Below are 57,671 nucleotides of genomic sequence, written 5' to 3' on the forward strand. Positions count from 1 at the left end.
ATTTTGATGAGTTTATCCAAATAATTAGCGAAAAGCGAGAAGAAGTTTACCAACAATTTCAAACAAAAGGCGTTCAGTTAACAGAAGCTCGAAATAAAAGAACAACCAATTTATTTCAATCAGCAGAACGCATTTTAAAAGGTTTAGCCAACAAAGTAGCATCTTTTACAACGGAAATTGAAATCAACGGTTATTACGCTTCTGATTTAATGATTGAAAAAGTTCGAGATATTGCTGAACAATTAAAAGAATTAAATGACGCCAACAAATCGGAAGAGCTCTTAACCCAGTTAAAAACAAGTCAACAAGAAGCCATAAGAAAGCTTAAAGATCGTAACGAAATTTATGAAGATGGCGAAAATATTATAGCATTAGGAAACTACAAATTTGCGGTTAACAAGCAAAAACTCGACTTGACTTTGGTTTTAAAAAACAATAATTATTACTACCATTTAACAGGTACCAATTTTTACGAACCAATTGAATATACTGAAATAGAAAAATTCAAAGACGTTTGGAATCAGGAGTTTATCACAGAAAATCACAAGGTTAAAAAAATTGAATACATTGCTTGGGACGTGTTTTTAAAAAATCCATTGTTGAACACAGAAAAAACAAATAAAACTGCTATTGAGGAGTTTTTTGCCGATCATTTTGGTGAAGGATTAGTCAAAGGGGTTCACGATGAGGATTCTTTAAAACTACTTACCAAATTACAGCAACTAAACAATCAGCTTGGTTTGCTACGCTTCTCACCTTCCGAAAGAGCTTTAGCGCAATTGTTTTGGTTCTTTTTAGAAGAAAATGAAAAATCGTATTACGAAAAACAATTTCAAGCCATCGAATTGTTGCGTGAAACATTTAAAAACACAGAGCAGTTTCGTTTTATAAATAAACACTTAGCTGAAAAAATTGAGGAATTTAAGTCGCATTTTGACCATTTTCATACTATTTCTTCACTAAAAGCTGCTTCTTATTTAAAACATGAAAATCGAGAAGCATTTAAAATTAATGAACAAAGTGCACAATTGCTTTCAAACTTTACCAAAAATTTAAAAGAAAAAGGAAAAGATTTAGTCTTTATACAAAAAATTGAGGCGTTATATCCGTTTCCTTCTGCTTGTTTTGACATTGTTTTCAATGCTGTAAAAACATTTTCAATTGAGAATAATGTTGATGTAACAAATGGTATTTTAGATGAAACGGCTGTTTTCTTATTGGTAAATAATTTAAAGTCAACCCAAATTGTAAAAACCAGTACAACTGAAACCATTGAAGGCTTAAAAACCTTACCAAAAGAAGAAATTTACACCTTAAATTATCATGATTTTACTGAAAAATTAGAGTTTTATTTTGAAAACAATAAACCTAAATTTTCTGAATTTCAAGGATTAAAGAAAGATTGGATTACTTCAAAAAGAAAACAATTCAAACTGGATACCTTCAATACCCAAGTTTTAACTTCATTTATAAGAAATAAACTGATAAATGAAGTTTATTTCCCTTTAATTGGTGCTAATTTAGCGAAACAAATTGGAGCAACTGGAGAAACAAAAAGAACAGACCGAATGGGAATGTTGCTATTGGTTTCACCTCCTGGATATGGTAAAACGACCTTAATGGAATACTTGGCCGATAGAATGGGATTGGTTTTTATGAAAATCAACGGACCTTCTTTAGGTCATGAAATTACCTCAACAGATCCAAGTGAAGCAAAAAATGCGGGTGCTAAACAAGAATTGCAAAAGTTAAACCTTGCCTTTGAAATGGGCGACAATGTCATGCTATATTTAGACGATATTCAACATTGTAATCCAGAATTTTTACAAAAATTCATTTCTTTAGCTGATGGTCAACGAAAAATTGAAGGTATTTACAATGGCGAAGCTAAAACCTATGATTTACGTTCAAAACGTTTTTGCTTGGTTATGGCAGGAAACCCTTATACCGAAAGTGGAGAAAAATTTCAAATACCAGATATGTTAGCCAACCGAGCTGACACTTACAATTTAGGAGAAATTTCTGGCGTAAATTCAGAGTTGTTTGATTTGAGTTTAATTGAGAACTCAATACTTTCAAATCCTTTCATGACAAGACTTACACAACCGAGTCTTAACAACTTATATGAACTGTATGAAGGCATTAAAAACAACAATTTAAATATTTCCTTGGAAGGCAACTTTACCAGTCAAGAAATTGATGATTTTAGAAATGTTTTAACCAAAATTATTCAAGTTCGAAATACGGTTATTAAAGTTAACGAAACCTATATTCAATCGGCAGCAATGGCAGATGAATACCGTAATGAACCCATTTTTAAATTACAAGGTTCCTATCGTGACATGAATAAATTAGTAGCTAAGATTGAACCAATTCATTCCGAAAAAGAAGTTGAAGCTATTGTACTTTCACATTACAAAAACGAATCGCAAACCCTGACAACTGGAGCTGAAGCTAATCTTTTGAAATTAAAAGAGATTATGTCTATTTTATCGGAAAAAGAAATGGAAAGATGGAATGAAATCAAAATCATTTTTAAGAAAAACAACCGATTAAAAGGTTTTGGAAGTAATGACAAAATGAATCAAGTTGTAGCACTTTTAGAAGATTTCTCAGAAGGATTACAAGGCATTAAGAATGCTTTAAACAAATAAAAAAAGACCTCAAATTGAGGTCTTTTTTGTTATAAATTATCTGGTAAAATTTTACCCGGATTTAAAATTCCTTTTGGATCGAAGAGCTTTTTGATTCCTTTCATTAAATGTAACTCAACATCAGAAAAAACTATAGGTAAATAGTTCTTTTGCACATATCCAATTCCGTGTTCACCCGATATAGTTCCTTTTAAAGATTTAGTTAATTCGAAAATTTCAACAATTCCTTTAGGAACTTCAGTTTGCCAAGCTTCATCTGTCATTTCTTGTTTTACAATGTTTACATGTAAATTTCCATCGCCAGCATGACCATAACAAACCGAATGAAAACCATATTTTTTACCAATTTCTTTTATTCCTTTCAATAAAGTAGGTAATTCATATCGTGGTACAACAGTATCTTCTTCTTTATAAACCGAATTTGATTTAACCGCCTCTCCTACTGCTCTACGCAATTTCCAAAGTGCATTTTTTTGATCAGTTGAATCAGCAAATAAAACCTCATCAATTTCATAATTTTCTACAACTTCTAAAATTTTCTCAGCTTCTTGCATTAAAACTTCAGGATAATTACCATCTACTTCAATTAGCAAATGGGCTTCAATTCCATCATTTATTGCTACACTTACACCATCCACATATTGCATGGTCCAATCGATAGCATCGCGTTCCATAAACTCTAAAGCACTTGGCACAATTCCTGCTCTAAAAATAGCCGATACAGCCTCACAAGCTTGTTCCGCTTTATAAAAAGGTACCAACATTAAAACGTTATGCTGATTAACAGGCAATAATTTCAATACTATTTTGGTTACAATTCCTAGTGTGCCTTCACTTCCCACCATTAATTGGGTTAAATTATATCCAGTCGAATTTTTAAGCGTATTAGCACCAGTCCAAATGATTTCTCCATTGGGTAAAACCACTTCTAAATTCAGTACATAATCTTTTGTTACACCATATTTTACAGCACGAGCTCCACCTGAATTTTCGGCAATATTTCCACCAATAAAACAGCTTCCCATACTACTTGGATCAACTGGATAAAACAAACCTTGCTCGGCTAAAGAATCTTTTAGAACTTGCGTTATTACACCCGGTTCGGTTGTAACTTGACAATTTTTTTCGTCAATTTCTAAAATCTTATTGAAACGTTCCATAGAAAGTCCAATTCCACCATGAATACTCAACGCTCCTCCACTTAAACCTGTTCGACCACCAATTGGCACAACAGGAATTTCATTTTGAAAAGCAATTTTCATGATTTCAGAAACTTCTATTGTATTAGCTGGTTTTACCACAACATTAGGTGGAAAATTATAATCTTCGGTTTCGTCATGACCATAGTTCTGACGTGTTTCTATATCAGTGAAAATAAAATTTTCGCCTACAATTTGAGTGAATTCATTTATTTGTTGACTTGTAATCATCTTATTAAAATTGAAATAATATAAAATACCATAAAGCTAAAGTAAGGAAAGATAACGGAATACCTACTCCAACCATCATATTACTTAGCTTCGGTTTTAATCCGTAATTTGTTGCAATAATTGCTCCCGTAATCATTGGTGCCATAGCCGCTTCAATTATTGAAACATCTATTGGCAAGCCTTCGGCTTTCAGAATTATTTTATAAAATAAAAGGAAGAATAATGGTGTTATTACCAACTTAAATAATAAGCCTAATCCTAAAAAAGGCCAATGCATACTTCTTCTTTCAAACTTTAATTGTAAACCAACTGCAACCAAAGCTATTGGTGAAACTGTTGCTCCTACTCTTTCAAAAGCACTTTGTAATGGAAGTGGAAAATCAATTGCAAATATGTTTAAAGCTAATGCTAAAAAGAAAGCTATAAAAGGCGGAAATTTCACTATTTTTTTTAGTAATGTTCGAGCACTTGGAGTTTCTTTCGAATACATTGTAGCTACTAAAATTCCAAGTGTTGCCATAACCACAAATGAACCTGGTTGATCGACAATAATTGCTGTTTCTATTCCTTTTTTACCAAATAAAGCTTCAATTACAGGAAAGCCCACGAAAGAAGTATTTCCTAATCCTGCTACTACAATTAAACATCCTGTTAGTTTTTTTGACCAAGCAAAGATTTTTCCTAAACTATAGAAAAAGAGAAATGAAAGTCCGAAACCTATCCAAGGCACTCCTAAAGGAAATAATAAGGTGCTATTTATTTCAATTTTTGGAATATAAAACAATGCCATTGCTGGAATGGAAACGTATATAACAAACTGATTTAAAACCTGATGCGAATTTTTAGGAAAATTTGGAATTCTTTGGAACAAAACGCCCAACAGCAAACATCCAAAAAGTAATATGATATTATCCATAATTTGTATTGAATTACAAATGTAGCTAATGATTTCTTTTAATCTGATTTCTTGCTAAATTTTGTATTTTTACCAAAACGTTTTCCTTTTGAAAGAACCAAATAAAAAATCGGCACTTGCTGAAATTCATGGCGTAAATCAACCTGATGCTGTTAATCAATCGGTTGCAAACGCTGTGCAGAAATTTCGCAGAAAACAACCTTCAGCGCAAGAATTATTAGATGCTATTTTAAAAGGAGATAAAATTGCGTTAAGTCGTGCGATTACTTTAATCGAAAGTACAAATCCTGAACATTTAGAAAAAGCGAACGAAGTAATTCAAGGTTGCTTGCCACATGCTAATAAATCGGTTCGTATAGGAATTACTGGTGTTCCTGGTGTGGGAAAAAGTACGTTTATCGAAACTTTTGGAAAATATTTGACTTCCATTGGAAAAAAAGTAGCGGTTTTAGCGGTTGACCCAAGTTCGTCTATTAGTCACGGAAGTATTTTAGGTGATAAAACGAGAATGGAAGAATTGGTAAAAGATGAAAACGCTTACATTCGTCCGAGTGCTTCTGGAGATAGTTTAGGTGGCGTAGCTCGAAAAACGCGTGAAACTATTATGCTTTGCGAAGCTTGTGGTTTTGATACGATTATAATTGAAACCGTTGGTGTTGGACAAAGTGAAACGGCAGTTCATAGTATGGTCGATTTCTTTTTGTTATTAAAAATTGCTGGCGCTGGTGATGAATTACAGGGAATAAAACGCGGTATTATGGAAATGGCCGACACGATTGTAATTAATAAAGCCGATGGCGATAATATTGCGAAAGCCAAACTAGCCAAGACCGAATTTAACCGCGCGTTACATTTATTTCCAGCAAAAAATAGCGGTTGGATTCCGAAAGTGACGACTTGTAGTGCTTTTGAAAAAACTGGAATTGATAAAGTTTGGGAAATAATTGCCGAATATTTTGAACTAACAAAAGAAAACAATTACTTCGAACAAAAACGCAAAGAACAAAACCAATATTGGATGTTAGAAACGATTAACGAACAATTGAAAAATCGTTTTTACAATCATCCTGAAATTATTGAACTAATGGAACAAAATAAAAAAGCGGTACAAAATAACGAGTTATCGCCTTTTGCTGCTGCTCAAATATTGTTGGAAAGGTATTTTAAAGTTTAGTCTCAGTCGAAGTTTTCAGTCGCAGAAATAAAACTGAACACTGAGACTGCGACTGTAATCTGAACACTATTCCTCGTAACGTTCCATTTCTCTGTCGTAGAATTCTCCTGCTAATGTAATTAAATGTTCCATTTCACTTTCTAATTCTTTTTCGTCTTCTCCTTCTACGTCTTCTAAAATTTCCACTTCATCGTCTTTTAAATTAATAATGAATTGAGGAAAATCTAAATGAATAATAAAAATATCATCTGGATAATCTGAATTATCTGCTAATACAAATTTTGGTAAGTTCATTTTCTTTAATTATGAATTAAAATATAAATATAATTGTTTTATCTCATTATTGGTAATTGATTTCTCTCTTATTCATTTTCTTTGCTTGTCCAAAGAAAACGAATCAAAAGAAAGGACACTTTTACGAGGAATTTTTAATCTATGATTAAAACCGTTTGAAAAACTCTGCGTCACTTTGTTCCTGATTTCAGAGCTTTTTCAAACTATTCTTACGTAAAAGACTTGCAAAGCTAACGCTTTGCTTAAAAACTTATTTCAAAACGTAATTTTCCTTTTACCTTTTACCCTTCGCCATTAACCTTGTTCAAAATCAACTTCTTCGTTTCGTTGTTAAATCGGATAAATAAAAATAACGCAGCGGCTGTTAAACCTGCTAATAATCCAATCCAAATTCCTGTTGCGCCTAAATTAGTGTAAACTCCTAAGTAAATTGAAATTGGAAAACCAATTACCCAATAAGCTACAAAAGTAATATACATAGGCACTTTTACATCTTGTAAGCCGCGTAAAGCGCCTAAAACTACAACTTGTAAACCATCGGAAATTTGAAAAATTGCAGCCACTAATAATAATTGTGCCGCAATAGTTACTACTTCTAAGTTTTCGGTATAATTGGCTAAATCTTTTAAATCGACAAAGATGGTTGGTAGTTGTTCGTGAAATAAAAAGAAAATTAAAGCAAAAGCAATTTCTAATATAGTCGCCAATAAAAATATTGAAAACGCTACTAAACGTAGTTTATGAAAATCTCCTAATCCTTTTTGGTTTCCCACACGAATCATCGCCGCAACGCTTAATCCCATTGCAAACATAAACGTAAACGAAGCCAAACTTAATGCTACTTGATTTGCTGCTTGACTGGTAGTTCCTAATCGCCCTGAAAGCCAAATAGCTCCTGTAAACAAAGCCACTTCAAAAAACATTTGCATTGCAGAAGGCGTTCCTAATTTGATGATTTTTAAATTGACTTCACGCTTAATTTCTTGTAACGAAAATCCTTTAAAAAACGGATGAAACTTTTCGCGTTTGTTCATCATGTAATGCATATAACCTAACATTACAAAACGTGAAGCTATAGTTCCAATGGCAGCACCAACAATTCCTAATTCAGGAAAAATCCAAATTCCGTAAATGAATAAATAGTTGAGAATAACATTGGTAATATTTCCTAAGATGGTTGCCCACATAGAATATTTCGTTTCACTCATTCCATCTGCAAATTGCTTATAAGCCTGAAACATTATCAACGGAATCAGTGAAAAAGCAACAATATCTAAATACGGCTTAGCCAAAGTTACTACATGTTCGGGTTGCCCCATGAACGAAATTAAAGGTTTTGAAAAATAGATAATTCCGAATAAAATTACTCCTAAAATGGTACACAAATACAAACCATGATGAAAAGCACTTCTTCCTTCCTCAATATTTTTCTTTCCATCCGCTTCGGCAACTAAGGGTGTAATTGCAGTTGAAAAACCAATTCCTAAAGACATTGCAATAAATACAAAACTATTTCCTAGAGAAACTGCAGCTAATTCTGCTGGTCCTAATTTCCCAACCATAACATTATCTACAATACTAACAATAGTATGTCCTAACATTCCGGTAATAATGGGCAATGCTAAACGAATATTATATGAGAACTCCTTAGTATATTGTGATAAATTCATGCTTTTCTAAAATCGGTTGCAAAGGTAGTTTTTTAGGGATTAGTAATTAGTAATAAGGGATTAGTTTTTTTTATAAAATTTATCTTATCCCTTTTTTCTTATCCCTTTTCACTCTTATAGGACACTTTAATTTTCAGAAGACAATTTATCGTGATAAAACTTGATGTTTTCTTTAATTTCTTCGTCTAATTCAGGTTCTTTAATATCAGTATATTTTTGAAGTTCTTCTAAAATGGTTTTGGCTACCAAATAACGACAAGTTTCTTTGTTATCGGCCGGAATTACATACCAAGGTGCATGTTCTTTAGATGTTCTATTTATGGCGTCTTCATAACAAGTTTGGTAATCATCCCAAAGTTCACGTTCTTTTAAATCGGATGGAGAAAATTTCCAATTATGCTTTTCTTCTTCTAATCGTCTTAATAAACGTTGGCGTTGTTCTTCTTTGCTCAAATGCAAATAGAATTTTAAAACAATAATTCCGTTTGAAGCAATATGTTTTTCAAAATTATTAATGCTCTCAAAACGATTGTTCCAAAAATCATCATTAACATCTTCTACCGAATGAATACCCGGAATTCTTTCGTTCAAAATATATTCGGGATGCACACGAGTAATTAAAACATTTTCATAATGCGTTCTATTAAAAACCGAAAACTTTCCTTTTTCAGGCAAAGCCAAATAATGGCGCCATAAATAATCGTGTTCCAATTCTGTAGAATTTGGTGTTTTAAAACTATGTACCACTACGCCGCGCGCATTAAATTCTTTAAAAACTTCACGAATTAAACTGTCTTTTCCAGCCGTGTCCATTCCTTGTAAACAAATTAATACGCCATATTTGTTATGAGCATACATTTTATCTTGAAGTTTACTTAATTTTTCACGAATCTTTTGAAGCTCTTTTTCTTTCTTTTTTCTGATGTATTAACATTTATATGAGTGGGTCTATTTTTTAATTTTAGGGGCGAACTTACTTTTAAAGAATTAATTTCGATGTTTTTCATGGCTTTAATTTAATTTGAAAGAAATAAGTATATTTTTGCTATGAATTAAAATTAATCAATTTCTATGAATTCTATTCTTAACAAGAATCTATTTTTAGTTAAAGAACATATTGGAATGTTCAAAGCTGCTAATAATTTTGATGTTTTAAATCCAGAAAATGGAACTTTAATGATGACTTGTAGAGAGCCAAATCTTGGTTTTTTTACAAAACTTTTTCGTTTTTCAGATTATAAAAGAATGACACCTTTTCATATTGTTATTTCTGATAATCAAAACAAAAAAATAATTTCAATTAAAAGAGGTACAACTTTTTTTCGTTCAGATGTTGAAGTATATGACGAAAACGAAAAACTTATTGGTCTTTTTAAACAAAAGTTTTTTTTCCTTGGTGGAAGGTTTGAAATCTTTGATCCTCAAGGAAAATCGTTAGCAACACTACAAGGAAAGTGGACTGGTTGGGAATTTAAATTTTTAAAAGACAATAACGAAATTGCATTGGTTTCAAAAAAATGGGCAGGGCTTGGAAAAGAATTTTTTACTAGTGCCGACAATTATGTGTTAAAAATTAATGAGGTTGTTCCAGAAGATGATCCTGTAAGAGCTTTAATTTTGGCAGCAGTGATGTGCATCGACATGGTTTTTAAAGAATAATCCAACAAAACTTAACTAAAATCCTCAATTTAAAATTGGGGATTTTTTTATTTATCTTTAAAATATTTTAAGATTGTCCCAACCTTTTTAGTTTTATTTCCCTCTTTATAAGAAAGCAAGTATTTCAAATGGATAAAAAGTTAATACAAGCCTGCAAAAAACAACAACGGGATGCACAAAGAAAAGTGTATGAACTTTTAGCACCCAAACTTTACTTTTTATGTAAGCGCTACTTAAAAAAGAAGAAGAAATAGAAGAAGTATTGGCCGACTCATTTTATATCATCTTTACAAAAATTGATCAATTAAAAGAAGAAGCTGCCTTTGAAGGTTGGGCAAAAAGAATTACAACTAACGAATGTTTACACCAAATAAAGAAAAATATCAACTTTAACTTGTATTTAGATGATGTAAAATTTTCGAACCAACCTATTGCAGATGAACTCACAGAATTAGAAGAAGAAGATTTATTAAAACTTGTACAATATTTACCCGAAGGTTGTAAAACTATTTTTAATCTATTTGTAATAGAAGGCTATAGCCATAAAGAAATATCAAATCAGTTAAATATTTCTGAAGGAACTTCAAAGTCCCAACTCAACGTGGCAAAAAGTAAATTAAAAGAATTGGTGAATACCTACTATTTTCAAAAAGCGAAATAAAATGAATACCGAAGATAAATTATATACTAAAATAAAAAACGCTTCCAAAAAAGGTGAAACTCCCGATTTTCCTGGAATGGAAAACGTTTGGAACAGAGTCGAAAATAAACTCGATGCTCATGTTCTTAAAAAAGAAAATACAAAATGGAAGCAATATACAGTTGCGGCATCGATTGTTGTTGTAGGAACAATTTTGTACACTTTTTGGTTTTCAAACGATAAAAATACTCTTGAAACTATTAAAAATGAAGAAATTATTACCGAAATCAAAGAAGTAATACCTACAAATCAAAATGAAGGAATTGTCGCTACAGATTCGTTTGAAAGTTCTCCATTACTGAAACCAAATGCAGATGAAATATTAGAATCGGCAATTGTAAACTCTAATACTGTAGTTATGGAAGAAAAAATTGAAAAACTAAACATAAAGCCTCAACTTTCCGAAACAACTTTATCTCCGGCAGAAATTAAAGCTGATAAAATTAAAGCAAACGCTGATAAATTTGCTAGTATGAAGAAAGAATCGGTTGTAATGAGTAGTAAAGGAGTTCGAAACGTTCAATACGATGATGCTGAAACAACTGAAGAAGTACAACATAAAAAACTTCCGCCGCTAGTTGTTGTAAACGGAGAAGCTTCAGATATGGAAACCCTAAAAGAACTAAATGCTAAAGAATTAGATTCGGTTGTTACACTTGTTAATCCAATTTATATCATAAACGGAAAACAATTTACCGAACAAGAACTTTTTGGTCCAAATCCAACAAGTGAATATGCTCCGTTAACTGAACAAAACATAACATCAACAACCATTCTTGAAGAAGAAGACGCTGTTAAAAAATTTGGAGCAAAAGGAAAACAAGGAGTTATTATTATTACTACTAAAAACGGAAAACCCAAGAAATAGTTTCAAGTCGCAGTCGCAGTCAAGTCGTCAGTTCGAGTGTTTTGATTCGATTCTCGATACTTTCGCTTTGCGAAAACTCGAATTGACGAATCAAAATTTATCGAGAACAAAAATCAACGTTTCATTTAAAAATTTTATATCATGAAAAATGTAAAAATCTTTTCATTAGGGATTGCTATGCTTTTTGCGTTCCTAAGTTTTAAAACTGTAAATAGTTCATTTAGAACATATAGTGAGTTCAAAACAATTACAGGAATTGTTTCAGATGATTTGGGTCCAATTGCTGGAGCCAATGTAATTGTAAAAGGAACCAATCGTGGCACTACAACCGATTTTGATGGAAAATATACTTTACAAGCAAAAGAAGGTGAAATTTTACTTTTTACTTATGTAGGCTATTCAAATACATTTTTAACCGTTGGAAAATCGAACGTTTATAATGCAACACTAAATGCAAATCAACTTGAAGAAGTTGTGGTTGTAACTGCTCATGGAACAAAAAAATCGGAAAAAAAAGTTACTTATGCAGCTCAAAATATTAAGGGTAACATCTCAGGAGTTCAAATAAATAATGGTTCAGTTGGTGCATCAAATAAAATTCTAATTAGAGGAAACTCATCAATAAACTCAGATATTAGTAAAGTAAATCATCAAAAATATGACGATAAAAATGCTACTTCATCAAACGATAATGAAGATTATGGTGTTTTAGTGGAAAACGAATTTGAAAGTCCTAAACAATCGCCTCTTTCTACTTTTTCAATTGATGTCGATAATGCTTCTTATACTAACATTCGTCGTTTTTTAAATTATGGCCAACAAGTTCCTAAAGATGCTGTTCGTGTAGAAGAAATGGTTAACTTTTTTAAATACAATTATTCGCAACCAAAAAACAATCATCCTTTTGCAATTTATACCGAATACAGTGAATGTCCTTGGAATGAAAATCATAAACTATTGAAAATTGGTTTACAAGGAAAAGATATTCCCACGGAAGAATTACCTAACTCAAATTTTGTCTTCTTAATTGATGTTTCAGGTTCAATGAGTTCACAAAACAAATTACCTCTTTTGAAAGAATCAATGAAAGTTTTGGTAAATCAAATGAGAAAAGAAGATAAAGTTGCAATTGTGGTTTATGCTGGTGCTGCAGGATTAGTACTTCCTCCTACATCTGGAAACAAAAAGGAAACAATTATTAATGCTTTAGACCAACTAAATGCTGGTGGAAGTACTGCAGGCGGCGCTGGAATTCAATTGGCTTGTAAAATTGCAGAAGAAAACTTTATAAAAGGTGGAAACAACCGAGTAATATTAGCAACTGATGGCGATTTTAACGTAGGCGCGTCATCGGATAATGATATGGAGCGTTTAATTGAAGAGAAAAGAAAGAGTGGTGTTTTCTTAACTTGTTTAGGCTATGGAATGGGAAATTACAAAGACAGTAAGATGGAAACTTTAGCCGATAAAGGAAATGGTAATTATGCTTATATTGATAATATTCAGGAAGCTAATCGATTCTTAGGAAAAGAATTTAAAGGAAGTATGTTTGCTATTGCTAAAGATGTAAAAATTCAAATTGAATTCAATCCTAAACATGTTCAAAGCTATCGCTTAATTGGTTACGAAAATAGAAAATTACGTCCAGAAGATTTTAAAAATGATGCAATTGATGCGGGTGAATTAGGAAGCGGACATACCGTAACAGCTTTATATGAAATAATTCCTGTTGGTGTTAAAAGTAATTATTTAAAAGAAGTAGACGGATTGAAATATTCTAATGTTAGTACCAATCAAAACTTTTCGGAAGAATTAGCTACTATTAAATTTCGATATAAAAAACCAGATGGCGAAAAAAGTATAGAAATGGTAGAAACTATTAAAGATAACAGTGTTTTAATGGCTAAAACATCAGATGATTTTAAGTTTAGTTCTGCCGTAGCTTGGTTCGGATTAAAACTACGCGATTCTAAATTGATTACTAATAAATCAAAAGATGCTATTAAAGCATTAGCAAAACAAGGAAAATCGAATGATGCTGAAGGATATCGTTCTGAGTTTATTCGTTTAATTGACGCTGTAAATTAACGTAACTTTCTTAATAATAGATTAAAATCCTGCAAACCTAAATTGTGTTTGTAGGATTTTTCAGTTTGCATTGTTATATTTACATAAAACATCTACGTTATGAAAAAAATATTTTATATCCTGTTGCTTGCATTTGTAGTTATCCAATTTTTTCAAATTGATAAAACAAATCCACCAGTCGATGAAAGTCAAGATTTTTTAAAAATTAACAATACTCCAGAAGCTATTGCTACTCAAATTAAAGCTTCTTGTTATGATTGTCATTCAAACGAAAGTAAATATCCTTGGTATTCAAATATTCAGCCAGTTGCTTGGTTTTTAAAACATCATATTGATGAAGGTCGAGAAGAATTAAATTTCTCAGAATTTGGAACTTACACGGCTGAACGTCAAGCTCACAAATTAGATGAATGTGCAGAACTAATTGAAAAAGATGAAATGCCTCTTTCTAGTTATACTATAATTCACAAAGATGCTGTTTTAGATGCTAATCAGAAAGAATTGCTTTTAAATTACTTTAAAGAATTACATTCTAAGACAAAAGAATAAAAATTAAAAAGGCTGCCAATTTTGGCAGCCTTTTCTTTAATTAAGCATACTTAATTAAAAATTAGTAGATATGATTTTTTTAACAGTTACACCTGTATCAGTTATTACTTTTAAGATGTAAACTTCTCCTTTACCTTGAATATAATTAGGAATTCTTAATGTGTATTCTCGGTTATAACCTGCATTGTAATCTTTTTCATTTACTAATAAAGTTCCTTTAGTATCAAATAATTGAATTTCTGCACTAGAATTGTATTCATATAAATATTTAATAGTAACATTATCAATAAACGGAACAGGATATGCAATGAAGTTCGCGCTTAATAAAGTATCTTTTCCATAATCTTCAGGAACAGAAACTTCAATACGACATTGATCGAAACCTCTATTAATTGCATCAACTGCTGCATTAATATTTGAATGAGATAAGTTTCCTATATACTCTCCTCCAAGTGCTTTATTTGCTAGTATAAATAGATTATCTACATTAGCGCCACCATTATTATTCAAATAATCAATTACACTTTGTGGTATATTAAATACTTGAGTAGTATCAGGAATTGGAATATCACTTCCACAATCCACATCAGATGTAGCAAAAGTAGCCTGTAATTCATATGAACCAAGATCACTACTACTCGATTGCATATTGAAGAACAATGTCATCGTTTGACTCAATAAATTATTAATTATTTTTCCACGATTTGGATTTGTAGCTTTTAAAGGATTGTTATCGGACCAAGTTGAATATTGATCATAAGTAGCAAATCCACTTAAACTAGTTGGTGTTCCTCCTCCAGGTAACATTTTGAAAATATTATTAGAGCCTGGACTTGGATTTCCATTAATATCAGATAGTTTTAATGTAAAGTAATTATTAGTAGCAGTACTACCAAAATTATATATACCTCCAACATTAGTCATGGCATTAATCATTATTGATTGCGCATTAGATGTTTCTCCATTGTCTAAACATGCTTTACCATTTACATTTCCATAATAACCTTGCGTATATGTACAATGAGGTTCATCACAAGTGTTAACCAATACTGTGAATTCACATTCATTTGCTTCATTTCCACAAGAATCTTCTGCAGTTAATGTAATGGTTACTACAACACCTACTGGGAATGGAGCATTTAAGGCTTGTCCATCTGAACGTACCGCCATTACTTCAACTGTTCCATCACAATTGTCTTCAGCTATTGGTAGCTGAATCACTGGCATTTCTTCACATTCTCTTGTTACAATATTAGAAGGGCAATCAAATGTTGGTGCTGTTTCATCATAATGTCTTGTGATACGTAGGGTTTGACTTGAACTGTTGTTACAATCATCAATAACGGTAAAGCTGTAATCTCTATATTGAGTACATGCATCTAAACTGCCTTCCCCTGTCATTACACCATCTACATTTCCTGAGGTTAGTCCACCTACACCACAGTTGTCGTTCCATGTAGTACTTACTTCTGTTGGCCATGGCGTGTTACAACCACCTAAATCGTAGTCTGCAATATCATCCACAACTGGTGCTGTTTCATCATAGTGTCTTGTGATACGTAGGGTTTGACTTGAACTGTTGTTACAATCATCAATAACGGTAAAGCTGTAATCTCTATATTGAGTACATGCATCTAAACTGCCTTCCCCTGTCATTACACCATCTACATTTCCTGAGGTTAGTCCACCTACACCACAGTTGTCGTTCCATGTGGTGCTAACTGCTGTTGGCCATGGCGTGTTACAACCACCTAAATCGTAGTCTGCAATATCATCCACAACTGGTGCGGTTTCATCATAGTGTCTTGTGATACGTAGGGTTTGACTTGAACTGTTGTTACAATCATCAATAACGGTAAAGCTGTAATCTCTATATTGAGTACATGCATCTAAACTGCCTTCCCCTGTCATTACACCATCTACATTTCCTGAGGTTAGTCCGCCTACACCACAGTTGTCGTTCCATGTAGTACTTACTGCTGTTGGCCATGGCGTGTTACAACCTCCTAAATCGTAGTCTGCAATATCATCCACAACTGGTGCTGTTTCATCATAGTGTCTTGTGATACGTAAGGTTTGACTTGAACTGTTGTTACAATCATCAATAACGGTAAAGCTGTAATCTCTATATTGAGTACATGCATCTAAACTGCCTTCCCCTGTCATTACACCATCTACATTTCCTGATAGTTGTCCACCTACACCACAGTTGTCGTTCCATGTGGTGCTAACTGCTGTTGGCCATGGCGTGTTACAACCACCTAAATCGTAGTCTGCAATATCATCCACAACTGGTGCTGTTTCATCATAGTGTCTTGTGATACGTAGGGTTTGACTTGAACTGTTGTTACAATCATCAATAACGGTAAAGCTGTAATCTCTATATTGAGTACATGCATCTAAACTGCCTTCCCCTGTCATTACACCATCTACATTTCCTGATAGTTGTCCGCCTACACCACAGTTGTCGTTCCATGTGGTACTTACTTCTGTTGGCCATGGCGTGTTACAACCACCTAAATCGTAGTCTGCAATATCATCCACAACTGGTGCTGTTTCATCATAGTGTCTTGTGATACGTAAGGTTTGACTTGAACTGTTGTTACAATCATCAATAACGGTAAAGCTGTAATCTCTATATTGAGTACATGCATCTAAACTGCCTTCCCCTGTCATTACACCATCTACATTTCCTGATAGTTGTCCGCCTACACCACAGTTGTCGTTCCATGTAGTACTTACTTCTGTTGGCCATGGCGTGTTACAACCACCTAAATCGTAGTCTGCAATATCATCCACAACTGGTGCGGTTTCATCATAGTGTCTTGTGATACGTAGGGTTTGACTTGAACTGTTGTTACAATCATCAATAACGGTAAAGCTGTAATCTCTATATTGAGTACATGCATCTAAACTGCCTTCCCCTGTCATTACACCATCTACATTTCCTGATAGTTGTCCGTCTACACCACAGTTGTCGCTCCATGTAGTGCTAACTTCTGTTGGCCATGGCGTGTTACAACCGCCTAAATCGTAGTCTGCAATGTCGTCTACAACTGGTGCTGTTTCGTCATAATGCCTAGTGATTCGTAAAGTTTGACTTGAGCTGTTATTACAATCATCTACCACAGTGAAACTGTAATCTCTATATTGAGTACATCCATCTAAACTGCCTTCCCCTGTCATTACACCATCTACATTTCCTGAGGTTAGTCCACCTACACCACAGTTGTCGCTCCATGTAGTACTAACTTCTGTTGGCCATGGCGTGTTACAACCTCCTAAATCGTAGTCTGCAATATCATCCACAACTGGTGCTGTTTCATCATAGTGTCTTGTGATACGTAAGGTTTGACTTGAACTGTTGTTACAATCATCAATAACGGTAAAGCTGTAATCTCTATATTGAGTACATGCATCTAAACTGCCTTCCCCTGTCATTACACCATCTACATTTCCTGATAGTTGTCCACCTACACCACAGTTGTCGTTCCATGTGGTGCTAACTGCTGTTGGCCATGGCGTGTTACAACCACCTAAATCGTAGTCTGCAATATCATCCACAACTGGTGCTGTTTCATCATAGTGTCTTGTGATACGTAGGGTTTGACTTGAACTGTTGTTACAATCATCAATAACGGTAAAGCTGTAATCTCTATATTGAGTACATGCATCTAAACTGCCTTCCCCTGTCATTACACCATCTACATTTCCTGATAGTTGTCCGCCTACACCACAGTTGTCGTTCCATGTGGTACTTACTTCTGTTGGCCATGGCGTGTTACAACCACCTAAATCGTAGTCTGCAATATCATCCACAACTGGTGCGGTTTCATCATAGTGTCTTGTGATACGTAAGGTTTGACTTGAACTGTTGTTACAATCATCAATAACGGTAAAGCTGTAATCTCTATATTGAGTACATGCATCTAAACTGCCTTCCCCTGTCATTACACCATCTACATTTCCTGATAGTTGTCCGCCTACACCACAGTTGTCGTTCCATGTAGTACTTACTGCTGTTGGCCATGGCGTGTTACAACCACCTAAATCGTAGTCTGCAATATCATCCACAACTGGTGCGGTTTCATCATAGTGTCTTGTGATACGTAAGGTTTGACTTGAACTGTTGTTACAATCATCAATAACGGTAAAGCTGTAATCTCTATATTGAGTACATGCATCTAAACTGCCTTCCCCTGTCATTACACCATCTACATTTCCTGATAGTTGTCCGCCTACACCACAGTTGTCGTTCCATGTAGTACTTACTGCTGTTGGCCATGGCGTGTTACAACCACCTAAATCGTAGTCTGCAATATCATCCACAACTGGTGCTGTTTCATCATAGTGTCTTGTGATACGTAGGGTTTGACTAGAACTGTTATTACAATCATCAATAACGGTAAAGCTGTAATCTCTATATTGAGTACATGCATCTAAACTGCCTTCTGCTGTCATTACTCCTGCTATACTTCCAGAGGTTTGACCATTAACACCACAGTTGTCGCTCCATGTAGTACTTACTTCTGTTGGCCATGGCGTGTTACAACCACCTAAATCGTAGTCTGCAATATCATCCACAACTGGTGCGGTTTCATCATAGTGTCTTGTGATACGTAAGGTTTGACTTGAACTGTTGTTACAATCATCAATAACGGTAAAGCTGTAATCTCTATATTGAGTACATGCATCTAAACTGCCTTCCCCTGTCATTACACCATCTACATTTCCTGAGGTTAGTCCGCCTACACCACAGTTGTCGTTCCATGTAGTACTTACTGCTGTTGGCCATGGCGTGTTACAACCTCCTAAATCGTAGTCTGCAATATCATCCACAACTGGTGCTGTTTCATCATAGTGTCTTGTGATACGTAGGGTTTGACTTGAACTGTTGTTACAATCATCAATAACGGTAAAGCTGTAATCTCTATATTGAGTACATGCATCTAAACTGCCTTCCCCTGTCATTACACCATCTACATTTCCTGATAGTTGTCCGCCTACACCACAGTTGTCGTTCCATGTGGTACTTACTTCTGTTGGCCATGGCGTGTTACAACCACCTAAATCGTAGTCTGCAATATCATCCACAACTGGTGCGGTTTCATCATAGTGTCTTGTGATACGTAAGGTTTGACTTGAACTGTTGTTACAATCATCAATAACGGTAAAGCTGTAATCTCTATATTGAGTACATGCATCTAAACTGCCTTCCCCTGTCATTACACCATCTACATTTCCTGATAGTTGTCCGCCTACACCACAGTTGTCGTTCCATGTAGTACTTACTGCTGTTGGCCATGGCGTGTTACAACCACCTAAATCGTAGTCTGCAATATCATCCACAACTGGTGCTGTTTCATCATAGTGTCTTGTGATACGTAGGGTTTGACTAGAACTGTTATTACAATCATCAATAACGGTAAAGCTGTAATCTCTATATTGAGTACATGCATCTAAACTGCCTTCTGCTGTCATTACTCCTGCTATACTTCCAGAGGTTTGACCATTAACACCACAATTGTCGCTCCATGTGGTGCTAACTGCTGTTGGCCATGGCGTATTACATCCGCCTAAATCGTAGTCTGCAATATCATCTACAACTGGTGCTGTTTCATCATAGTGTTTTGTGATACGTAAGGTTTGACTAGAACTGTTGTTACAATCATCAATAACGGTAAAGCTGTAATCTCTATATTGAGTACATGCATCTAAACTGCCTTCTGCTGTCATTACTCCTGCTATACTTCCAGAGGTTTGACCATTAACACCACAATTGTCGCTCCATGTGGTGCTAACTGCTGTTGGCCATGGCGTATTACATCCGCCTAAATCGTAGTCTGCAATATCATCTACAACTGGTGCTGTTTCATCATAGTGTCGAGTAACTCTTATAGTAACTGCTTGAGCTGGATTACCACAATCATCTGAGACATTGAAAACATAATCTCTATATTGAGTACATTCGTCAATATTTCCTTCGTCAGATAAAATACCTACAAGTGTTCCACCTTGAGAACAATTATCGCTCCAAGTTGTAGTTACTTCATTAGGCCATTCAGGATTACATCCTTGTAAATTAATATCTGGTCCATCTACAATAGTTGGTACCACATCATCTGGAGTAACTGTAAATGTTTTTGAACAAGTCATCATTTGCTCACAATCATCTGTAGCGGTTAAAGTGACAGTATAAATCCCACCACAATGATCTGGTCCAACAATAGGATTACCTATAACTACCAAATTATTATCTTGGTCTCTAACTTCTATAACTACATTTAGATTTGTTCCTCCAGAAGCTGAGAAACTATTGTACCATGTTTCAAAAGCTGAATTAATGCTTGCTTGAGTTGTACAAATAGGAATAGTTTGATTATCAGGACAATTTATATTAATTGGTACTGGAGGTGTCACTGTAACATCTACATCGTCTGAAGCTGTACAACCTTGTATACTTCCTAAAACAATAGTTGCTTCAACTGAATAATTTCCTGATTCAGAAACTTCTAAAGTAGGATTTGTAGCTCCAAGTATTGGATTTCCATTAAAATACCATTGGAAATTAAAATTATTTGTCGCAGGACTTGCTGTTGCGGTTAAAATTGAAGATGTTTCTGTACAGCCAATATCAGTATTTCCTGTTATAGCAACTTCTACTTCTAAATCATCACCTAATTCTATTGGTCCAGCAACATCTTTTAGTTCAGCTGTAAATGAATCGGAAGATCTAGATTTTACAATTACACTTCCAAAAGGACTAATACATCCTACTTGTGTAGCAGAACTATCAAAACCAAGAGCAGTTAAGTTAAAAGCGAACTCATAAAACGTAATTGGACCATACTGATTGGTAATACTACCTCCGCTACTTATAGTTCCCCAACTAGGTGCATCAACAGCCCCTTCAACATTAATAGAAGCAAAAATAGCTGTAGGATAACTTGGATCTCTAAGTTCAATTCTAGCATATCCAAATCCGCCTGCACCATCTCCGCCTGAATGAGTTTCATAATTATTACCAACTTTAACAAAACGGAATGGTCTAAATGGTAAATTATTAAATGCATCAAAATAAGCAGTGTTTTTATCATCTAAACGCATCCAAACGTAGATTTTACCATCGACAGCTACACCACCATTTGAGAAGTTTAATGAAATAATTAAATCCCCGAGTTGTGTTGGCATACCACTCGGAGCAAAAGTCCATGCGGTTCGACCACCATCTAGACCAGGAGAAATTAAACCATTACCACCTACGGTAATCTTTTTTCTAAAGTATTCGATATCCACATAACTATCCCCATTATCATTTCTGGTAGATAGCCCAAAGAAACCCCACTCCGGATCTGTTAAAATGTTAGTTCCTTCACGTCTTAAATGTCCGTAAACATCAATGATATCGTTTTTTTGAGGAACATCTCCTAAACCAATATTCCAAGTATTTGGGTTGTCAAAGTTTTTGTTACTTTGACCTGAAAAAACATTACTGTCTTTAAAATTTCCTGAAGTTTGTTGGTCACGAAGATAAACTGCATCAATCCAATATCTTCCATCAACGACTGAAAAATATGGATAAGCCATTCTTAATTCGGCTGAAGCATTTGGATTTACTTGTAGATTTGCTATTTGAGATAGCGCTCCAGCAGAAGTTACATCAATAACACCTTTACCCAAGCCTCCATTTGATTTCAACCAATCATCTGTTCCTGATGGTGTTGGCCAAACTGGAGTAGTAAATGTTGTTACATCGGATTTGACATCAGCGTCAACTCCAAAATTTGCTTTCACTGTTCCTTGCTCAATGATAATTTGAGCAGAAACATTTTGAATGCTGAAAATTAAAAAAAGTAAAGGAATAATAATTTTTGAAGCCAATTGCCATCGACAACAATCTCCTTTTACTTCTTCGAGAGTCCTTTTTTCCATAATAATAAGGTTTTTATGAGTTAACCAAATTATATTAGGATAAGTTTTAGTAATTACTTAAAAGAGGGGAAAGACAATTAAAAAACATTTTTTTAAGGTTAGCAGTTAAACAATAGTGTAATAAAATCCATTGATATTAAAATTAATATCATATAGCTCAAAAAGGCATGAGTTTTTTTAAGTAGCTACTAAATTAAATAGAATGATTAAGAAAAGAACTAGAGTAGTTTTTTTGGATACTAAAAATTAACATAATTAACAATCCATTAATAATTACGTGTATAAAAAAAGGCATTTTAAAAAATGCCTACTTCTCAATCTCTTTTAAATTTTCCATTTTCTTGTGTTCCAAGAAACCTTTAATATCTTCAAAATGTTCTCTTACTCTTTTATTTCCAAATTCAAAAACTTTAGTAACCAAACCATCTAAGAAATCACGATCGTGAGAAACTAAAATCAATGTCCCGTCAAAATCCTTTAAAGCATCTTTTATAATATCTTTAGTTTTCATATCTAAATGGTTAGTGGGCTCATCGAGAATTAAAACGTTTACTGGTTCTAATAACAATTTAATCATTGCCAAACGTGTTCTTTCTCCTCCAGAAAGTACTTTTACTTTCTTTTGAATATCATCGCCACTAAACATAAATGCTCCTAACATGTCTTTAATTTTAGTACGAATATCACCAACCGCAATTCTATCGATAGTATCAAAAACAGTTGACTCTCCATCTAACAACGCAGCTTGATTTTGAGCAAAATATCCAATTTTGGCATTATGGCCAATTTCCATTTTTCCACTGTCATGCTCAATTTCACCCATAATAGCTTTAATCATAGTCGATTTACCTTCACCGTTTTTACCTACAAAAGCTACTTTTTGCCCACGTTCAATTACCATATTGGCATTATTGAAAACGACATGATCTCCATAAGTTTTCGATAAATCTTCAACTACAACAGGATATTGTCCACTTCTTGGTGATGGTGGAAACTTTAATTTTAATGCCGAAGTATCTACTTCGTCTACCTCTACTAAAACTAATTTTTCCAACATACGAACACGAGATTGTACTTGTTCAGTTTTTGAAAATGTTCCTCTAAAACGTTCTATAAATGCCTGATTTTCCGCTATGAACTTTTGTTGTTCATCGTAAGCTTTTTGTTGATGAATTCTCCTATCTTGACGTAAAACTAAATAATCAGAATATTTTGCTTTGTAATCATAAATTCTACCCATTGTAACTTCGATAGTACGGTTTGTAATATTATCAACAAATGCTCTATCGTGAGAAATTACCATTACAGCTTTAGCTTGGTTTACTAAGAAATCTTCTAACCATTGAATACTATCCATATCTAAGTGATTAGTAGGCTCATCCAATAGAATTAAATCGGGTTTCTTTAATAAGATTTTTGCTAACTCTATTCTCATTCTCCATCCACCTGAAAACTCAGAAGTTTTTCGTATAAAATCTTCACGTTCAAAACCTAAACCTTTTAAAACTTTTTCTACCTCAGCTTCATAATTAACTTCTTCAATAGCATAAAATTTTTCTGAAAGTTCTGATACACGTTCAATTAACTTCATATATTCATCACTTTCATAATCGGTACGAATAGTTAATTGGTCGTTTATTTCATCAATTTCTTTCTTCATATTTAAAACATCAGCAAATGCTTTTGATGTTTCTTCCATAACAGTACAATCATCAGAAGTTAATAAATGCTGTGGCAAATAAGCAATAACAGCATCACTAGGAGCTGAAATTCCTCCTCTTGTTGGTTTATTTACACCTGCAACAATTTTTAAAAGAGTCGATTTTCCTGCTCCATTTTTACCCATTAGGGCAATTTTATCATTTTCATTAATTGCGAAAGTTACTTCACTAAATAGAGTAGTTCCACCAAATTCAACTGCAATGTCGTTAACTGTAATCATTCTTTAAGTCTAAAGTTAAAAGTTAGAAAGTAAAAAGTCTTTCTCCTATAAATTGAAGGTGCAAATATAGTTAATTTGTTAATTCATAATTGATGATTGATAATTGGCATTTCGTAATTCTTAATTAATCTTTAACTATTGATTTTTGTTATAAGTAAATTTACTTCTTACCTTTGATAGGAATTTTAATATTAAAAACATGAAAAAGATAGCTTTAATTGCTTTAGCATTTTCAATATTTGCTGTTAGCTGTAAAAAAGAAGAAAAAGTTGAAACTCCAGTTGAAGAAACTCCAGTTGAAACAGGATTGAAAATTGTAAACGATTCGACAAAAGTGAGTTGGACTGCATACAAGACTACAGAAAAAGTTGCTGTAGGTGGAAGTTTTACTGAAATTACTTTAAAAGATACACAAAACGGAAAAACTCCAGAAGAAGTTTTAGAAGGTGCAAGATTTTCAATTCCTGTAAGTAGCGTTTTTACAAACAATCCAGAACGTGATGGAAAACTAAAAGAATTTTTCTTTATGGTTATGAAAGATCCTGAATTTTTAGGAGGTGAAATTCACTTTAAAGAAGGCAATACCGTTTTAGCTTTAACTATAAATGGAATTACTAAAGATGTTCCTGTAACAACAGCTTTTGAAAATAATAAATTTACAGTAAACGGAACTCTTAATTTAGAAGATTTTGGTGCTCAAGATGCTGTGGCTTCTTTAAATAAAGCTTGTTTTGATTTACATAAAGGTGCTGATGGAGTTAGTAAAACTTGGAGTGAAGTTGCTATTTCAGGTTCAGTTTTATTTGAATAAAGAAATTCATTTTATATAAAAAAAGCCAAGTTTTAAACTTGGCTTTTTTTAATCTGTTATTGTAAGTCTAGTCTTAAATAAAGACCATATCATATATACAATAAAGCTAGTAAATAATAAAGCAATTATTGTTAAAATAAGACATGAGAAATTTGAACTCTTTTTTTTCACTCTACTAAATCTTTAATTTTTTCGTAATCTTCATTCGTTACATATAACTCGACTGAAGCATCAGAATTTCCAAAACCCGCTAATCGAGCCGATTCAAAACCATTTCTAATAATTGGTTCAACACCTCTTTCTTCTAATTTTTGTCTTACTGCTAAAGCTTCAATTTCGCTTCCTGAAAATACTTTAATTTCTTCCATAATATTTTGATTTATTCCATTTCTAAAAACATTGGTTCGCGTTCTTCATCAGATAATGCGACAGCTTCAACACGTTCTGTTATTTGTGAGCAGAAAAATATACGTTGCCCTTTTTCTATACTCATTAATAATCTTAAAATAGTTGACTCATATCTATTTTTCAAGAGAATATCAAAATCGTCAAAAGCGACCACCTGTAATCTATTTACATTAAAACCTGCTCCTGAAAACATTTCATTAAGCCTATTTGGAGTTCCAATTAGAACATCAATACCAATAGATATTTGATTTTTATCTTCGTCTAAATCTGTTTTATCATGAGTTGCGTAAACTCTTAGCTTATTATATTTATTTAAACGTTCAAAAAGTTCGACTAAAGCCAAAACTTGCTCTTTATTTTCTACCATTATTAAAGCCCTGGGAGATTCTTCTAATGGTTCTTTAAGTTTATGAATAATATTAAGAACGAGTGCAGTTGTTTTTCCTGAATCTTTATCGCCTTGAATTACCAAATCGACACCACTTTTAATGGGTGAAAATGTTTCTTCTTGTAATTCATTTGCTTCGGTTAAACCATTTTCGATTAAAGCTTTTTGAAGATTTGTATTTATTTTTTTTAATTGCATTTTTTTGTATGGTAATCGGTAATGGGTAAATGGTAATAGGTAACCTTGTACCCATAACCTTTCATCTTTTACCTAATTTATTTACTTGCGAACATTTTTACATCTGACTCAGAAATTTCTGTTCCACCTAGGATTATTAAACGCTCTACTACATTTCTTAATTCTCTAATATTTCCTGTCCAATCGTATTCTTGTAATAATTTTACAGCTTTATCTGAAAATGTTTTTACTGCACTACCTTGTTCTTCAGCAATTTTATTTGCAAAATGATTCAACAATTGTGGAATATCACTTCTTCTATCATTTAATGCAGGAACTTTAATAAGAATTACTGCTAATCTGTGGTATAAATCCTCTCTAAAACGACCTTCCTCAATCTCCTTCTTTAAATCTTTATTTGTAGCTGCAATAACACGGACATCAACTTTAATATCTTTATCGGCTCCTACACGTTGAATTAAATTTTCTTGTAATGCTCTTAAAACTTTTGCTTGTGCAGGCAAACTCATATCGCCAATTTCATCCAAGAAAATAGTTCCGCCATTTGCTGCTTCAAACTTTCCAGCTCTATCTTTAACTGCCGAGGTGAAAGCGCCTTTAACATGACCAAATAATTCACTTTCAATTAATTCAGATGGAATTGCAGCACAATTTACTTCAACAATAGCATTACTAGAACGATTACTTTTTTCGTGTAATTGATGGGCAACTAATTCTTTTCCTGTTCCATTTGGACCCGTAATTAAAACACGAGCATCAGTAGGCGCAACCTTATCAATCATTTCTTTTATATGATTAATCGCATCACTGTCGCCAATCATTTCGTAATTTTTAGAAACCTTTTTCTTAAGAATTTTATTCTCAACTACTAATTGTTTTCTGTCTAAAGCATTACGAACCGTATTTAATAATCTATTTAAATCGGGTGGTTTAGAGATATAATCAAAAGCTCCTAAGCGCATCGTATTAACAGCCGTTTCCAAATCTCCATGACCAGAAATCATCACCATTGGTACTTCGGGCTTAATTTTTTTTACGGCTTCCAATACCTCAATACCATCCATTTTAGGCATTTTAATATCGCAAAGTACTAAATCATAATCTTCAGCTTTTATTTTTTCAACACCTTGAAATCCGTCTTCGGCTTCATCAACTTCGTAGGTATCATTTTCTTCCGATAAAATTTTGCTTAGAACCCGACGAATTGCAGCTTCGTCTTCAATAACAAGTATTTTAGGCATTTAATTTTTTATTTTTAAAGTGTAAAGTTAGCAAAAAAATACACATTTTGTTTTGAAAAAATTCAGACTTACTTTGTAATGAAATGTTCATTTTATTGAATTGAAGAGAATAAACTCTTTTTTTTTACTTCGAAATAATATGAATATCTCGTTGTGGAAATGGTATTGAAATATTATTTTGCTTGAAAGCAGCGTCGATTTTGAAACGAATATCACTTTTAATTTTAGGGCTTTTCATTCCGTTTTCGACAAAGAAATTTACAGTAAAGTTTAAAGAAGAGTCGGCAAAATCTTCAAATAAAACAGTTATATTTTCATACTGAACAACTCCTTCTACTTGTTTAACACAGTCTTCTAACAGTTTTTTTACCAATTGAACATCAGTTCCATAAGCTACTCCAATGGCTACTTGTTCTCTATTAGTTCTCGAATTTTGTGTCCAATTAAAAAGTGGATCAGTCATGAATATATGATTAGGAATAATCATAACTCTATCGTTTCGGGTAACCATTCGGGTTGTGCGCAATTTTATTTCTTTAACTTGACCTACTTTATCGTTTACTTCAATTATATCGCCAACATGAAGAGATTGGTCTAAAATAATTAATATCCCCGAAATAATATCTTGGAAGAAAGTTTGTAATGCAAAACCAACACCCACAAATATTGCAGCTGAAGCTGTTAAGAACACATTTACATTAACACCAGAAGAATCTAAAGTAAAAATGATTACAAAAACGTAAACAATATACTTTGCAAATTGAAAAACACTAACAAACTTATTTTGATCCTCTAATGGTAATTTTCTTGTAACGATTTTTCTAACAAACTTTAGTACAAATCCGGTTAAGGATAAAGCTAAGATTAGCAAAATGAGATTATAAACAGTAAACTTTATAGAATCTGTATCTATAATTCTAAAGGTTAGAAAATCTATAATCTCTTTTTTCATATTTAATATTTAAGCCATTTGAACAATTCTGCCCACGTTGGTTTTTTACCATACATTAAAATTCCTACTCGGTATATTTTTGATGCAAACCAAACTACTAAAGTAAAGGTAGCAAATAATAAAACTATAGAAAGTATTAATTGCCAATAATGTTCTGGTTCAAGAAATGGAATTCTCATTAACATTACAATAGGAGATGTAAAAGGAATTATTGAAAATACAGTTGCAACGGTTCCATGAGGGTCGTTAATTACTGTAAAAAATCCGATATAAACACCTAGCATTAAAGGCATTATAATAGGTAATAAAAACTGTTGAGAATCGGTTTCTGAATCTACTGCCGCACCAATAGCTGCGTATAATGAACTATATAAGAAATAACCACCAATAAAGTAAATGATGAAACAAGAAATCATTAAACCTAAAGGTAAATTCATTATTTCTGTTATATACAATTGTAATTTTGAAAAATCGGCTGATTGTTGAGCTATTTGAACTGATTCTGGATTAACAGCACCTGATCCCATTTGAAGTCCAAAGAAATTTTGAGCAACAAACATTAAAACTAATCCAACGACAACCCAAATTAAAAATTGTAAAATTCCAGCTAGTGAATTCCCAATAATTTTACCCATCATCAATTGGAAAGGTTTTACCGATGAAATAATAATTTCTATAATACGATTTGTTTTTTCTTCAATAACACTGCGCATTACAAAATTTCCATAAATGATAATAAACATCATAATAAGGTAACCCATTATTCCACCAATAGCTACTTTTATTTCATTTAATCCTTTTAAACTTTCTCCACCAGAAAATTTAGATAATTTTAATGATGAGTTTACTTTTGCCGATTCTATTTTTCCGGCATCAAAACCTAGTTTTTTTAAATTATCTGTAGTTAAAGCTGAATCGATAACTGTTTCCACATCAGAAATAAACTCAATACTTGGGCTATCTTCTGAAATGTATTCTACTTTTTCCTTTAATTGTTGAATAGAATCTACTTTTGGAATAAATAATAAACCTGCATAACTTTTACTTGCGGTATCTTTTGCAACTTCGAATGGCATTAGAGACAAATCGGTATATTGCGTGAATTTATCACTTTTAAAATCGTTCTTTAGATAACCTACTTCATCATAGATAGCAATTTTAGTTACAGAATCTTTATTCATTGAGGCCAAATATCCAATAAGAACTCCCATTCCAACAAATAAAAGCGGACTTAAAAAAGTCATTACAATAAAAGATTTATTACGAACTTTTGCAATAAACTCTCTTTTAATTATTAAAGCTAACTTACTCATTATTTTTGGCTTACAGTTTGAATAAAAATATCGTTTACACTTGGAATTTTCTCAACAAAATGAGTTACTTGTCCGTTTGAAGTTAAAACAGATAATAAATCATTTGAACTATGATCTCCTAATTGAACTTCTAATTTTAATTCGTCGTTTAATGATTTAAAATTAGTTTGACCAACAGTAAATTTTTGAGTAAGTTGGTACATTAACCCTTCAACATTATTAGAAAGAATTCCTACTTGAAAAGTATTACTTCTGTACTCACGTTTTACATCTTCTAATTTACCTTCGATTAACTTATTAGATTTGTGAATTAAAGCGATATAATCACACATTTCTTCAACACTTTCCATTCGGTGTGTTGAAAAAATAACTGAAGTTCCATTTTTATTTAACTCAATGATTTCGTCCTTAATTAAATTAGCATTTACAGGATCGAAACCCGAAAATGGTTCGTCTAATATTAATAATTTTGGTTGATGCAGAACCGTTACAATGAACTGTACTTTTTGAGCCATACCTTTTGAAAGTTCTTGAATTTTTTTATTCCACCAACTGCCAATATCAAATTTATCGAACCAATATTTTAATTGTTTTTGAGCCTCTTGTTTCGACATCCCTTTTAACTGAGCCAAATACAAACATTGCTCGCCAACTTTCATGGTTTTATACAAGCCGCGTTCTTCTGGCAAGTAACCAATAAATTGAACATGATTAGGATTTAACAATTCTCCATCTAGTAAAACTTTACCAGAATCGGGCATTGTAATTTGGTTGATAATTCTAATTAAAGAAGTCTTTCCGGCACCATTTGGCCCTAGTAAACCATATATACTTCCTTTAGGAACATGAAGTGAAACATCATTTAAAGCGCGGTAATCGCCATACTGTTTTACAACATTTTGAACTTCAAGAATATTGCTCATTATAAATATTGTTGTTTCTTTATTAGTAGTAAATGTAAGAAAATGTTACAAAAAAACCCATCCTATTTTGACGTAGGATGGGAAAAATTGCTATGAAAAAGAAAAATTCACTTTTTAAAAAAGTGAAATCAAAAGTATTGATTTTTATTTAATTATGAAAACATATCTTTTACTTTTTCAAAAAAAGATTTATCGTCTTTTTCTGGAGAAGGTTTAAAATTTTCATCGTTTAGCATTTTTTCAAAAAATTCTTTCTGCTCTTTTGATAGTTTTTTAGGCGTCCACACATTAACGTGTACTAACAAATCTCCATTTCCGTAACCGTTTAAACTTGGCACTCCTTTTCCTCTTAAGCGTAAAATTTTACCAGATTGAATACCTTCATCAAGTTTAATTCTAACTTTACCACCAACAGCTTCAATTTCTTTTGAAACGCCTAAAGCAGCTTCTGCTATACTTATATATAAATCGTAGTGAAGATTTTCTCCTTCACGTTTTAAAAACTCGTGTTCTTGTTCTTCGATAGCAACAATTAAATCTCCTGGAATACTATTACTTCCTGGTGCCTCGTTACCTTTACCTGATACTTTTAACTGCATACCATCAACAACGCCTGCAGGAATTTTGATAGAAACTGTATCATCTTCCATTATCATTCCGTAAGCATCAGCACCACTTGGTTTATGATCTAAAATTTGACCAGAACCACTACATGTTGTACACGTAGTCGCTGTTTGCATACGTCCTAAAATAGTATTAGCAACCTTCATTATTTGTCCAGAACCATTACAAGTAGGACATGTTTTATAGGTTACTCCTTTCGCTTGAACTTTACGTTTTACTTTTACTTTTTTCTCAACTCCATTTACAATTTCCTCAAGTGTAAGTTTTACTTTAATTCGTAAGTTACTTCCTTTAACTCTGCGTTGTCCACCACCTGAAAATCCGCCGCCGAAACCTGAAAATCCGCCACCAAAAGCACTACCAAAAATATCTCCGAATTGACTAAAAATATCATCCATATTCATGTGATGACCGCCGCCAAATCCGCCTGCTCCATCAAATGCTGCATGACCATATTGATCGTAACGCGCTTTTTTATCAGCATCGCTCAATACCTCATAAGCTTCTGCCGCCATTTTAAAGTTTTCTTCTGCTTCTTTATCACCAGGGTTTTTATCAGGATGATATTGAATAGCTTTTTTACGATATGCTTTCTTTATTTCTTCGGCAGATGCACCTTTTGAGATTCCTAATATTTCGTAATAGTCTTTCTTACTCATAATATTTTTTAATTTCCAATTACCACTTTAGGAAAACGAATAATTTTGTCTCCTAATTTGTAACCTTTTTCAATTACATCTACAATTTTTCCTTTTAAATCTTCTGAAGGAGCTGGTATTTGCGTTATTGCTTCAGCAAAATCTGCATCAAAACTATCTCCAACTTTAATTTCTACTAATTCTAATCCTTTTGAAGTCAAAGTAGATTTCAATTTCTCATGAATTAATTCTACACCTTTAACAAGTGCTTCATCTTCTGATTTAGAAATTTGTGACCAAGCTCTATCAAAATCATCCAAAACAGGTAACATTGCTTGTAAAACTTCTTGATTTGCAGTTTTAAATAAATCAATTCTTTCTTTAGTAGTTCTCTTCTTAAAATTTTCAAACTCTGCAAATAAACGTAAAAATTTATCTTTTTCGTTTGCTAATTCTTCTTGAAGCTTCTCTTCTACTGTCAGTTCTGGCTGTGGAATTTCTTGATTCTCTTGTTGAATGTTATCTTTTTCTATGTTTTCTGTATTTTCTTGACTCATTTTCCAAAAATTTTTAATAAAAATTCAGAGTGCAAATGTATTGCCAAAGCATCTAAAATGCCAAATTGTCAGCGATTATTTTATAATTTGATAAAATTTTAATTTTTATTTAACGATTTTTAAAGATCAATTTTAGAAATTTGAGAAAACTTAAAAAATATTAGAGACAAGTTTGTTTGGAAATAAAAGTAAAAGCATCTAAATAAATCAAATTATAAAAGCGTTATTTTAAAAAAAGGTAGTCAATTGACTACCTTTTTAATGGCAATAAGTTTTGTAATGCTTTTTCTATAGTTGCATATTTAAATTGGAATCCTTTTTTTAATATTTTTTTTGCACTAACGTTCTGACTTGCAATTAATAAGTAATGCATTTCTCCTAAAATTATTTTAAGTACAATTTTAGGAACATTAGGTAAAAATAGCGGCTTAGAAATTTGTTTAGCAATCGCTTGAGTTAAACCTTCATTTGAAATGGGATAAGGCGAAACAGCATTATAAATTCCTTCTAGTTTATTTTGCAACACAAAATGATACATATGAACTAAATCATAAATATGTATCCAAGATTGATATTGATTTCCAGTTCCTAATGCGGCTCCTAAACCTAACTTAATGGGTTTTATTAATTCTAACAAAGCGCCCCCTTTACTAGAAAGCACTAAACCTGTTCTAATCTTTGCAACTTTAATGTCTAATTTAGAAATTGTATCGACCTCATCTTCCCACTTAGCAACTACATATCCTAAAAAAGAATTATCGACCTCTAGATCTTCCTCAGTATGAACTTTTTCTAAACTATTAGGATAAATCCCAATGGCTGAAGCTGCAATAAAATGATTAACGTTATGACTATTTTTAGATAAAAATTGATATAATAATCGTGTAGAAAGTACTCTACTCTCTATAATTTTTTGTTTGTTGGTGGACGTCCATCTATTTGAAATAGATTCACCTGCCAAATGAATAATTGTTTCAACTTCTTCGAAAGCATTAGCATCTATTTCTCCACTTGCTGGATTCCAATAAAAGCCTTTAAAATTTTCTTCTTTCTCTAACTTGGATTTAGATGTGGTTAAGTAATGAACATGCACTCCGTTTTGAAGCAATAATTTTACTAATTCGCTTCCAATTAAACCTGTTGCACCTGTTACTAAAACTTTCATTTTTAATTTTCTTTATTTTCAAATTTACGAAGTATGAAATGGAAATGTAAGTAAATTAACTTTTGTTAACAGATGTTTGATTTGTTGTTGATTTCAAGATGTTGAAAATTTGTCAATACAAAAATTAAGCCTTCTAAATAAGAAACTTTTAACTTTTAACTTCTAACCCTTACTGTCCATTCAAATTTCATTTCGGAAACTTGTTCCCCTTTTTCGTTTACACCAATTGATGTTAACCAAATCGTTTGCCCTTCACCTGTCGCAACAGCTTTATCGATAGTTTCTTTAATTAAATTTCCTTCGACACATTTAAAAGTAATTAAACCTGTCGCCTTTTTTGTAAAAACCGCCTTATTTTGAGCAACAAGCATCGAAATACTTTTACCACTTTCTTTTATTTGATACATTACTAAAGCTCCAGTTGTAAATTCGGCAGCCATAGCTTGAACGGCAAAATACATTGAGTTAAATGGGTTTTGGTTCATCCATTTGTGTTTTACTTGCACCTGACAAGTTTCTGGTGAAATGCTTTTTACTCTTACGCCACTCCAATAAGCAGAAGGTAATTTAAAAAACATAAATGTGTTCAATTTTGACGGTGTAAACTGCATATTCCTTGTATTTTTGGTAAATATACAAAAAATACTATGCATTCATAATAAATTTACATTTGTTAAAAAAATGTTAATTTTAGGTACTATGCGTAACACAATACCTTTTTTTAGACTTATCTTTGTAAAAGAAATTAGTTGCTTATGTAATGAACTAGGTTTTCTTTTTAGTATCATTAATAAACATAAAAAACAAAAAAGATGAAAACATCAAACGAAAGAAGCTTAGCTTCAATAACACATTTAAGTGCTTTATCTCAATTTATTATTCCATTTGGAAATTATATTTTTCCATTAATAATATGGACTTCTAACAAAGATAAATCTGAATTTATAAATCATCATGGTAAACAAGCTTTAAATTTTCAATTAAGTATGTTATTGTATTCGCTTGTTTTCGCAGTAATTGCTATACCAACATTTGTAATTTGGTTATTTAACTTAATTAATATAGCAGAATTAAATCACAATGTATTAGAATTTAATGATATCATTTCGAGCCAAAATATAACAGGAATGATTTTAGTAGGTTTTGTTGCTTTGTTATTATTTGTATTACTAAAATTATCAGAGTTCTTTTTAGTAATCTATGCAGCTTACAAAAGTGCAGATGGATACTTATATAAATATCCTTTGACTATAAATTTTATTAAATAAAAATCATCATCAATCAATCACCCGAGGCGTAGCCGAATTGTTTGGAGCGTAGCGGAAAAAATCATCATCAAAAAATGAACAGTCTAATTTTATCTGAAAATCAATCAGATAGCAAAAAAGAAAAGAATTATGAATATTGAAAACACAAAAGCACAAATGCGTAAAGGTGTTTTGGAGTTCTGTATTTTGTCGGTTTTAAAAGACAAAGAAGCGTACACATCAGAAATTCTAGAAACTTTAAAAAATGCGCGCCTTCTAGTGGTAGAAGGAACAGTTTACCCTTTGTTGACACGACTAAAAAACGATGGGTTATTAAACTATAGATGGGAAGAATCTACATCGGGACCACCAAGAAAATATTATGGTTTAACCGAAGATGGACAAGAATTTTTAAAAGAATTAAATGGCACTTGGACCGAATTATCTGATGCCGTAAATATCATAACTCAATCCAATCAAAACTAAAAGTCATGAACAAAACAATAAGCATAAATTTAGGTGGTTTTTTCTTTCATATAGATGAAGATGCTTACCAAAAACTTACTCGTTATTTCGACGCTGTAAGACGCTCTCTAGATCCAGAAGGTCGTGAAGAAATAATTAAAGATATCGAAAGTCGTATTGCGGAACTTTTTCAAGAAAAACTTAAAAACGAAAATCAAGTAATTAGTCTTGTAGAAGTTGACGAAGTTATTGCGATAATGGGGCAACCAGAAGATTATAGAATTGACGAAGAACCTACATATCATTCAAAATCTAATTATTCTAGTTCAAACTATTCTTCAAAAACAAGAAGATTATATAGAGATAGAGACAATTCAATATTAGGTGGTGTTGCTGCTGGTTTAGGTCATTATTTTAATATCGATCCGCTTTGGGTGAGAGTCTTATTCATAATCTCTCCTTTTATAAGCTTTGGAACATCGTTGTTAATTTATTTAGTCTTATGGATTTTAATTCCAGAAGCGGTTACGACTTCGCAAAAATTAGAGATGCGTGGCGAACCGATTAACATTTCAAATATCGAGAAAAAAGTAAAGGAAGGAATTGGTGAAATTTCAGATAAAATAAACAATTTAGATCATGAAAAAATCACCAACACAGCAAAATCTGGTGCTAATCAAATAGCAACAACAATTGGCGACATTTTTTTGGCTATTTTCAAAGCAATAGGTAAAATAATTGGAGTATTTATTATTCTTTTTGCTGCGGGTTCACTTTTAGGGATACTTATTTTTAGTGTAATTATGATTTTTTCTTCTTCGTTACCTGAACATTTTATCTTTAACCATTATGATGTTCCTTTTGAATTTACTGTTCCATTATGGATTCAAGGATTTTTAATGCTATTAAGCATTGGCATTCCTATGTTATTTTTACTAATCTTAGGTTTAAAACTTTTGGTTACTAATATGCGCCCAATAGGAAACTATTTTAAATATTCATTATTAGCCATTTGGATTGTTTCAATAATTGCTATTACCTATTTAGGAATACAACAAGTAACTGAAAAAAGTATTGAAGGACGCGTAGAACAAAAACAAGAAATTGTAATACAACCTACAGATACGTTATACATTAAAATGAAGTATAATGATTTCTTTACAAAACATATTGACGATAGAACTTCAAAAAAATATACGCACGACGAAAATAATAATGAAGTAATATTTTCTAACGATGTTCGTTTACATTTAATGAGAACTGAAGAAGCAACTCCATACATTCAAGTTGCAAAAACAGCTAACGGAAAATCGCACACTGATGCTAAAAAATTTGCAGAAAAAATTAACTATCATTTTGAAATACAAGGAAATAACATTAATTTAGACAACTTTTTTACAACAGATTTTGAAAATAAGTTTAGAGATCAAGAAGTTCATATCTATTTATATTTACCTAAAGGAATTATTATTTATCCAGATGAAACCGTAAGTCATTACTTATCGTCTTGGAATTCTGAAATCAACATTTATTATGGAGACGAAAACAATTATTACCAATTAGTAGACAAAGAATTAGAGTGTTTAACTTGTCCAAATGAAGAAGAGGAAAACGACACTATAAATGAAAACTTAACTATTAAATTAAATAATAAAGAATTAAAAATAAATGTAGATGAAAATCATTTAGATATTCAAACAAAATAAACAACTTTAAAAAACAACCATGATCAAACTAATTATTCAATTAACTAAAATTATTGTAGCAACGCTAATTGCATTGTTCATGACCAGTTGCGTTAATTTTAATTCGATTTCAGGCGATGGTAACGTAACTACTTCAAAAAGAAAAGTAACCAATTTTACTGCTGTAGATGCAAATACTGGTTTAGAAGTGGTAATTAAACAAGGTAATAACTTTTTTGTAGAAGTAGAAGCCGATTCTAACTTGCAAGATCACATTAAAACTGAAGTAGAAAACAATACTTTAAAAGTGTATTGCGATCAAAACATTTACAAATCAAGTGCACGAAAAGTATATATCGAAATGCCTGTTGTACAAACAATTTCAACTTCAAGTGGCGCAAGCTTAGAAAGTCAAAATACTATTGTTAGCGATATTTTAAAATTAGATTCTAGCGGTGGAAGCGAAATGAAATTAACTATTAAATCGCAAAAATTAACTTGTGATAGTAGTAGCGGAAGCGAAATAAATGTTAGTGGAGAAGCAATAGATGTTACAACAAGCTCATCAAGTGGCAGCTCTATTAATTTATCTAAGTTAGTAGCCGAAAATGTGAGTTCAGATTCATCGAGCGGAAGTTCTACTACTGTTAATGCTAAAAACAAATTAAAAGCAAACGCTTCAAGTGGGAGTTCTATTGATTATCTATCAAGTCCAAAAGAAGTTACTCTAGACGAAAATTCGGGTGGAAGTATTTCGAAACAATAAATTAAATAACTAATAATAGTATCAATCTGAACTATGTTCAACTTCTAAAAATCCCAAGAAATTGGGATTTTTTCTTTTTTATTGTTCAAAATATTTTTTTTGTGTAGGTTTGTTTATAGCTTTGGAATAATTCTTGTAAAAGCTTAGAAAAACAAAACTAAAATGAAGAAAATTATCGTATTATTTGCTCTTGTTTTCGCAACATCAGTAACATTTGGACAAAAGAAAGAAAAAATAAAAGGATCAAAAATTGTAACCCATACAGTGACTGATCTTGAAAGTTTTGTCAATGTTGAAGTTGAAGATAACTTAGAAGTTTTTTTGGTTAAAGCTGATAAACCTTCTTTAGAAATTGAAGCCGATGATAATTTACACGATGCTATTAATTTTTCTGTCGCAGGAAATACGCTGAGAATTTTCTCCTTAAAAGATGTAATTGGTGCAAAAAAGTTTTCTATTCGTGTTAATTACACTGAAAATTTAAAATTAGTTGTTGCCAAAGGCGAAACAAGAGTTAATGCATTAAACGAACTTCAAGCCGAAAATGTTACTATTAAAAACTATGATAAATCTAAATCATTTTTAAATGTAAAATCGGAATATTTTACTCTAATTTTAAATGATAAAGCAGAAGCTGAATTAAATGTTAAAGCTCAAAATACAACTTTAGAATTAAGCAAAGATGCCGAATTAAAAGCACTTGTAGCTTCACCTGAAGTAAAAATTGATATGTATGAAAAAAGCGAAGCTAAAATTGAAGGTGACACCGAAAACCTTAAACTTCGTTTAGACAATAGTAGCATTTTAGATGCTAAAAAATTCAGTGCCAAAAATTTAGAAATTGCTATTGAAGGTTATGCTAAAGCTGACGTTAATGTGGTAGAACAAGTAAATATTACGGCTTCGGGAAAAAGTGAAATTAGATTATATGGTGAACCAAAAATCACAGTAACAAAATTCACAAATTCGACAACTTTATTCAAAAAAGAATTCTAATTGAAATATGTTGTTTACATAATATGTCTTTTCATTTTTGAAATTGGTTTCGGACAAACTAAAACTTTTCCCGATGATTTTTTAGGCACTTATAAAGGTAAACTCGAAATTGTAAGTGCAAAAGGTAAAAAGGAAATCGACATGGAATTTCACTTTTCCAAGACAGATACAATTGGTACTTATAAATATGTTTTAGTTTACAATAAAGAGCCGCGTAACTATTTTTTAATTGAAAAAAACAAAACTAACGGACAATATATAATAGACGAAAACAACGGAATTCTTTTACAAGCTTCGGTTTTTGACAACAGTATTTTTTCAATGTTTGAAGTCAACGGGAATTTAATTACCACGACCGAAAAGTTTTATGAAAATTATATGGATTTCGAAATTTTGTTTACCAATACTACCAAAGTAACAACTACAGGTAAAGGAACAGAAGAAATTCCGGAAGTAAAAGTATATCCCATTTTAGGCACTCAAAAAGCCCGACTTTATAAAGAATGAAAAGATTAATCTTAACTTGATTCACACCTATAATAAAACCAGCTTAAAAGCTGGTTTTATTAATTTAAACTATAATCTATAATTACATTTTAGAAGCCAAATAACGCTCTGCGTCTAAAGCTGCCATACATCCAGTACCAGCCGCTGTAATTGCTTGACGATACACATGATCTGCAGCATCTCCACCTACAAACACACCTGGAACATTTGTTTTTGCAGTTCCCGGTACATTTATAATGTATCCTGTCTCATCTAAATCAAGAAAATCTTTGAAAATATCTGTATTGGGTTTATGTCCAATTGCCACAAAGAAACCTGTTGCAGGAATTTCAATACTTTCACCCGTTGTTCTATTTTTAGCTCTAACTGCTGTAACCACTTGTCCGTCACCTAAAACTTCTTCCGTTTCAGTATGCATTAAAATTTCAATATTAGGAGTCTTACGCACACGATCCTCCATAATTTTTGAAGCTCTAAATTTATCACTTCTCACTAGCATGGTCACTTTTTTACAAATTTGCGATAAGTAGTGAGCTTCTTCACATGCACTATCTCCTGCTCCAACAATTACAACTTCTTGATTTCTGTAGAAGAATCCATCACAAACTGCACAAGCAGAAACTCCACCACCAAGTTTTAAATAATGTTGTTCCGAATCTAAACCTAAATACTTTGCAGAAGCTCCTGTAGAAATAATTACAGTATCAGCATGAATTTCAATTGTTTCGTTAATCCAAACTTTATGAACTTCTCCAGAAAAATCAACTTTTGTTGCCCAACCATCACGAATATCCGTTCCAAAACGTTTTGCTTGCGCTTGTAATTGTATCATCATTTCTGGACCAGTAATTCCATCAGGATATCCAGGAAAATTTTCCACTTCATTTGTAGTGGTTAATTGTCCTCCTGGTTGCTGACCTTGATATAATACTGGAAACATATTAGCTCTAGCCGCATAAATTGCTGCAGTGTAACCCGCAGGACCAGAACCAATTATTAAACATTTTACTCTTTCTATTTCGTTTGACATAATTCTTTATTATTAATGGAAAGCAAATTTAAGTGTTTATACTCTTATTTATCTTATTTTTTTATTAGAATTTACTATTGAAAAATAATTCAAATTTATTATTCAAAATATTTTGAATACCGAAAAATACCTTTATATTTGCACTCTCATTTTCGGGGTGTAGCGTAGCCCGGTCATCGCGCCTGGTTTGGGACCAGGAGGTCGCAGGTTCGAATCCTGCCACCCCGACAAAGCAAAGTCAATAGTCATTAGATTATTGACTTTTTTTTGTTTTGTGTTATTAAAGAAACATTTTTATTTACACAAATAAAAAAGTTAATAAACACCAACGGTGTTGGTTTTTGCTTTAGCAACAACCTAATAATCAAGATCACTTTAGTAATCCTTAATCTAAAAAGATAAATCCTTTCTGTACAACCAGAAAGGATTTTTTTTATGCTATTTTTTATGCTATACCAAATTACCATAAAAAAGACCTTGCATTCAGTATTAATTAGTACTTTTGTTTACTAAATTTATTCAATACATAACTATGCTAATTATCGGTATCGCTGGAGGAACAGGAAGTGGAAAAACTACTGTAGTTCATCAAATTATGAATGAACTTCCTGCCACTGAAGTGGGAATTATTTCTCAGGATTCTTATTATAAAGAAACGCATCACCTTTCTTACGAAGAAAGAACTAAAATTAATTTTGATCATCCTAGAGCAATTGATTTCGAATTATTAGTACAACACTTAAAAGAACTTAAAGCTGGAAATGTTATCGAACAGCCCATTTATTCTTTTGTTACACATGATAGAACAGACGATACAATAGTTACGCATCCGAGAACAGTAATGATTGTTGAAGGAATTTTAATTTTTACAAATCCTGAATTAAGAGACATGTTTGACATTAAAGTGTTTGTACATGCTGATTCTGATGAAAGATTAATCCGAAGATTAAAACGCGATATTGCTGAGCGTGGAAGAGATATGGAAGAGGTTTTAAATCGTTATCAAAACACCTTAAAACCAATGCACGAGCAATTTATTGAACCTACAAAAGCTTACGCAGATATTATTATACCAAACGACAAATACAACACTGTTGCTATTGATGTAGTAAGAGCTGTTATTAAACAACGTATTCGATAATTGAAAAAAATTAAAGACATAATTAACCGTTATCCTTTTCTTAAATACTTAGGAAACAGATATGTTATTGTGCTTTTGTTTTTTTTACTATGGATGCTTTTTCTAGACAATTACTCTTATCTTGAACATCGAGTTTTAAATAAAGAAATCGATGAATTAGAAGATAATATCGATTACTATAAATCTGAAATCTATCAAGATAGCGTTAGAATTAAGAAGCTTAAAAATCCAGATCAGATTGAAAAATATGCTCGCGAACAATATTATATGAAACGAGAAAATGAAGACGTTTATATAATTGAAAAAGAAGGCGAAGAGCAAGTAGAACAAACAAAATTTTAATTGAAATTTTATAATCCATTTAAAAATGGCAAACGATAAACTATTTACCGAATTCGAAAAAGTTTCATCGAAAGAATGGAAACAGAAAATTCAAGTCGAACTTAAAGGTGCCGATTATAACGAAACCTTAGTTTGGGAAAGCTTGGAAGGAATTAAAGTAAAACCTTTTTATGGAAGCGATGAGTTTGAAAAAAAATACACATATTCAACTCCAAATGATCCTTTCAAAATTGGACAAAAAATATTTGTTCAGGAAGAAAAATTATCAGTAAAAAAAGCTAGCGAGTTTATTCAAAAAGGAGCTGATGTGGTTTATTTCACAATTCCTAATGATGAAAAAAATATTGAAGAACTTATTGAGTTTACCAAAACCAAAGCAGCTTTTTTTTATTTGCCTTTCCTTTCAAACGATTTCGTTTCTAAATTTAATACTATTGAAAATGGTAATCTTTTAATAGATCCTATTGGTCAATTAGTTTTAGATGGAAATTGGTTTACCAATTTAGAAACCGATTTCAACACTTTAAACCAACTTAATAAAAACTGTAAGTCATCTTTTTTAACCATAAAATCTGAAGTGTACCAAAACGCTGGAGCCAATATGGTTCAGCAATTAGCTTACACTCTGGCTCACGTAAATGAATACTTCAATAGAATAGAAACTATTCAACAAAAAATAACTGTTGAAGTTGCTGTTGGTTCCAATTATTTTTTCGAAATCGCTAAACTAAAAGCACTTCGATTATTGTTAGAAACGCTAGCAAAAGAATACAATTTCACGGCTGGTTTTCAAATTATAGCTACTCCAACAAAAAGAAATAAAACACTTTACGACTACAACGTAAACATGTTACGTACCACTACCGAATGTATGAGTGCTATTTTGGGTGGAGCCGATGTTGTAATTAACAGTAATTACGATGCTATTTATCACAAAGAAAATGAATTTGGTAACCGCATCGCCCGAAATCAATTATTAGTTTTAAAGAACGAAAGTTATTTCGACAAAGTAAACAATGCAACTGACGGTGCTTACTATATTGAAACCTTAACCGAACAGTTAGCTGAAAAAGCTTTAGAACTTTTCAAAGATATTGAAGCAAATGGAGGTTTAATCACGCAATTAGTTGATGGAACTATCCAACGAAAAATTAAAGAAAGCGCTGATAAAGAACAAGACCTTTTCGATTCTGGAAAAGAAGTTTTATTGGGTACAAACAAATATCCAAACAAAAATGATATGATGAAAAACGATTTGGAATTGTATCCTTTTGTAAAACAAAACGCTAGAAAAACGCTAATTACTCCAATAATTGAGAGAAGATTAGCCGAAAAATTAGAACAAGAACGATTAGCAAGTGAGTAATGTATTTTCTATATTAGTAATTATTGGAATCTTAACTTTAGGATTTAGTTTTTATAGTCTTTTTAAAGGATTTAAAACTAAAAACAATAAAAGAAGAAACCTTTCATTACTTGGAATTTTTATAGGATTTCTACTTTGTTTTAGTCCTATTTTATTTATCATTTTTGCCTTCCTTTTTGGAGGAAGTTATCACGAATAATCCCATCAAGAGATGAGAAAAAACATACAAGATTTACAATTAGTAAAAAGTACAAAACCAGAAACTGTCAGTTCGAGCGGAGTCGAGAACTTCACAACTGCTGAAGGAATTGAAGTAAAACCAACTTATTCTGAAGAAGACAGTAATAACTTAGAACATATTGGTTTTGCAGCAGGTTTTGCACCAAATTTACGCGGACCGTATGCAACCATGTACGTTCGCCGACCTTGGACAATTCGCCAATATGCAGGATTTTCAACTGCAGAAGAAAGTAATGCTTTTTACAGAAGAAACTTAGCGGCGGGACAAAAAGGATTATCAGTCGCCTTCGATTTAGCCACACATAGAGGATACGATTCTAATCACGAGCGAGTAGTTGGTGATGTTGGAAAAGCTGGAGTTGCCATTGATTCGGTGGAAGATATGAAAATTCTTTTCGACCAAATTCCATTAGGCGAAATGTCGGTTTCGATGACCATGAATGGTGCTGTGTTACCTATCATGGCATTTTACATCGTAGCTGCCGAAGAACAAGGCGTTGCTCCTAACCTATTATCAGGAACGATACAGAATGATATTTTGAAGGAATTCATGGTGCGAAATACTTACATTTATCCACCAACACCTTCGATGAAAATTATTGCGGATATTTTCGAATATACGAGTAAAAACATGCCGAAGTTCAACTCGATTTCGATTTCGGGTTACCACATGCAAGAAGCGGGTGCAACTGCCGATATTGAGTTAGCATATACATTAGCCGATGGTTTAGAATACATTCGTACAGGAATTGCTGCTGGAATGGATATCGATACCTTCGCTCCTCGCCTTTCGTTTTTCTGGGCAATTGGTATGAATCATTTCATGGAAATTGCAAAAATGCGTGCGGGCCGTATGTTGTGGGCAAAATTATTAAAACAATTCAATCCAAAAGATGACAAATCATTAGCATTAAGAACGCACTGCCAAACTTCTGGTTGGAGTTTAACCGAGCAAGATCCTTTTAATAACGTTGCAAGAACAGCAATTGAAGCAGCAGCGGCAGCATTTGGTGGAACACAATCGTTACATACCAATGCATTGGACGAAGCCATTGCTTTACCAACCGATTTTTCAGCGCGTATTGCTCGTAATACACAAATCTACTTACAAGAAGAAACCAAAATTTGTAAAACCGTTGATCCTTGGGCAGGAAGTTATTATGTAGAAAGTTTAACAGCTGAAATTGCAGAAAAAGCATGGGCTTTAATTCAGGAAGTAGAAGAATTAGGCGGTATGACTAAAGCAATTGAAGCAGGAATTCCAAAACTACGTATTGAAGAAGCGGCAGCACGAAAACAAGCGCGTATTGACAGCGGACAAGATATTATTGTTGGCGTAAACAAATACCGTTTAGAGAAAGAAGATCCGTTACATATTTTAGAAGTCGATAACCAAACCGTTCGTAAACAACAAATTGAGCGTTTGGATCAAATAAAAGCAACGCGTGATAACGCAAAAGTAGCCGAATGTTTAGCCAAACTAACCGAATGTGCAAAAACAGGAAACGGCAACTTATTAGATTTAGCAGTAGATGCAGCTCGCAACAGAGCCACTTTAGGGGAAATTAGCGATGCCTTAGAAACTGTTTTCGGAAGATACAAAGCACAAATTAGAAGTTTTAGCGGCGTGTATAGTAAAGAAATTAAAAACGACGAAAGCTTTGAAAAAGCAAAACAATTAGCAGATGCCTTTGCTAAAAAAGAGGGACGTCGCCCAAGAATTATGATTGCCAAAATGGGACAAGACGGTCACGATCGTGGTGCCAAAGTAGTAGCGACAGGTTATGCCGATGTAGGTTTTGACGTAGACATTGGACCATTATTCCAAACGCCACAAGAAGCAGCCAAACAAGCCGTTGAAAACGACGTACATATTTTAGGCGTTTCTTCTTTAGCAGCGGGACACAAAACATTAGTTCCTCAAGTTATTGAAGAATTGAAAAAATACGGTCGCGAAGATATTATGGTGATTGTAGGTGGTGTTATCCCAGCGCAAGATTACCAATATTTATTTGATGCCGGAGCGGTTGCGGTTTTTGGTCCTGGAACTAAAATTAGCGATGCCGCTATTAGTATTTTAGAGGTTTTATTAGAAGATTAAAAATTCATTGTCACTTCGAGCGGAGTCGAGATGTCTCATAAAAACAAAAAACACCAACAGAAATGTTGGTGTTTTTATTTTTCTCAACTTTCAAAGTTATCAACAATCAAAATATTTTTTACACCTATTTGTATCTTTGTAAGATGTATGCTTTAGTCGATTGTAATAACTTTTTTGTATCCTGTGAGCGTGTATTTCAGCCACAATGGAACAACAAACCCGTTGTTGTGTTATCTAACAACGATGGTTGTATTATTTCGAGAAGTGAAGAAGCAAAAGCTTTAGGAATTCCCATGGGAGCTCCCGAATTTAAATACAAAGATTTATTAACTGCACATCAAGTTAAAGTCTTTTCGTCTAATTATGCTTTATATGGCGATTTAAGTAATCGGGTCATGGAATTGTTAAAACAATTTACTCCCGATATTGAAAACTATAGTATCGACGAGGCTTTTTTAAACTTTACGAAAACCAACATAACCGATTTTGAACAATGCGGATTCACCATTAAAAAAATGCTACAAAAAGGCTTAAGCATTCCTGTTTGTGTGGGATTTGGACCAACAAAAGCTTTATCGAAAGTAGCTAATCGAATTGCTAAAAAGTTTCAAAAAAGAACACAAGGTATTTATGTTATCGATACAGAAGAAAAACGTATTAAAGCACTGAAATGGCTCAAAATTGAAGACGTTTGGGGAATTGGTTTCCGACTTACAAAGAAAATGAAAGCTAAAAATATTCTCACGGCTTACGATTTTACTTTAGCCGAGAATACGGCTTATATTAAAGAAATCATGGGTGTTGTAGGACTGCGTTTACAAATGGAACTACAAGGTATTCCTGTTTTAGAATTGGAAGACGCACTCGAAACCAAAAAAAATATTGCCATTACACGTAGTTTTGAAAAACCGTTGCGTTCCATTGACGAACTTACCGAGCGTATTTCTACGTTTGCAACAGTAGCTTCAGAAAAATTACGCAAACAGAAATCGTGCTGTTACGGCATTATGATTTTTATTAAAAAAGATAAATTTAAAACAACCGATTCTCGCTATTATTTTTCGAGTTTCAAACATCTTCCCTTTGCTACGCAATCGGCTTTGACTTTGAGTACAACTGCCATTGAAATGTTAAAAGAACTCTTCAAAGAAAGCGAAGCATACAATAAAGCAGGTGTTGTTTTGTGTGAAATTATTCCTGAAAATCAAAAACAATTTCACTTGTTTGAAGAAGAAAATCCGAAACACGAACGCTTGATGAAAGTGATGGATATGATTCGTAAAAAAACGGGCGAACGCAAAATACGATTGGGCAACCAAGATTTAGATCGAACATGGAAAATGAAACAAAATTTCTTATCTAAAAAATACACCACTAATCTCGACGATATATTAGAAGTAAAATGTTAAAACCAAAAAACTTACAATTTTATCAACCCGATATTGAAAATTCATTATCAGCACCTTTTATTCCAAGCGGAATTAAAGCGGGATTTCCTTCGCCTGCTGGTGATTTTGATGAAAGTAAAATTAGTATCGATCAAATTGTAGTAAAAAATCAGGCGACTACTTTTTATGCAAAAGCCTCTGGAAATTCGATGGTGAATGCCGGAATAGATGATGGCGATATTTTAGTAATTGACAGAAGTCTTGAACCTTCAAATTTTAAAATTGCGGTTTGTTATATTGACGGAGAATTTACTGTAAAACGCATTAAAATTGACAAGACAGGCACTTATCTTCAACCTGAAAATGACGCTTATAATCCTATTAAAATTACAGAAGAAAACGAACTTATTATTTGGGGAATTGTAACTTATGTCATAAAAAAACTATAATATTGTTACCATGTCGAAACTACCCAATATTACTACGAGCATATTTTCTGTGATGTCGCAATTAGCGAACCAACACGGTTCGATTAATTTATCACAAGGATTTCCAAATTTTCCAGAAGATGAACGTTTGTTGCAAATTTCAGAACGTATTCTTCGAGAAAATATTCATCAATATACACCTATGGCGGGTTTGCCTTTGTTATTGGAAAAAATTGCTTTACAAACTCAAAAACAATACAATAGAAAAGTTGATATTACCTCTGAAATATTAATAACTGCTGGCGCGACTCAAGGCATCTTTACAGCAATCAATACCTTTGTAAATCAGGGAGATGAAGTTGTTATTTTGGATCCAAGTTATGATAGTTATGAACCTTCTGTTTTAGTTGCTGGCGGAAAACCTGTTCGTGTTTCATTAAACGATGATTACACCCCAAATTTCAACCGAATTGAAAGTACTATTACATCAAAAACCAAAATGATTGTCGTAAATAATCCGCATAATCCGGCTGGTAGAATTTGGACAGAACAAGATTTTGAAGCTTTAGAAACCATCCTTGAAAAACATCCTCAAATTTTAGTTCTAGGCGATGAAGTGTACGAATACATTACGTTTACACAACCACATATTTCATTTAATACTCGTGAAATATTAAAACATAGAACGATTATTGCTTCTTCTTTTGGAAAATCGTTGCATGTTACAGGTTGGAAAGTCGGCTATTTAATTGCACCTGAAAATTTAATGTATGAAATGAAAAAAGTACACCAATTTTTAGTATTCAGTGTGAATAGTTTTTCCCAATATGCAATTGCAGAATATTTAGAAGTTGTAGATTTTAGTGAAGTATCGAAAATGTACCAACAAAAAAGAGATTTATTTCAAAACCTACTAAAAGACAGTCGGTTTGAACTAATGCCTTGTGATGGAACGTATTTTCAGGTAGTAAATTACAATGCGATTTCAAAAGAAAATGATGTCGATTTTGCAAAAAAACTAATAACCGAACACGGTGTAGCAGCTATTCCAATCTCTGTTTTTTATGAAGATGCTACCGACAAACACATGTTGCGATTTTGTTTCGCTAAAACAGATGAAACATTGATTGCTGCTGCTGAAAAGTTGTGTGGGATTTAATTTTTACCGCAAACTAAGTTTGCTCCTCTTAATATCAAATGCTCGAAGTGACAACTAACTTAAATTATTTTCAATTGCTTCAATTGCCGATAGAAAATCAATTTCTTTTACGTGTTCGAAAAAGTCAATTTCAGTTTCATACGGTAGGTAATCGGAAATAACACGTACAATAAAATCTTGTGGCTGTTTTAAATACATAAAGGTGTAATCTTCCATATTGACTACTGTTTTTTGCGCTAAATTTGTAGTTCGTACAAATTTATCTGAAGTCAATGACGATAAACAAGGTAAGTTCAATTTTGGTTGAACTTTAATAGGTTTTCCATTTTCAAATAATCCGCCTTCATAACCATATAAAGAAGCAGTTGTAATTTCAATTGGTTTACCAAAACTTAATTCGCTTGGCATTTCAGATTCTTTTCCAACAATAGTCGCAAATCCTAATAAAACCGTACAATCCCCTTTTGGTAAATGCATCATTGTTTTTGCTGTAGCTTCTCTTCCTATTTTAGAAATTACTATTTGATAATCGTGTTTTTTGTTTAAAATTCTCCCAATGGCACTTAAAACTTTCTCTTTTTCAATTTCCATTGGAGTTATGATGTTTATTTTCATTAATAAATTTTTTGCAAAAATAAGATTCTTAAATAATTGGTAATTTTTACACTAACTTTTTATGCCAAAATATATTTTACTATATTGTCTATTGTTAACAAATTTAACTTGAATAAACCATAAATAATTGTATTTTTACCATCCAAAATTCAAATCGCAAAATGGGTAAAATAATCGCAATTGCTAATCAAAAAGGTGGTGTAGGAAAAACTACAACTTCAGTTAATCTTGCAGCGTCTTTAGGCGTTTTAGAGAAAAAAGTCTTACTAATTGATGCTGATCCACAGGCTAATGCAAGCTCTGGTTTAGGTATTGATGTTGAAACTATTGATATTGGAACATACCAAGTTCTAGAACATAGCAACACACCCGATGAAGCAACAATTGGTTGTTCTGCTCCTAATGTAAAGATTATTCCTGCACATATCGATTTAGTCGCTATCGAAATTGAATTAGTCGATAAAGAAAATCGTGAATACATGCTTAAACAAGCATTAGAATCGGTTAAAGATAAATACGATTACATCATTATCGATTGCGCTCCATCATTAGGATTATTAACATTAAATGCCTTAACAGCTGCTGATAGTGTTATTATCCCAATTCAATGTGAATATTTTGCGTTAGAAGGATTAGGAAAATTATTAAACACCATTAAAAGTGTACAAAAAATTCACAATCCTGAATTAGATATTGAAGGTTTATTATTAACGATGTACGATTCTCGTTTACGTTTATCAAACCAAGTAGTTGAAGAAGTTCAAAAACACTTTAACAACATGGTATTTGAAACGGTAATTCAAAGAAATATTAAATTAAGTGAAGCACCAAGTTTTGGAGAAAGTATCATTAATTATGATGCAACTAGTAAAGGTGCAAGTAATTACTTAAATTTAGCAGAAGAAATTATTAAGAAAAATAAATAATACGAATGGCGAAAGCAGTTAAAAAACAAGCATTAGGTAGAGGTTTATCGGCACTTTTGAAAGATCCATCAAACGATATTAAATCGGTGGAAGACAAAGGAGCTGAACAAGTTGTTGGTAATATTATTGAGCTTGAATTAAATGCAATTGAGGTAAATCCATTTCAACCGAGATCTAATTTTAACGAAGAAACGCTTAATGAGTTAGCAAAATCTATTAAAGAATTAGGTGTTATTCAACCTATTACTGTTAGAAAACTTGATTTTAACAAATACCAATTAATTTCTGGAGAACGTCGTTTACGTGCTTCAAAATTAGCTGGCTTAGAAACTATTCCTGCATACATTCGTTTGGCTAACGATAATGAATCGTTAGTAATGGCATTAGTTGAGAACATTCAACGCCACGATTTAGACCCTATTGAGGTGGCAATTTCTTATCAAAGATTAATCGATGAAATTAGCTTAACACAAGAAGAATTAAGTGAAAGAGTTGGAAAAAAACGTTCAACAATAACCAATTATTTACGTCTTTTAAAATTAGACCCAATTATCCAAACAGGAATGAGAGATGGTTTTATCTCTATGGGGCATGGTCGAGCTTTAATTAATATTGATGATGCCGATGCGCAAAGTGATATTTACCATAAAGTAGTTACACAAAACTTATCGGTAAGAGAAACTGAAGCTTTAGTAAAAAAATATCACGATAGTTTAAAACCAAAATCAGCTCAAACTAGTTCTAAATCTTTCGAATTAGATGAAGAAAACAAGAAAACATTTAATAACTTTTTTGGTGCTAAAGTAGATGTAAAAATTGCTTCAAACGGTAAAGGAAAAATCACAATTCCATTTCATTCTGAAGAAGACTTTAACCGAATTTTGAAATTAATCAACAATTAGTGAGAATCAGTTGTAAAATACTTGTACTGTTTTTATTTTGGAGTTTTTCTTCATTAGCTCAAGAAGAGTTAAAAATTGAAGTAAAAGATACAATTAAAACAACCATTAATCCGTTAGCACCAGCTAAAGCAGCGTTTTACTCAGCTGTTATTCCTGGTTTAGGACAAGCGTACAATAAAAAATATTGGAAAATTCCGCTGGTTTACATTGGTATGGGAGCTGGTATTTATTATTATACTTGGAATAACAAAAAATATCACGAATACCGTGATGAATATAAAAGAAGATTAGCAGGAACTGATGATCCTAATCATCCAATATATAGTGGTTTAGATAACGACAGACTACTTAACGCCCAAAAGTTTCACCAAAGAAATAGAGATTTATCTGCTTTAATTACAGCAGGTATTTACATTTTAAATATTGTAGATGCCAATGTTGACGCACATTTAATGCAGTTCAATGTAAACGAAAATCTTTCTGTTGCACCAAACATCAATCAAAATGAGATTGATTATAAATTCAACACTGGGCTAAAACTAACTTACAATTTTTAACATTTCATTAGCTAACAAATAAAAGAAATCATCATCTAACAAGAATGAAAATAGCATTATTAGGATACGGGAAAATGGGAAAAGTTATCGAAAGAATAGCTTTAGAAAGAGGTCATGAAATTGTTCTAAGAAAAGGAAGTCAAGATTCATTTGATGGTTTAGAAAATGCTGATGTTGCTATCGATTTTAGTGTTCCATCTAGTGCTGTTTTAAATATTTCAACTTGTTTTAATAGCGGTGTTCCTGTAATTTGCGGAACAACAGGCTGGTTAGAACACTATGATGAAATGGTTGCTTTATGCAATGAAAAGAATGAAAGCTTTATTTACGGTTCTAATTTTAGTTTAGGTGTGAATATCTTTTTTGAATTGAATGAATATTTAGCAAAAATGATGGCAAACTTGAAGCAATACAACGTTTCAATGGAAGAAATTCATCACACTCAAAAACTAGATGCACCAAGCGGAACAGCAATTTCATTAGCAAACGGAATAATTAAAAACACTTCGTATGAAAATTGGACCTTAGATGATGCTAAAGGTCACGAAATTCATATTGAAGCTAAAAGAATAGAAAATATTCCTGGAACGCACAGCATTTTTTATGATAGCAACGTAGATCAAATTGAAATTAAACACACTGCACATTCACGCGAGGGTTTTGCTTTAGGAGCAGTAGTTGCTGCCGAATGGATTATAGGAAAAAAAGGCGTTTTTACAATGAAAGACGTACTTTTTTCAGAAAATAGAGAATAGAATATAGAAAAAAGACAATTGATGAATGGCAAAAGACATAATTATAAAAATTTGAAAATCTGGCAATTTGGCTTAGAAATCGCCAATGATGTTTCAGATGTTTTAATTAATTTCCCCATTCATGAAAGATATGATTTAAGTTCTCAAATAAGTAGATGTTCAATTTCAATTCCAAGTAAAATTGCTGAAGGTTCTTCAAGAACAGATAAATCATTCAGCCATTTTTTAGATATTTCACTTGGCTCATCATTTGAATTGATTACACAACTACATATAGCAAAATACAGAAAGTATATTACGGAAGAAAAATTTAATACATTAGAAATTAAAATTGAAGAATTTCAAAGAATGACAATGAGTTTTCAAAACGGACTTAATTAAGTCTATTTTCTATTCTCTATATTCTTTGTTCTTAAAATAAAAAATTATGGAAACATCAAGTTGGATTTTATTTATACTACTAGTTCAAGTTATTCACGGATTAGGAACTTGGAAACTATATATAAAAGCTGGTAGAAAAGCTTGGGAAGCATTCGTTCCTATTTACAATGCAATAGTTTTAATGAAAATTATTAATCGCCCTTCTTGGTGGACATTTTTACTTTTCGTTCCTATTATAAACTTGTTTATGTTTCCAATTGTTTGGATTGAAACACTGAGAACTTTTGGTAAAAAATCTACTTTAGATATGATTCTTGGAATCGTAACTTTTGGATTTTATATCGCTTATGTAAATTACACACAAGAAGTAACTTATTTTGCTGATCGCGATTTAAAAGCACCAACAAAAGCTATGGATACTGTAGGCTCAATTGCGTTTGCAATTATTGTAGCAACTTTTGTTCACACCTATTTTATTCAGCCATTTACAATTCCAACATCTTCATTAGAAAAATCTTTACTTGTTGGAGACTTCTTATTTGTAAGTAAATTTCATTACGGTGCTAGAACACCAATGACTGCAGTTGCAGCACCAATGGTTCATGATACGTTACCAATTGTTCATACAAAATCGTATACAAAATGGCCACAATTGCCTTATTTTAGATTTCCTGGGTTTCAACAAATAGAACGCAATGATATTGTTGTTTTTAACTGGCCAGTAGACACTGTTTACAAATTTTTTGACCGCTCTGGAAGAAGAGCTGACAAACCTATTGACAAAAAATCAAATTATGTTAAAAGATGTGTAGGTGTTGCTGGAGATGAAATTCAAATTAAAGAAGGAATTTTGTATGTAAACGGTCAAGTATTACAATTACCAGAAAGAGCAAAACCACAGTTTTCTTATAAAATTGCTATTGATGGTAAAACTCCAATTAACTTTGAATATCTTTTAAAAGAGTTGAATATTACTGATCCTGCTTATCAAGTTTCTCAAGATACCATTTTATTTAGAGCGCTTCCAGATGAAAGTGTTGCACGATTGAAAAATGTTCCAGGAATTACAAATGTTATCCGTATTGTGTCTCACGATGTTGAAAAAGGAATTTTTCCTCATACAAAAAATTGGAACGTAGACAATTTAGGTCCAATTTACATTCCACAAGAAGGAAAAACAGTTGAATTAAATGCTGAAACTTTACCTTTTTATAAAAATATAATTACAGACTACGAACACAACAAACTAGAAGTAAACGGTAATGAAATTAGAATAAATGGTAAAGTAGTTACAAGCTATACTTTTAAACAAAACTATTATTGGATGATGGGTGATAATCGTCACAATTCTGAGGATTCTCGTTATTGGGGTTATGTGCCTGAAGATCATATTGTAGGAAAACCAATATTCATTTGGATGAGTATTGACGGTATAAACAACGGATTAAGTAACTGGAAAATTAGATGGGACCGATTATTCACAACAGTTTCAGGTGAAGGTCAGCCTAAATCATATTTTAAATACTTCTTAGTATTATTAGCACTTTATTTCGTTGGTGAATATTTTTGGAAGAAAAAGAAGAAAGAAAATGCGTAATAAATTGAATTATAAATTATGAGTTATGAATTTTATTTTTGAATATTAAATTTATAACTCATAACTTAAAACTCATAACTTTAACATGAACATAATCCTTCATCCAACATATTTCCCATCAATTAGCCATTATGTGGCTATGATTCAAGCTCAAGAAATTACTTTTGAAGTAGAGGATAATTTCCAAAAGCAAACGAATAGAAACAGAATGTACATTCATAGTCCAAATGGATTACAAATGTTAAACATTCCTATAAAACACACTAAAGATAAACATCAAAAATTTAAAGATATAAAAATTGAAAATGATTTTAATTGGCAAAAAAATCATTTCAAATCTTTAGAAGCTGCCTATAGAACTTCTCCTTTTTTCGAATATTTTGAAGACGATATTCGTCCTATTTTTGAAAAAAAACAGGATTTTATGATGGACTTAAATTTTGAAATTTTTGAAATTGTAAATAATTGTTTAGGAGTTGATTTACCTTTTTTAAAAACCGAAGAATATTTTCATGAAATAATTGACAAAACAGATTTTCGATATTTAACAAACGGTAAGAAAGATTTGTTTCAAAATGAAGAATACACACAGGTTTTTGAAGAAAAAAATGGTTTTATCCCTAATTTAAGTATTCTTGATTTACTTTTTAACGAAGGTAGATATGCTGTTGATTACTTGAAAAATCAGAAGCTATAAATTATACGTCACTTCGAGTGTTTCGATTTATCGGAATGTATCGAGAAGTAATTTTAATTTCTCAAGATGATTTACAACACTAACTGAAAAAAATTATTTTTCTAAACTCACACGTGTAAAGATAGGAAAATGATCACTCAATTTTACTTTAGTATCATTTTTAAACTTTTTAATTTTAAACTGATTGTCGGTAAAAATGTAATCGATGCGCGCTGGATAAAAATCAAAATTATACGATTTCCCAAAGCCTTTACCAGCTGTTTCAAATGCATCTTTCATTTCGCCTTTGATAGTTCTGTAAACGTACGAAAAAGCGCTATTATTCATATCGCCACAAATAATTTTTGGATACGAACAATTTTGATAATGCTCTTTTATCATTTCGGCTTGTAATTGTTGTTCGCTAAATGCCTCACTTATTCGTTTAAAGATAAATTTCGATTTATTTTCATCTATATTTTCATGAATATCAGTACTAATCTTTATCGATTGTAAATGCATGCTATAAACACGAATTGTATCTTTTAAGTTAACGATATCTGCAAAAATTACATTATTTGATGATTCAGGAAAATCAATTTCTCCTTTGTTAATAATTTCAAATTTTGAATAAATTGCCTGACCATATTTATTTTTACCTCCTTTAACTTCAACAAACTTATAAGGAAAATTACGAAGTCTTACACGATCATTTGGCGAATACTCTTGCAAACATAAAATATCCGGATTGTAATCTTGAATTACTTCTGTTATTTGCTCAGGAACATCTTGAGCTGGCAACCATTCGTACAAATTAAACAACCTTACGTTGTAACTCATTAAAGTAATGTCATTCGTTTCTGAAGGTAAATTATTCTCTGAGAACTTATAAAATTTATTGATAAAGGTAATTCCGAAGAACAAAACCATTCCAGATAACAACATTTTTCGTTTCAATTGTAATGCCCATAATGCAAAAAAAGCAGCATTTAAAATTAAAAACAAAGGCATTAAAAGTGTTAGCACACTCAAAAAAGGAAAAAATTTAGGTGCTAAAAAAGGTAATATATAAGCAAGAAAAGTTAATAAAGCCAAAACCTTATTAAAGAAAAAAACAACTTTACTTATAAACGATTCTTCTCGCATTTATTTACCAGCTTTAAACAAAAACTCTTTTTCTTCTTTCGTTAAACTATCGTAACCAGATTGACTAATTTTATCCAAAATATCATCAATTTTCTTTTGATTGATGTCCTTAGAAAAATTTGAATTAGTAGTATTGATGTTGCTATTCTTATGAACAGCTTTAAATGGGGGCTTCTTTTTCTTAGGTTTTTGCAAATCTTCGAAAAAGTCTTGCAATATAGAAATTGGTTTTGATAAATCAAATCCTCTTTGTAAAGTTTTAATATAGATAAAGCCAAATAAAGCTCCTGCTAAATGCGCTAAATGTCCACCACTATTTTCAATTGGTAATTGTACCAAATCGAATAATAATAAAACTAGTGCAACTTGCCATAATTTTACCCTGCCAATTAAAGCCAATCGCAATTCCATGTAAGGCGCATAAACAGCTGTGGCAATTAAAACACCCATTATAGCACCACTTGCTCCAACTAATTTTGTTGAAATTCCAAGCGTAGAATAAATTCCTACATACACTAAACCCGAAAATATTCCAGTAAGAATATACAAACCTAGCATTTGCCTGTCGGTAAAAAAAGTAGCAAATAATCTTCCAGCAAAGTGAAGCACCATCATGTTGAATAATAAATGTAAAAATCCAGCATGTAAGAACATATAAGTAAATACTGTCCAAGGATTTGTACCAAAAACTGTTACCGATGACGACAATGCCAACCAATTAGGGTACACAAAAGTTTTATAAGAAAAGCTATAAAACAAAGGCAATGAAATAATATACAACGCCACATTAAGGAATATCAACTTTTGTGCTATTCCTCCTGTTTTGTATTGAAATTTTAAATCGTCTAAAATTGGCATTTTTTTTATTTTTTACACCCCTAAAGTCCCCTCACGGGACAATTCAAATTTCTAAATTCTGAATTCTAATTTAACTATCTATCCCAACGGTTATTATGAAATTGATTTTTCTTCCAATACCACATCATAATAAAACCAAACAAAGCACCTCCTAAATGAGCAAAATGCGCAATACCAGTACTTCCACCAAAAAGCGGATTTCCGTTTAAACCTAAATATAAATCTATTAACAATAAAGCGGGTACAAAATATTTAGCTTTTACAGGAACTGGTAAAAACAACAACATCAATTCGGCATTAGGAAACATAAATGCAAACGCTACCAATAAACCATATATTGCACCAGAAGCTCCTAAAGAACCCGATTGATTTATACAAGCAGCATTAAAAAGTGATTCAAATTGCTCGTTATTAAAATGATATTTTTCTAATAAATCTTGAATTTGAGGTATTAAAAGTTCGCTTTTATAATAATTACCATCCGACATATTTTTATTCAACATTTCATGCAAATCTGCACTTGAAATATTCATTGAACTTAAATCGGCTAAAATGGTATGTAATTCATAATAAGTAAACAAATTATGCAATAAAGCTGCTCCTAATCCACAAGAAATGTAAAAAAACAAGAACTTTTTACTCCCCCAAAATTGTTCAAGTGTACTACCAAAAGTCACTAAAGCAAACATATTAAAAAAGATATGACCTACTCCGCCATGCATGAACATACTTGAAATAGGTTGCCAAAGCGAAATTTATCACTTTCGAAATAATACATTGTTAAAAGTTCTTTTGCCTGAGGAACCGCATAACTTCCTATAAAGAATATAATATTAATTATAAGCAAATGCTTAACCATATCTGTCATTCTCATCATAATGCAAATTTTTTATCTAAATCTTCCACACTCAAGGTAATGAAAGTAGGTTTATTAAAAGGTGACACGTTTGGATCTTTACATGCAAAAAGAGAATTTACTAAGTTTTCTTGCTCTTTTACATTTAAAAAAGTTCCTGTTTTAATTGCTAAGCTTTTTGCCATAGTTTTAGCAATACCATCATTTAACGAAAAACTATTTTCTGGAATTTCATTTTGTAAATTAGATAACAATTCTTCTAAAACAATGGATACTTCGCTTTCTTGAATGTTAACCGGAATACCTGAAATTAAAATACTTTCGCTACCAATTTCGTCAAAAATAAATCCTGTATTTTCTAATGAAGGTTTTAATTCTTCAATAAATTGAATTTCATCAAATGAATAAAACAATTCTAATGGAAATAGTAATTTTTGACTAGATGCA

Annotated in this window: 50 protein-coding genes, 1 tRNA gene and 2 pseudogenes (2 of these 53 only partly in view); 30 read left to right on the forward strand and 23 right to left on the reverse strand. The window is 32.2% G+C overall.

Annotated elements, in window-relative coordinates; translation table 11 throughout:
* On the forward strand, positions 1-2,654 hold the 3' portion of the coding sequence (locus tag GCU34_RS13925; RefSeq protein WP_227658652.1) for an ATP-binding protein. It extends 19 nt beyond the left edge of the window; the window shows 2,654 of its 2,673 coding nt (coding positions 20-2,673); the start codon falls outside the window, past its left edge; it ends in the stop codon at positions 2,652-2,654.
* Between the two features lie 29 nt (positions 2,655-2,683).
* Here GCU34_RS13925 and GCU34_RS06985 read toward each other — a convergent pair whose 3' ends face one another.
* Together GCU34_RS06985 and GCU34_RS06990 are read right to left on the reverse strand one after the other, a co-directional pair.
* Positions 2,684-4,084: an FAD-binding oxidoreductase gene (locus GCU34_RS06985; RefSeq protein ID WP_072785086.1), complete on the reverse strand. Its 1,401-nt coding sequence runs from the start codon at positions 4,082-4,084 to the stop codon at positions 2,684-2,686.
* A 4-nt stretch (positions 4,085-4,088) separates the two neighbouring features.
* The gene (locus tag GCU34_RS06990; RefSeq protein ID WP_072785088.1) at positions 4,089-5,000 is read right to left on the reverse strand and encodes an AEC family transporter; all 912 of its coding nucleotides are present in this window, start codon (positions 4,998-5,000) and stop codon (positions 4,089-4,091) included.
* 88 nt (positions 5,001-5,088) lie between these two features.
* Here GCU34_RS06990 and meaB point away from each other — a divergent pair, with 88 nt between their 5' ends.
* On the forward strand, positions 5,089-6,174 hold the full coding sequence (gene meaB, locus GCU34_RS06995; RefSeq protein ID WP_072785090.1) for a methylmalonyl Co-A mutase-associated GTPase MeaB: 1,086 nt from the start codon (positions 5,089-5,091) through the stop codon (positions 6,172-6,174).
* Between the two features lie 66 nt (positions 6,175-6,240).
* On the opposite strand, the gene GCU34_RS07000 is transcribed toward meaB, so the two are convergent.
* From GCU34_RS07000 to GCU34_RS07010, 3 genes and pseudogenes are all read right to left on the reverse strand, one after another.
* A complete protein-coding gene (locus tag GCU34_RS07000; RefSeq protein ID WP_072785092.1) occupies positions 6,241-6,468 on the reverse strand; it encodes a hypothetical protein in 228 nt (75 codons plus the stop codon).
* 281 nt (positions 6,469-6,749) lie between these two features.
* Entirely contained in the window at positions 6,750-8,138 is a 1,389-nt protein-coding gene (locus tag GCU34_RS07005; protein WP_072785093.1) for an MATE family efflux transporter, read from the reverse strand.
* A 126-nt stretch (positions 8,139-8,264) separates the two neighbouring features.
* Positions 8,265-9,145: pseudogene (locus tag GCU34_RS07010) on the reverse strand (PPK2 family polyphosphate kinase).
* 64 nt (positions 9,146-9,209) lie between these two features.
* Here GCU34_RS07010 and GCU34_RS07015 point away from each other — a divergent pair.
* From GCU34_RS07015 to GCU34_RS07035, 5 genes and pseudogenes are all read left to right on the forward strand, one after another.
* A complete protein-coding gene (locus GCU34_RS07015; protein ID WP_072785097.1) occupies positions 9,210-9,797 on the forward strand; it encodes a phospholipid scramblase-related protein in 588 nt (195 codons plus the stop codon).
* 128 nt (positions 9,798-9,925) lie between these two features.
* Positions 9,926-10,458: pseudogene (locus tag GCU34_RS07020) on the forward strand (RNA polymerase sigma factor).
* Position 10,459: 1 nt separating this feature from the next.
* Positions 10,460-11,365 (forward strand): hypothetical protein, encoded by a 906-nt coding sequence (locus GCU34_RS07025; protein WP_072785101.1) that lies wholly within the window; start codon positions 10,460-10,462, stop codon positions 11,363-11,365.
* Positions 11,366-11,506: 141 nt separating this feature from the next.
* Positions 11,507-13,453, forward strand: a complete 1,947-nt coding sequence (locus GCU34_RS07030; RefSeq protein WP_072785103.1) for a vWA domain-containing protein — start codon at positions 11,507-11,509, stop codon at positions 13,451-13,453.
* 99 nt (positions 13,454-13,552) lie between these two features.
* Positions 13,553-14,002, forward strand: a complete 450-nt coding sequence (locus GCU34_RS07035; RefSeq protein WP_072785105.1) for a heme-binding domain-containing protein — start codon at positions 13,553-13,555, stop codon at positions 14,000-14,002.
* A 54-nt stretch (positions 14,003-14,056) separates the two neighbouring features.
* On the opposite strand, the gene GCU34_RS07040 is transcribed toward GCU34_RS07035, so the two are convergent.
* Entirely contained in the window at positions 14,057-21,934 is a 7,878-nt protein-coding gene (locus tag GCU34_RS07040; protein WP_152378401.1) for an HYR domain-containing protein, read from the reverse strand.
* A 307-nt stretch (positions 21,935-22,241) separates the two neighbouring features.
* Positions 22,242-23,876, reverse strand: a complete 1,635-nt coding sequence (locus GCU34_RS07045; RefSeq protein WP_072784163.1) for an ABC-F family ATP-binding cassette domain-containing protein — start codon at positions 23,874-23,876, stop codon at positions 22,242-22,244.
* Between the two features lie 199 nt (positions 23,877-24,075).
* Between GCU34_RS07045 and GCU34_RS07050 the strand changes: the two genes are divergently transcribed.
* Positions 24,076-24,687, forward strand: a complete 612-nt coding sequence (locus GCU34_RS07050; RefSeq protein ID WP_072784165.1) for a YceI family protein — start codon at positions 24,076-24,078, stop codon at positions 24,685-24,687.
* 167 nt (positions 24,688-24,854) lie between these two features.
* Here GCU34_RS07050 and GCU34_RS07055 read toward each other — a convergent pair whose 3' ends face one another.
* The 10 genes from GCU34_RS07055 to GCU34_RS07100 all read right to left on the reverse strand — a co-directional run bounded on the left by GCU34_RS07055 (position 24,855) and on the right by GCU34_RS07100 (position 33,705).
* On the reverse strand, positions 24,855-25,055 hold the full coding sequence (locus GCU34_RS07055) for a putative signal transducing protein (RefSeq protein WP_072784167.1): 201 nt from the start codon (positions 25,053-25,055) through the stop codon (positions 24,855-24,857).
* Positions 25,056-25,066: 11 nt separating this feature from the next.
* Positions 25,067-25,681, reverse strand: a complete 615-nt coding sequence (locus GCU34_RS07060) for a DEAD/DEAH box helicase (RefSeq protein ID WP_072784169.1) — start codon at positions 25,679-25,681, stop codon at positions 25,067-25,069.
* A 77-nt stretch (positions 25,682-25,758) separates the two neighbouring features.
* Positions 25,759-26,922 (reverse strand): sigma-54-dependent transcriptional regulator, encoded by a 1,164-nt coding sequence (locus tag GCU34_RS07065; RefSeq protein WP_072784170.1) that lies wholly within the window; start codon positions 26,920-26,922, stop codon positions 25,759-25,761.
* A 124-nt stretch (positions 26,923-27,046) separates the two neighbouring features.
* Positions 27,047-27,874 (reverse strand): mechanosensitive ion channel family protein, encoded by an 828-nt coding sequence (locus tag GCU34_RS07070; protein ID WP_072784172.1) that lies wholly within the window; start codon positions 27,872-27,874, stop codon positions 27,047-27,049.
* A gap of 2 nt (positions 27,875-27,876) precedes the next feature.
* Complete coding sequence (locus GCU34_RS07075) at positions 27,877-29,187, reverse strand: ABC transporter permease (RefSeq protein ID WP_072784174.1); 1,311 nt, start codon at positions 29,185-29,187, stop codon at positions 27,877-27,879.
* Positions 29,187-30,110: an ABC transporter ATP-binding protein gene (locus GCU34_RS07080; protein ID WP_072784176.1), complete on the reverse strand. Its 924-nt coding sequence runs from the start codon at positions 30,108-30,110 to the stop codon at positions 29,187-29,189. The genes GCU34_RS07075 and GCU34_RS07080 overlap by 1 nt, the downstream gene beginning before the upstream one ends.
* A 152-nt stretch (positions 30,111-30,262) precedes the next feature.
* Entirely contained in the window at positions 30,263-31,393 is a 1,131-nt protein-coding gene (gene dnaJ / locus GCU34_RS07085) for a molecular chaperone DnaJ (protein ID WP_072784178.1), read from the reverse strand.
* Positions 31,394-31,401: 8 nt separating this feature from the next.
* Positions 31,402-31,929 (reverse strand): nucleotide exchange factor GrpE, encoded by a 528-nt coding sequence (locus tag GCU34_RS07090; protein WP_072784179.1) that lies wholly within the window; start codon positions 31,927-31,929, stop codon positions 31,402-31,404.
* A gap of 250 nt (positions 31,930-32,179) precedes the next feature.
* On the reverse strand, positions 32,180-33,094 hold the full coding sequence (locus GCU34_RS07095) for a TIGR01777 family oxidoreductase (protein ID WP_072784181.1): 915 nt from the start codon (positions 33,092-33,094) through the stop codon (positions 32,180-32,182).
* Positions 33,095-33,249: 155 nt separating this feature from the next.
* Positions 33,250-33,705, reverse strand: coding sequence for a DUF4442 domain-containing protein (locus GCU34_RS07100; protein ID WP_072784183.1), 456 nt, complete (start codon positions 33,703-33,705; stop codon positions 33,250-33,252).
* A gap of 201 nt (positions 33,706-33,906) precedes the next feature.
* Between GCU34_RS07100 and GCU34_RS07105 the strand changes: the two genes are divergently transcribed.
* From GCU34_RS07105 to GCU34_RS07130, 6 genes are all read left to right on the forward strand, one after another.
* On the forward strand, positions 33,907-34,362 hold the full coding sequence (locus GCU34_RS07105) for a DUF4870 domain-containing protein (protein ID WP_072784186.1): 456 nt from the start codon (positions 33,907-33,909) through the stop codon (positions 34,360-34,362).
* Positions 34,363-34,491: 129 nt separating this feature from the next.
* Positions 34,492-34,827, forward strand: coding sequence for a PadR family transcriptional regulator (locus GCU34_RS07110; protein ID WP_072784188.1), 336 nt, complete (start codon positions 34,492-34,494; stop codon positions 34,825-34,827).
* A 5-nt stretch (positions 34,828-34,832) separates the two neighbouring features.
* The gene (locus GCU34_RS07115; RefSeq protein ID WP_072784189.1) at positions 34,833-36,512 is read left to right on the forward strand and encodes a PspC domain-containing protein; all 1,680 of its coding nucleotides are present in this window, start codon (positions 34,833-34,835) and stop codon (positions 36,510-36,512) included.
* A gap of 19 nt (positions 36,513-36,531) precedes the next feature.
* The gene (locus GCU34_RS07120; RefSeq protein WP_072784191.1) at positions 36,532-37,257 is read left to right on the forward strand and encodes a head GIN domain-containing protein; all 726 of its coding nucleotides are present in this window, start codon (positions 36,532-36,534) and stop codon (positions 37,255-37,257) included.
* A 162-nt stretch (positions 37,258-37,419) separates the two neighbouring features.
* On the forward strand, positions 37,420-38,253 hold the full coding sequence (locus GCU34_RS07125) for a GIN domain-containing protein (RefSeq protein ID WP_072784192.1): 834 nt from the start codon (positions 37,420-37,422) through the stop codon (positions 38,251-38,253).
* Positions 38,254-38,760, forward strand: coding sequence for a hypothetical protein (locus GCU34_RS07130; protein ID WP_072784194.1), 507 nt, complete (start codon positions 38,254-38,256; stop codon positions 38,758-38,760). It abuts the gene before it with no gap.
* 82 nt (positions 38,761-38,842) lie between these two features.
* Here the strand turns inward: GCU34_RS07130 and trxB are convergent, their stop codons facing one another.
* A complete protein-coding gene (gene trxB, locus GCU34_RS07135) occupies positions 38,843-39,790 on the reverse strand; it encodes a thioredoxin-disulfide reductase (protein WP_072784196.1) in 948 nt (315 codons plus the stop codon).
* Positions 39,791-39,943: 153 nt separating this feature from the next.
* Here trxB and GCU34_RS07140 point away from each other — a divergent pair.
* From GCU34_RS07140 to GCU34_RS07180, 9 genes are all read left to right on the forward strand, one after another.
* Positions 39,944-40,018, forward strand: a tRNA-Pro gene (locus GCU34_RS07140).
* Between the two features lie 304 nt (positions 40,019-40,322).
* The gene (udk, locus tag GCU34_RS07145; RefSeq protein ID WP_072784197.1) at positions 40,323-40,931 is read left to right on the forward strand and encodes a uridine kinase; all 609 of its coding nucleotides are present in this window, start codon (positions 40,323-40,325) and stop codon (positions 40,929-40,931) included.
* Positions 40,932-41,000: 69 nt separating this feature from the next.
* Positions 41,001-41,273, forward strand: a complete 273-nt coding sequence (locus tag GCU34_RS07150; protein ID WP_317040823.1) for an FtsB family cell division protein — start codon at positions 41,001-41,003, stop codon at positions 41,271-41,273.
* Positions 41,274-41,298: 25 nt separating this feature from the next.
* Positions 41,299-42,639, forward strand: coding sequence for a methylmalonyl-CoA mutase subunit beta (locus GCU34_RS07155; protein WP_072784199.1), 1,341 nt, complete (start codon positions 41,299-41,301; stop codon positions 42,637-42,639).
* Positions 42,632-42,838: a hypothetical protein gene (locus GCU34_RS07160; protein WP_072784200.1), complete on the forward strand. Its 207-nt coding sequence runs from the start codon at positions 42,632-42,634 to the stop codon at positions 42,836-42,838. The genes GCU34_RS07155 and GCU34_RS07160 overlap by 8 nt, the downstream gene beginning before the upstream one ends.
* Positions 42,839-42,850: 12 nt before the next feature.
* Positions 42,851-44,980: a methylmalonyl-CoA mutase gene (gene scpA / locus GCU34_RS07165; RefSeq protein ID WP_072784202.1), complete on the forward strand. Its 2,130-nt coding sequence runs from the start codon at positions 42,851-42,853 to the stop codon at positions 44,978-44,980.
* A 62-nt stretch (positions 44,981-45,042) separates the two neighbouring features.
* Entirely contained in the window at positions 45,043-46,389 is a 1,347-nt protein-coding gene (locus tag GCU34_RS07170; protein ID WP_317040824.1) for a Y-family DNA polymerase, read from the forward strand.
* Positions 46,383-46,817, forward strand: coding sequence for a LexA family protein (locus tag GCU34_RS07175; protein ID WP_072784206.1), 435 nt, complete (start codon positions 46,383-46,385; stop codon positions 46,815-46,817). Before GCU34_RS07170 ends, GCU34_RS07175 begins: the two co-directional genes overlap by 7 nt.
* 10 nt (positions 46,818-46,827) lie before the next feature.
* Positions 46,828-47,955 (forward strand): methionine aminotransferase, encoded by a 1,128-nt coding sequence (locus GCU34_RS07180; protein ID WP_072784207.1) that lies wholly within the window; start codon positions 46,828-46,830, stop codon positions 47,953-47,955.
* 54 nt (positions 47,956-48,009) lie between these two features.
* On the opposite strand, the gene GCU34_RS07185 is transcribed toward GCU34_RS07180, so the two are convergent.
* Complete coding sequence (locus GCU34_RS07185; RefSeq protein ID WP_227658653.1) at positions 48,010-48,570, reverse strand: hypothetical protein; 561 nt, start codon at positions 48,568-48,570, stop codon at positions 48,010-48,012.
* Between the two features lie 161 nt (positions 48,571-48,731).
* On the opposite strand from GCU34_RS07185, the gene GCU34_RS07190 reads away from it, so the two are divergent.
* The 7 genes from GCU34_RS07190 (at position 48,732) to GCU34_RS07220 (ending at position 54,385) form a co-directional block, all read left to right on the forward strand.
* Entirely contained in the window at positions 48,732-49,496 is a 765-nt protein-coding gene (locus tag GCU34_RS07190) for a ParA family protein (RefSeq protein ID WP_072784209.1), read from the forward strand.
* A gap of 5 nt (positions 49,497-49,501) precedes the next feature.
* Positions 49,502-50,398 (forward strand): ParB/RepB/Spo0J family partition protein, encoded by an 897-nt coding sequence (locus GCU34_RS07195; protein WP_072784211.1) that lies wholly within the window; start codon positions 49,502-49,504, stop codon positions 50,396-50,398.
* Between the two features lie 5 nt (positions 50,399-50,403).
* On the forward strand, positions 50,404-50,955 hold the full coding sequence (locus GCU34_RS07200) for a DUF5683 domain-containing protein (RefSeq protein WP_227658780.1): 552 nt from the start codon (positions 50,404-50,406) through the stop codon (positions 50,953-50,955).
* 44 nt (positions 50,956-50,999) lie between these two features.
* Positions 51,000-51,710, forward strand: coding sequence for a 4-hydroxy-tetrahydrodipicolinate reductase (gene dapB / locus GCU34_RS07205; protein ID WP_072784215.1), 711 nt, complete (start codon positions 51,000-51,002; stop codon positions 51,708-51,710).
* Between the two features lie 21 nt (positions 51,711-51,731).
* Entirely contained in the window at positions 51,732-52,091 is a 360-nt protein-coding gene (locus GCU34_RS07210; protein WP_072784654.1) for a four helix bundle protein, read from the forward strand.
* Between the two features lie 46 nt (positions 52,092-52,137).
* A complete protein-coding gene (gene lepB, locus GCU34_RS07215) occupies positions 52,138-53,688 on the forward strand; it encodes a signal peptidase I (protein ID WP_072784216.1) in 1,551 nt (516 codons plus the stop codon).
* Positions 53,689-53,773: 85 nt separating this feature from the next.
* Positions 53,774-54,385 carry a WbqC family protein gene (locus tag GCU34_RS07220; RefSeq protein ID WP_072784218.1) on the forward strand — a complete coding sequence of 204 codons (612 nt, stop codon included), beginning with the start codon at positions 53,774-53,776 and terminating at the stop codon, positions 54,383-54,385.
* A gap of 93 nt (positions 54,386-54,478) precedes the next feature.
* Here the strand turns inward: GCU34_RS07220 and GCU34_RS07225 are convergent, their stop codons facing one another.
* The 4 genes from GCU34_RS07225 to mutL all read right to left on the reverse strand — a co-directional run.
* Complete coding sequence (locus tag GCU34_RS07225; protein WP_072784219.1) at positions 54,479-55,510, reverse strand: endonuclease/exonuclease/phosphatase family protein; 1,032 nt, start codon at positions 55,508-55,510, stop codon at positions 54,479-54,481.
* Positions 55,511-56,368 carry a rhomboid family intramembrane serine protease gene (locus GCU34_RS07230; RefSeq protein WP_072784221.1) on the reverse strand — a complete coding sequence of 286 codons (858 nt, stop codon included), beginning with the start codon at positions 56,366-56,368 and terminating at the stop codon, positions 55,511-55,513. It abuts the gene before it with no gap.
* Positions 56,369-56,442: 74 nt separating this feature from the next.
* A complete protein-coding gene (locus GCU34_RS07235) occupies positions 56,443-57,090 on the reverse strand; it encodes a rhomboid family intramembrane serine protease (RefSeq protein ID WP_394367523.1) in 648 nt (215 codons plus the stop codon).
* A gap of 151 nt (positions 57,091-57,241) precedes the next feature.
* Positions 57,242-57,671, reverse strand: partial view of a DNA mismatch repair endonuclease MutL gene (mutL, locus tag GCU34_RS07240; RefSeq protein ID WP_072784222.1) — the 3' portion only. The gene runs 1,442 nt beyond the window's last position; the window shows 430 of its 1,872 coding nt (coding positions 1,443-1,872); its start codon lies beyond the right edge, outside the window — the gene reads right to left on this strand; the stop codon is at positions 57,242-57,244.

The sequence above is a fragment of the Flavobacterium haoranii genome, from assembly GCF_009363055.1.
Classification (GTDB): Bacteria; Bacteroidota; Bacteroidia; order Flavobacteriales; family Flavobacteriaceae; genus Flavobacterium; species Flavobacterium haoranii.

Coding starts and splice junctions, on each gene's coding strand:
- GCU34_RS07120 (WP_072784191.1), top strand. CDS start 36,532: ATGATCAAACTAATTATTCAATTAACTAAAATTATTGTAGCAACGCTA.
- GCU34_RS07235 (WP_394367523.1), bottom strand. CDS start 57,090: ATGCATGGCGGAGTAGGTCATATCTTTTTTAATATGTTTGCTTTAGTG.
- GCU34_RS07065 (WP_072784170.1), bottom strand. CDS start 26,922: ATGCCTAAAATACTTGTTATTGAAGACGAAGCTGCAATTCGTCGGGTT.
- GCU34_RS07210 (WP_072784654.1), top strand. CDS start 51,732: ATGAATGGCAAAAGACATAATTATAAAAATTTGAAAATCTGGCAATTT.
- GCU34_RS07030 (WP_072785103.1), top strand. CDS start 11,507: ATGAAAAATGTAAAAATCTTTTCATTAGGGATTGCTATGCTTTTTGCG.
- GCU34_RS07070 (WP_072784172.1), bottom strand. CDS start 27,874: ATGAAAAAAGAGATTATAGATTTTCTAACCTTTAGAATTATAGATACA.
- GCU34_RS07115 (WP_072784189.1), top strand. CDS start 34,833: ATGAACAAAACAATAAGCATAAATTTAGGTGGTTTTTTCTTTCATATA.
- lepB (WP_072784216.1), top strand. CDS start 52,138: ATGGAAACATCAAGTTGGATTTTATTTATACTACTAGTTCAAGTTATT.
- GCU34_RS07050 (WP_072784165.1), top strand. CDS start 24,076: ATGAAAAAGATAGCTTTAATTGCTTTAGCATTTTCAATATTTGCTGTT.
- GCU34_RS07090 (WP_072784179.1), bottom strand. CDS start 31,929: ATGAGTCAAGAAAATACAGAAAACATAGAAAAAGATAACATTCAACAA.
- GCU34_RS07175 (WP_072784206.1), top strand. CDS start 46,383: ATGTTAAAACCAAAAAACTTACAATTTTATCAACCCGATATTGAAAAT.
- GCU34_RS07180 (WP_072784207.1), top strand. CDS start 46,828: ATGTCGAAACTACCCAATATTACTACGAGCATATTTTCTGTGATGTCG.
- GCU34_RS07110 (WP_072784188.1), top strand. CDS start 34,492: ATGAATATTGAAAACACAAAAGCACAAATGCGTAAAGGTGTTTTGGAG.
- GCU34_RS07005 (WP_072785093.1), bottom strand. CDS start 8,138: ATGAATTTATCACAATATACTAAGGAGTTCTCATATAATATTCGTTTA.
- scpA (WP_072784202.1), top strand. CDS start 42,851: ATGAGAAAAAACATACAAGATTTACAATTAGTAAAAAGTACAAAACCA.
- GCU34_RS06985 (WP_072785086.1), bottom strand. CDS start 4,084: ATGATTACAAGTCAACAAATAAATGAATTCACTCAAATTGTAGGCGAA.
- GCU34_RS07190 (WP_072784209.1), top strand. CDS start 48,732: ATGGGTAAAATAATCGCAATTGCTAATCAAAAAGGTGGTGTAGGAAAA.
- GCU34_RS07105 (WP_072784186.1), top strand. CDS start 33,907: ATGAAAACATCAAACGAAAGAAGCTTAGCTTCAATAACACATTTAAGT.
- GCU34_RS07185 (WP_227658653.1), bottom strand. CDS start 48,570: ATGAAAATAAACATCATAACTCCAATGGAAATTGAAAAAGAGAAAGTT.
- GCU34_RS06990 (WP_072785088.1), bottom strand. CDS start 5,000: ATGGATAATATCATATTACTTTTTGGATGTTTGCTGTTGGGCGTTTTG.
- GCU34_RS07125 (WP_072784192.1), top strand. CDS start 37,420: ATGAAGAAAATTATCGTATTATTTGCTCTTGTTTTCGCAACATCAGTA.
- GCU34_RS07080 (WP_072784176.1), bottom strand. CDS start 30,110: ATGAGCAATATTCTTGAAGTTCAAAATGTTGTAAAACAGTATGGCGAT.
- GCU34_RS07155 (WP_072784199.1), top strand. CDS start 41,299: ATGGCAAACGATAAACTATTTACCGAATTCGAAAAAGTTTCATCGAAA.
- GCU34_RS07220 (WP_072784218.1), top strand. CDS start 53,774: ATGAACATAATCCTTCATCCAACATATTTCCCATCAATTAGCCATTAT.
- GCU34_RS07225 (WP_072784219.1), bottom strand. CDS start 55,510: ATGCGAGAAGAATCGTTTATAAGTAAAGTTGTTTTTTTCTTTAATAAG.
- GCU34_RS07195 (WP_072784211.1), top strand. CDS start 49,502: ATGGCGAAAGCAGTTAAAAAACAAGCATTAGGTAGAGGTTTATCGGCA.
- udk (WP_072784197.1), top strand. CDS start 40,323: ATGCTAATTATCGGTATCGCTGGAGGAACAGGAAGTGGAAAAACTACT.
- GCU34_RS07060 (WP_072784169.1), bottom strand. CDS start 25,681: ATGCAATTAAAAAAAATAAATACAAATCTTCAAAAAGCTTTAATCGAA.
- GCU34_RS07055 (WP_072784167.1), bottom strand. CDS start 25,055: ATGGAAGAAATTAAAGTATTTTCAGGAAGCGAAATTGAAGCTTTAGCA.
- GCU34_RS07095 (WP_072784181.1), bottom strand. CDS start 33,094: ATGAAAGTTTTAGTAACAGGTGCAACAGGTTTAATTGGAAGCGAATTA.
- GCU34_RS07040 (WP_152378401.1), bottom strand. CDS start 21,934: ATGGAAAAAAGGACTCTCGAAGAAGTAAAAGGAGATTGTTGTCGATGG.
- GCU34_RS07000 (WP_072785092.1), bottom strand. CDS start 6,468: ATGAACTTACCAAAATTTGTATTAGCAGATAATTCAGATTATCCAGAT.
- GCU34_RS07025 (WP_072785101.1), top strand. CDS start 10,460: ATGAATACCGAAGATAAATTATATACTAAAATAAAAAACGCTTCCAAA.
- GCU34_RS07075 (WP_072784174.1), bottom strand. CDS start 29,187: ATGAGTAAGTTAGCTTTAATAATTAAAAGAGAGTTTATTGCAAAAGTT.
- GCU34_RS07045 (WP_072784163.1), bottom strand. CDS start 23,876: ATGATTACAGTTAACGACATTGCAGTTGAATTTGGTGGAACTACTCTA.
- GCU34_RS07170 (WP_317040824.1), top strand. CDS start 45,043: ATGTTGGTGTTTTTATTTTTCTCAACTTTCAAAGTTATCAACAATCAA.
- GCU34_RS07035 (WP_072785105.1), top strand. CDS start 13,553: ATGAAAAAAATATTTTATATCCTGTTGCTTGCATTTGTAGTTATCCAA.
- dnaJ (WP_072784178.1), bottom strand. CDS start 31,393: ATGAGTAAGAAAGACTATTACGAAATATTAGGAATCTCAAAAGGTGCA.
- GCU34_RS07100 (WP_072784183.1), bottom strand. CDS start 33,705: ATGCAGTTTACACCGTCAAAATTGAACACATTTATGTTTTTTAAATTA.
- GCU34_RS07015 (WP_072785097.1), top strand. CDS start 9,210: ATGAATTCTATTCTTAACAAGAATCTATTTTTAGTTAAAGAACATATT.
- dapB (WP_072784215.1), top strand. CDS start 51,000: ATGAAAATAGCATTATTAGGATACGGGAAAATGGGAAAAGTTATCGAA.
- trxB (WP_072784196.1), bottom strand. CDS start 39,790: ATGTCAAACGAAATAGAAAGAGTAAAATGTTTAATAATTGGTTCTGGT.
- GCU34_RS07230 (WP_072784221.1), bottom strand. CDS start 56,368: ATGCCAATTTTAGACGATTTAAAATTTCAATACAAAACAGGAGGAATA.